Source organism: Negadavirga shengliensis, from assembly GCF_042652345.1.
In the GTDB taxonomy this organism is placed as follows: domain Bacteria; phylum Bacteroidota; class Bacteroidia; order Cytophagales; family Cyclobacteriaceae; genus Negadavirga; species Negadavirga shengliensis.
In genome coordinates this window covers 288,357-346,027 of the sequence record NZ_JBHSJJ010000001.1, presented here as the reverse complement: position 1 = coordinate 346,027, position 57,671 = coordinate 288,357, and the positions used below count along the sequence as shown (strand labels likewise).

Below are 57,671 nucleotides of genomic sequence, written 5' to 3'. Positions count from 1 at the left end.
AAATGAATTGTGGGGGGAGAAAGGTTTTTATACCTGGAACGGAACAAATGAGAATGGAACTAAGGTAACTCCGGGCTATTACGTATTATGGGGTGAGCTGGTACATCCTGACGGATCGGTAAAGCAGATAAAAAAGACCATGGTGGTGGGGGCTAAATTCTGAACGGTTTTATGATTACTGCCAAATTTTTGTATTTTTCGGCATATTAAAGCCTTTCAGTATCTTAAGCCCAAATATATGACCTGCCATCGCTTCTGCAGTTTTTGTTTCTTTTTTTTAACCCTGGTTTTAGGGGCTTGTCAGGGAGTTGGGGAGGAAAAACCAGAATTTACGCTTCGATTCGGTCACCTCGCCAACAGGAACCACAGCTGGCATAAAGCCAGCCTTAAATTTGCCGAAGAAGTAAAAAAGAGAAGTAACGGCCGGGTAGAAGTCAAAGTTTACCCCAATGAGCAGTTGGGCAAAGAGATGGATGTTCTGACCGGGATCCTTGCAGGCAGCGCGGATATTATGATCACGGGGGAATCACTGCAAAGTTGGAGCCTGCCCAATGCCATATTATGCGCTACTCCCTTTGCAATACGGGACAGTGACCACCTCAAAAAGGTGGCAGGAGGACCTCTGGGAAAAGAAATAGAACAGCATATACTGGACATCGCCGGCTTCAGGCCCATTGCCTGGTTTGAGCGGGGTGCGAGGAACCTCACCGCCAACCGGCCCATCCGTCACCCCGACGAGCTCAGTTCCATGATCCTCCGGGTACCCGCAGTGTCCTTATACGTTAAAACATGGAGCGCTTTGGGTGCCAAGCCTACCCCGATGGCTTTTTCGGAGGTTTTCACTGCACTGCAGCAATCGACCATACATGGCCAGGAAAATCCCTTTGCGTTGATCCGGGATGCGGGTTTGTATGAGGTTCAGAAGTATTGCATGCTGACGGAACACGTAAAAAGCTGGGCCTATGTGGTCATGGGCAACAAGAAATTTGAGATGCTTCCCGCTGACCTTCAGCAGGTGATTTTGGAGTCTGCTAAAATCATGCAGGCATACGAACATGAATTGTTCTTGAAACAGGAAGAAGAAGATTACCAATACCTGTTGGACAGGGGTATGGAATTCATTGAAGTAGACAGGGCCGCTTTTGAAGAGGCCGCGCGCAAAGCGGTTTTGGAGGCTTTTTCCGACGGGCAGAAAGATCTTTTACAAAGAATCCAGGCAGTTAAATGAAACAGTTATCCCTTCCCTATTTGGACAAGGTTTTGTCGTTTATGGTGACGTTGAGTTTCCTGTTGATGATCGGCGTGGTGATCCTGCAGATAGTGGCCCGCTATGCTTTGCCCTGGTCTCCCAACTGGACAGAAGAAATGGCCAGGTTCTGCTTTATCTATATGGTAAGTCTTGCAGCGGGGTTGGCTGTAAAGGACCGGGCCTATGTAAGTGTCAATACCTTTCTGGACAAGATGTCCCCCAAAGCCAGGTGGGTCACTGAAATTTTTATATTACTGTGTATCATTGTGCTAATGATGGTGATGTTTATTTTCAGTATTCCCTTGGCCCGGATAGTGAGCCTGCAAATTTCTCCCGCCTTACAGCTCAACATGTCTGTCATGTATGCGGCGATGGGTTTCATGGGCTTGTTGGTAAGCTTGTACAGCATGCTGCAGCTTATCGAAATGCTTAAATATAAACCCCATCTGAAATGACCCTGCTTCTTTTTTTGGTTTTCCTGGTATTGTTGATCATCGGTTTTCCTATCGCTTTTGCCCTAGGGATTTCCGCTTTCGTATATATCCTTTTCAGCGACCTGCCCCTTATGGTCATCCCCCAAAAAATGTATGCCGGGATTGATGTTTTTGTTTTGCTTTCCATTCCTGGCTTTATTCTGGCTGGAAACCTGATGAACGCCAGTGGCATTACCAGCAGGATCATCCGCTTTTGCAATGCCTTGCTGGGGCATATCCGCGGGGGCTTGGGATTGGCCAATGTGGGAGCGTCTATGCTGTTTGGCGGCATTTCCGGAACCGCCATCGCGGATACTGCGAGTATAGGGTCTGTGATGATTCCGGCGATGAAAAAAGAGGGGTATGACACGGAATTTTCCTGCGCGGTGACCGCCTCTTCTTCCACGATCGGCCCCATCATTCCCCCCAGTTTGCCCATGATCATCGCGGCTACACTCACAGGGTTGTCTGTAGGAAAACTGTTTGTGGCAGGTATCGTACCGGGGGTATTGTTGGGGCTCGGTTTTATGGCTGTGACGTATCTTATTTCTGTAAAAAGAAAATATCCCAAAAGCCAACGGGCGCCGTTAAAACAGGTAGCATTGCGTTTTGTGGAAGCTTTTTGGGCCATTATGATGACATTGGTAATCCTTTTTGGGATTATCGGGGGGATATTCACCCCAACAGAAGCCTCCATTGTGGCGGTGGTCTATGCGGTGGCCGTGGGCCTCTGGATTTATAAAGAGCTTTCGCTCAGGATGATTCCGGCTATCCTCTTACAATCCGCCAAAACTACTGCCTCTTTGATGGTATTGGTGGGGTTTGCTAATCTTTTCGCCTGGATCATGACGGTGGAAGAGTTGCCGCAGCTGATTGCGGACAGCATGCTGGAACTGACAGAAAACAAACTGCTTTTGCTTTTGATGATCAATTTGCTACTGATTTTTGTGGGGGCTTTTATGGAAACCATAGCGGCACTTTTGATACTTTTTCCCGTTTTGCTGGGCGTGGCCGTTCAGGTGGGGGTAGATCCGGTCCAGTTTGCCATTATCATGGTGGTGAATCTGGTTATCGGGCTGACCACACCTCCTGTAGGGGTATGTCTTTTTGTGGCATCCAGTATTGGGAATATTTCCCTGGAGAGGATCACGAAAGCAGGTTTGCCGTTTCTGCTGGTAAGCATTTTGATTTTGTTGCTGGTCACTTACGTCCCTGAAGTCTCACTGTGGTTGCCTGGATTGTTTTATGATTAATGGAAATGTTACCAGTTTGATTAAAAGGAGAGCAGAATTTTCATAGCCAACCTTTGCTTCGTTTTCTCCAAAGAATTGAGGAAAGGTTCGGAGTCTGTGGCCAAGCTTTGTACCATAAATGAATAAAATTTCTATTTTTGTAAGACCCTCGTTAATGATGATAATTTTATGAAATTCGGTAAAGTTGATGACCCCTCCTTGATAGATTTTTCACTTCCGGCTGATCACCCTGATACGGAAGGGGTACTGGCGGCCACGAAGGCCGATGGTTCTGAATTGGAGGTCTATGTAGGTTGTGCCAAATGGAACAGGACTGATTTAAAAGGGTTTTACCCAAGAGGAACAAAGGATGAGTTGTCCTATTATTCTACTCAGTTCAACTCTATAGAATTGAACGCCACTTTTTACAACATGCCGAAGCGGAGCCAGGTGGAAACGTGGAAAAATAAAACCCCTGACGGTTTCCGGTTTTTCCCAAAAATCACCAATTCGATCAGTCATTTTAAAAGGTTGATTGATGTCAAACGGCCTGTGGAGGAGTTTTGTGATGCGGTAAGTGCCTTTGAGGAAAAATTGGGGATGGCTTTTCTCCAAATGCATGACAATTTTAAGCCCAAGGATTTTGACAGGATAGAGAAATTTATAAAGGATTTCCCGAAAGCCATTCCGCTCGCGGTGGAGTTGCGCAACACGGAATGGTTCAATGAACCTTCCGAAGCAGAGAAGTTTTATCAGTTGCTGGAACAACACGGCAAAACAAATATCATTGTGGATACAGCAGGGAGAAGGGACATGTTGCACATGAGACTCACCGCTCCTACGGCATTTGTACGTTATGTGGGGGCCAACCATGAAAGTGATTATCAACGGTTGGATGATTGGTTGGAAAGGATAACAAAATGGAGAAAACTGGGCTTGAAATCTGTGTATTTCTTTGTCCACCAAAATATCGAGAAGGAATCGCCCCTGCTTTCAACCTATTTTATACAAAAGCTCAATAAGGAACTGGGTACTGAATTAAAAATTCCGCAGATCCTGAATAATCCTCTGGGATTGTAGCCCAATGCTTGCTTGCGGAAGAAAAGGTAGGGAATGGAGCAATAAAGCTTTTAAACCCGTCGTCAGGCTTCAAAAAACATTAAAATACGAGCCCGCTCTTCTTTCACTCACTGCTTCAATCCCCTCTTCCCCATTTGTTATGATTTTTTTACCCAATAAAGTCCAATTCCGCATCCCTTTATTGTAGCCTGTATCCGGTAGTCGGCTGTACTTTTTGAAGATTAAGGCCTCCCAATGATTGTGGTCATCATAATTGCCTCATTATCATCATTGAGTGTTCTGCTGCTTTATTATAAATTGCCTCAATGGATTTAAAATATCTTCCTGTTTTGTGTGCCTGTCTATACCGCATTATTAATGCGGAGTTTTTTATTAGATGAAGGTGATGGCCGATCGGGACAGAAAGACCAACTCCGTTTACTTACTCATGAAAGAATGAAACAGGAATTAAAAATCAACCTTGATCACATTACCCTGACGGGCGAACTAAGCCTCTCGGAGAACGCCTGTGGCCTTATTATATTTTCTCATGGAAGCGGCAGCAGCCGGTTTAGCCCCAGAAATAATTTTGTGGCACAGTACCTGAATAAGAAGGGTTTAGCCACTTTTTTGTTTGACCTCTTGACCAGGGAGGAGGACCAGGATCCAAGGATTCGTTTTGATGTGGGCCTGCTGGCAAACAGGTTGGTTGAAGTCACAAAGACATTGATGAAAATGGCCTCGACAAAAGATTTACCTTTGGCTTACTTCGGCGCCAGTACAGGTGCTGCTTCGGCACTCATTGCTGCTTCTGTTCTCCAGCATAGGATAAAAGCGATTGTATCCCGTGGGGGTAGACCCGATTTGGCGTTGGAATTTTTAAAGGACGTAAAAGCCCCTACCCTCCTCTTGATTGGGGAATTTGATCGTCAGGTGATAGCATTGAACGAGCAAGCCTATGAAAAGCTCCCCGGTATAAAATCGTTGAGGATCATCAAGGCGGCCAGCCATCTGTTTGAAGAACCCGGAACGTTGGAAGAAGTAGCGCATTACTCCGCGGGATGGTTTATACAACATCTTGGGAATAGAAAGAATCAGCCCTTCCATGACTATATCTTCGTTTAGCTTTGAAGGGGCCGGAAGCGGGATATGGATTAAGATACAAATATCGGCCATGTAATCGTTATAATTTTTACGACCATGTTTAATGACAGAAAAGATGCTGCGGAAAAATTGGCCAAGGCCTTGGGAAAATACCGGAACACAAAGGCTTTGGTCTTGGGGATACCAAGAGGAGGTGCTGAAACGGCTTATTATGTGGCTAAATATCTAGGTGCGGAGATGTCTTTGGTCGTTACGCGTAAGCTGGGGTATCCGGCTGATCCGGAGGCTGCGTTTGGGGCGGTGGCTGAAGACGGGAGCCTGTATATTTCGGAAGCTGCCAGTCAGATCCTGTCGACAGAAACCATGAACGAGGTCTTGAAAGAACAGAAACGGGAAATTCAGCGAAGGATACAGAAGTTAAGGAAGGGCAAACCGCTCCCGGACTTCAAAGACCGGACGCTTATCATAGTCGACGATGGAATAGCCACAGGTGCCACGCTGTTTGCTACCATCATGCTTTGTAAAAAAAGGATGGCGGGAAAAATTGTGGTAGCAGCACCCATAGCGGGGACTGAGATGGCCGAGGTGTTGGAAAGAAAAGTGGATGAGGTGATTATTCTGGAGACCCCTTCCTATTTTAGAGCCGTATCCCAAGGTTATTACGATTTTTCAGATCTTACCGATGAAGAAGCGGTAGCTTTTTTCGAGAAATGGGAAAGGGAACGCCGCGCCCATTCTTGACGCCGGGATATCCGGGAAAAAATCACATTCGTCTTTTTCCCCGAATGATGCCCGCTCTGGAGCATAAGGAGAGGCATAGGAGACAAGTTGAAAAATAAAAGTAGCAGATGTCCTCTATCTCTACAACAATGGAAATCATCTTTTTGATAGGTTTTCGTTATTTTATATATACGATGCAAAACGGACGTTACAAAAAGAACATAATGATGGAAAACAGGATTTTAACCACGGATCGGTCACAATTGAAAAAGGATATGTTGGATGCCGGTATCGGTAAACACCAAACGGTGATTGATGATCTCAGAGAGGGTATCAAAGATCTGCAGTCCAGCGCAGGGATGGTGAATGAAGAGGAAATGGATCTTTCGCAGCAAGGATTCAATACAGAGATAATGCATAAAATCAATGCCCTGGCGGATCAGCTAAGTTTTGCCAATCAAGAGATGAAGCTGCTTTATGACATGATTCCGACCATACAGTATATTCATGAAACAGTAGCTGAAGGGAGTGTTGTGCTAACCGACAAGGGGGTTTTCTTTGTTTCCGCAAGTATAGAGGAATTTGAAGTAGAAGGAACCAAAGTTTTTGGTCTTTCCACAGCAAGTCCACTCTTTCAGGAAATGAGCGGAAAAAGGAAAGGTGATTCCTTCTCATACAAAGAGGTTCAATACAAAATACAAGATGTCTTTTAGTGAAGTATCTTCAGATGTGGCTTCTTTCGCCCTTTTGCTTGGGAATGATGAGTTTTTATGTTACTTCATTTTAAGATTTACCTATAGATAAAATAGGCATCCATGCCAGGTGAAGAAACAAAGGGATAAATCGAAGCCCCGTTGCAAGGCGGGGAATTAGCAGTAGATTATCATCCGGAAAGATCAACTAATTACCAGGACTTTTGCCCCTTTCACATGTTTGTGTTTAAGATCCAGAAGGGCTTCATTTGCCTTTTCAAAAGGATAAGGTTCTGTGGCTGGTTTGATAGGGATGGAAGCCGCGAGGGTGAGGAACCCGTCAACATCTGACCTTGTAATATTGGCAACTGTTTTTACCTCCTTTTCCATCCACAAATGATCCTGATAGGAGATGTTCAAAAGGGCATCCAGGTCCGTTGACTCTTTGCGGATGGCGTTAATCACCAACCTGCCCCCAGGCTTCAGATGGAATAGAGACCCCACAACGGTATTCCATACGGGAGTGGTGTCGATGATGGCGTTGGCTTTGTGAGGAGGCGATTCAGTGATGTTTCCTGCCCAGATGGCCCCAAGTTCAAGGGCAAAATGCTGTTCATCTTTACTTCTTGCAAACACAAAGAGAGGGCTTTTGGGATAAAGGTGGCGGGCCGCTTTCAATACAAGATGCCCGGATGCGCCAAACCCGGTAAGGCCCAGTGTCTGCCCATCGGAAATGCCCGTTAGCTTCAGAGAACGGTATCCTATAGCGCCTGCACACAGCAGCGGAGCGGCTTCCAGATTGGAAAATGCTGCGGGGATACCATAGGCAAACCGCTCGTCCACGATCATATATTCCGCGTAACCTCCGTTGTTGTCCCTTCCGGTCGCTCTGAATTCGGGACATAAATTTTCGAGGCCTGCGGCACAGTACTCACACCGTCCACAGGCAGTATATATCCATGCCACTCCCACGCGGGTTCCTGTTTCGAAAAATGTGGCTTTTTCACCGCATGCCTCTACTATCCCGATTACCTGATGTCCTGGAATCACCGGATAACTGGCAGGTGGGGTGCGGCCTTCAATTTCATCCAATTCAGTGTGGCATATACCGCAGCATAAAACCTTTATGAGTATCTCCCGGGGTTTAGGAACAGGGATGGGAGTTTCTGCCAGTTCGAGGGGAAATGATTCCTTGTGAAGATCTGATTTCTTATTGAGTAACCAGGCTTTCATGGTTCTTGAATTAGGTCGCGATAGATGAACAAAATTAAACAATGAAATCAAAAATAATTGGGGAAGTTTGGATCAAATTTTAATCTTTTATTTAGATGATTTTCATCATCAGTAATTGATGCCTAACCATTTATCTTACCTTTTCAACGCAACAACGCCACATGGATCTGTAATATGACACCAAATTGCCTTCTTTTTTCGGAAATCAGAAACAAAGATCTCGCGATAGTCGGGGGTAAAAATGCCTCTTTAGGGGAGATGTTAAAGGAATTAACGCCCTTGGGTATCCGAATTCCTGATGGGTTTGCCGTTACGGCAAAAGCCTTCCGGAATTTTATCCAAGAAAATGGTTTCAGGGAGAGGCTGGAAGCCAATTTAAATGAATTGGATATCAATACGCTGGAGAACCTTTCCGCGGTAGGTGCCTCCTGCCGGGGGATTATGGCCTCTGGCAAATTTCCGGAGGAGATGAAAAGTGATATTGCGTCTTTTTATGAAAGCCTCCGGGCCGACCAAATCCCGTCCGTGGCAGTCCGTAGCAGTGCCACGGCCGAAGACCTGCCCACGGCAAGCTTTGCCGGTCAGCATGATAGTTTTCTGAATATCGTTGGCTTGGATAGTCTTATGCAGGCCATTCACCGCTGTTATATTTCACTTTTCAATGACCGGGCGATCAAATACAGGATAGACCATGGTTTTGATCACATGGATGTGGCGCTTTCTGTCGGGGTTCAGCGGATGGTCCGCTCGGATATGGGCAGCGCGGGCGTGATTTTTACGATTGATCCAGAAACGGGATTTGAAAATGTGATATACGTCACCGCCGCTTGGGGCCTGGGTGAAAATGTGGTCCAGGGAGCAGTCAATCCGGATGAGTTTTTCGTCTTTAAACCTTCCTTGGAAAACCAAAAAAACAGCATCATTTACCGAAAATTGGGGGAAAAGGAAAACAAGATGATTTATTCCGTGGGTACTGAAAGACCGGTCATCAACGTAGAAACCAGCCCTGGAGAGAGATCCGTTTTTTCCATTTCCGATAATGACGTCCAAATCTTGGGAGAATGGTCCTATAAGATCGAAAAACATTATCAAATGCCTATGGATATAGAGTGGGCGAAAGATGGGCTGACCGGGGAACTTTATATCGTCCAGGCGCGCCCGGAAACAATACATGGCCAGAGAAAAGGCGTTAGCATAAAACAATATAAGCTATTAACCAAAGCAATACCTATCTGCAAGGGAAAGGCAGTCGGAAAGGCCATAGCCAGTGGGAGGGTCTGTATCGTCCATTCGTTGGCTGATGCAGGAAAAGTGCAAAAAGGAGACATCATTGTCGCAGACATCACCAACCCCGATTGGAATGCCATGCTGCGCAAGGCCGTGTGTATTATAACCAACAAAGGTGGGAGGACGAGCCATGCGTCCATCGTAGCAAGGGAATTGGGTATCCATGCTGTAGTAGGGACATCTGACGCCACCGAAAAACTTCATGACGGTCAAGTCATCACGGCTTCCTGTATTGAAGGGGACGAAGGGATGATATATGAAGGGAAACTGGAATGGGAAGAAAAGGAAATCAATATTGAAGAAGTGCCGCAGACCCAGACAAAGGCCATGTTTATACTGGCTGATCCACAGAAGGCATTCCAGTTGTCTTTTTACCCTAACCAGGGTGTTGGTCTGCTTCGCATGGAATTTATCATCACCAACGCCATAAGAATCCACCCCATGGCTTTGGTAAAATACCATGAACTCAGTGATAGCAATGACAAAAAAGCCATTGAGGCCATTACCCACCAATATGCCAACAAGAAAACATACTTCGTGGAAAAACTTTCCGAGTCTTTGGCCATGGTGGCCGCTGCTTTTTATCCCAAGGAAGTGATTGTTAGGATGAGCGACTTTAAAAGCAACGAATATGCGCAATTGATCGGAGGTAAAATCTTTGAACCCCTGGAAGAAAATCCCATGCTCGGGTTCAGGGGAGCTTCACGCTATTATCATGAGCGATATAGGGAAGGCTTCGGGTTGGAATGTGAAGCCATCCGTGTAGTTCGGGACGAAATGGGGCTAACCAATATCAAAGTCATGATTCCCTTTTGCCGTACCGTGGAGGAAGGCACGCTGGTTTTGGATACCATGAAGCATTTTAATCTGGAAAGGGGAAAAAACGGTTTGGAGGTGTATGTCATGGCCGAAATTCCCAGTAATGTGATTCTGGCCGGAAAGTTTGCAGAAATATTTGATGGCTTTTCCATAGGATCCAATGACCTGACACAGCTTGTCCTGGGTATTGACAGGGACTCTGCCATCATCAGTGACCTTTTTGATGAAAACAATGAGGCCGTAAAGCAGATGTTGTCCAATGTGATCCGGGTAGCCAAAACATCGGGAGTGAAGATAGGCCTCTGCGGACAGGCTCCCAGCGATTATCCGGAATTCGCGGGATTTCTTGTGGCCCAAGGAATAGACAGTGTCTCCTTTACCCCTGATGCCTTATTGAAGGGGATAGAAAATATCAGTATCGCGGAACGAAAAGAATCAATAAAAAATAGTGTAACCAAATAAATCATTCTACAATCATGGAACAGACTTTTAAAGACAAGGTGGCATTGATAACCGGCGGTTCGTTTGGAATCGGGAAAGCCACAGCGATTGCGTTTGCAAAGAGAGGAGCCAATGTTGTGGTAGTGGATTGGATTGAGGATAAGGAAACCATTGAAACCATCCAAAAGGCCGGGGGAGAAGCCATTTTCCTGAAATGCGACATGTCCAGGGAGGAGGACATCAAAATGATGGTGGAACAAACCATTGAAAAATACGGTAGACTGGACTTTGCTTTCAACAATGCAGGCGTGGAGGGATTGACAGCGGAAACCCATGCATGCACTGTCGAAAACTGGAACAAAGTTATAGGGATTAATCTTACCGGTGTATGGTTATGCATGAAATATCAGATTCCCCATATGCTAAAACAGGGAAAGGGTGCCATCGTGAACAATGCATCCATTGCCGGACTGGTGGGTTTTCCCGGCATACCGGCTTATGTGGCGTCCAAACACGGCGTGATTGGCCTGACAAAAAATGCCGCATTGGAATACGGTAAATTGGGGATCAGGGTGAATGTCGTATGTCCGGGCGTCATCAAGACACCCATGATTGACAGGTATACTGGGAAAAGCAAAGAGGTGGAAAAACAGTTTGAATCCATGGAACCCATCGGCAGGCTGGGAGAGCCGGAAGAAGTGGCGGATGCGGTACTGTGGTTATGTTCCGATTTGTCATCATTTGTGACGGGGCATTCTCTGGCAGTAGACGGAGGATGGGTCGCCCAATAACTGGGCCGGTATTTCCCCGAACGGACAGACAACTACCCTGAGAAACCCCCTTTCTTACAAAAGCGCGCCTCCAAAAAAATATAGAGTAAGCAGCTATGAAATCGAGCATGACGGAATCGTCACAAACTGGGATGATTATAGATTGCGAGATTCCATATGGCTAATGAAAAATAATTATAAACATATGAAAAAGAACCCATATCCCTATATGGGAGTATGGCTGGACCTGTCCAAAGCCTACTTCATTGGTTACAAAAAAGGTAAGGCCAGAATGATAGATATGATTCAATCTCCTTTTGACAGGAATTACAGGGAAGAAGGAGAAACGAGTGACCATACGAGGTTTGGCCCCGACGCCCCTTATACTTCCAATAATGAATACCGGAAGCATAATATTAAAAGAAATGAGCTGGATATATACTTCAAAATGCTGCTTGATAAGTTGGAGGGCAGTGAAAACATATTGCTGTTGGGGCCGGGGACTGCTAAAGATCTGCTACGCAAAAAACTGGCAGGAAGCCACGTATTTGCAGGAGCAAGGGTATTTACGGAACACAGTGATCAATTGACAGAAAACCAATTGCTGGCTTTTGTAAGGGCATATTTTCAGGAAAAATGATGCCTTCGGTTGTGGTATGATTTTTTAATAAATGGAGGGGGTGGTCAGGTGACTACTCCACTCCATTGCTTCTCGGAGCTCTATTGCTTAAATCCAAACTCCCCTTATTCCCCTTCAGCGGCCGTACCGGAAATTTACTGAGGACAAGATCAACGGCTGGATGGACAGGGTACAGAACATATTTAGGATCATAAATATTACCCCCCGTACTTCCTGTCCATATGAGTTTTTTGAGCTTTCGGTCGTACACATTCAGGGTAATGGTCCCCTCAATATAAGTTTCTGTATGCCGGGAGACCGGAAAGTCCCAAAAAGGGGGACGGTTCCAGCCATACCAGGTATAGAACCTGTAACGCGGATAATAATAGGGAAAATAATAAGGATTGTAAAAATAATATCCCGGGTAAAAATGGGAATAATGGGTTACTATCCTCTCCTTTTTCTCATTCAGAAGAACGAGCTGCAATACCATGTCAGGGGAATCCACATCCACCAGGTAACCCCGTTGGCTGAAAGCATGGGTAATGTAATTTTTGGCATTGTTACGCACAATGTCCATATCATAATCCCCCTCCTTGTTCCCATTATCAGGGACTTCTTCCTCATCAGGTGTCCAGGCAAAAGTTTTATAAACTCCGAAATCTATACTTCTATCAAAGTTATAAGAAACCTTTTTAAATGAGTTGCAGCTGCCAATCATTATAAGACAGCCCAATATCACTAGCTTTGCGGTCCGGGAAAACATGGTTGTAATCATTAAGTGCCGGATCAAATATCCTTCAAACTAATAGGACGGTAAATGATTTAACCAGGACAAAAAAATGATTTCTATCACAAGGATTGTCAACCATGAGGACCTCCGCTTTTGTCAACAACATTTTTATCGACAGCCATCCCTAAGCATAGCTGATGGGTTGATTAAGGAACATTCTTTCAAATGTCAGGTGTATCCGGAGGAAAAGCATCTCTGGATTCTCTCTCGAGCACCCTCCCATTTTCATTGAAGCGTAGCTTTAAAATGGTGTTGTCTAAATAGACCTCGATATCATAGACTTTTTGACCATTTACACTGCTTGTACCCAGCAGCTCAAACAGGAAACCAGGTTCGAATGTGTCCTTAAGGTATCCCAGTATCTTAGCAGGTATTTTGGATTTGTCCTTCTTCATCTAACTTCAATTTATATGTCAAGAAACCTGAAAGGTGCACAAGAAACCCCGGAATAAATATAGCCAACTTTGTGCCAAAGTTAAGACAAAGATCATAGCGTAGGGCTGAACAGCAACATCATATCGGCATAACTTGCGCAATCCCTCACTTTGACGGAATTTCTCTTAACAATTGTGAACAGGTTTTATAGAGATTCCATATGGCCTATTGAGAAAAAATTATAATCATATGAAATTGCCGTCGAAGAGCTTGAATAATATCCGGCGGATGGTGAGCATAGCATTAAACTCACAGATTGACGATGCGTTCCAGTTTGGGGATATTAAGGATTTTCAAACCATGCGGTGTTATTTCAATGAGTCTTTCTTCTTTGAAATCCGATAAGGTCCGGTTGAGTGATTCCGTGGTTGTCCCCACCATGCTGGATATATCCTTTCGGGCTATAGTGATGACCGTTGCCGTTTCATTATTGCCTTCAGCTAATTTTTCGTTGATTTTCAATAAAGTCCCCGCTACTCGTTGGCGGACAGATTGATAGGCAATATCCAATAGTCTGTTTTCCATTTCTTCCAGATTGTTGGACAGCATTTTAATGAATTTGCTGGCGATATCCTTATTGGAATACATCAGGGAAAGAAAATCAGACTTGGGAATAACCGATACCTGTACTTCCGTTAAAGCCTCGGCATTTTCATTGTAAGGTTTATCTTCTATCAAAGGGACATATCCCAAAAATGAGCCTTCATCATGGAACCCGGTTATCAGTTCCTTGCCAAATGAATTCATTTTAAAAGTTTTGATCTGGCCCTTTTCAATGTAATAAAGGCTGTTTGGGTTCTGTCCTTCCATGAAAATGAGGTCTTTTTTCTTAAAAATACGGCGCGGACGGTTTCCTAAAAGTGCTTGAACGTCCTGCATTTCACCGGGTTTGTTGAAGGTGGTCTTGGTCTCTCCGGAAGAATGGGCATGGTTTAATTTTGAAAGTTCTTTTTTTCTCAACCTCATTTCGATGACCTTAAGCAGATCCACCCCATCGAACGGTTTGGTAATATAATCATCCGCTCCTAAGTTCATGCCTGTTCTAAAGTCACTTTTATCGGCTTTTGCAGTTAGGAAGATGAACGGTATGTTGGCAGTATTTTCATCTTTATTCAAAATATGGAGCACACTGTAGCCGTCCATCTCGGGCATCATGATGTCGCAGATAATTAAATCAGGAAGTGATTTTTGAGTGAGTTCTATACCGGTTTTTCCGTTTGGGGCATACGTGACCTCATAACGTGCGAGTTTTAAAATGGCCATTATGTTCTCTGCCATTTCCAAATTGTCTTCGATTAACAATATATTGTAATTCATTTATATGTGTATTATTTTCCAACGCTATTTCAGACGAATGGGGCTTCCTGTTACGCCTTTGTTTCAAATAATGATGAAAAATAAGCCGGATTTTTAATAAAGAGAATGACAAAAATCACTATCACCAAAGGACAGAAATCATCCAAATGACGGGAGGTTCATTCCTATCCCTGTATAAAAACCCAAGGTTCCTTTCCATTCATAGAAGCGGAATTGGAATCTCAGAACTTGCCGCCGGTCCGATCCCCGTTGTTCTAAAAAAGTAATTTCTGCTTCCCCGTGAGTACTTGAGTTTTCTATTCAAGAAAGAGATGATTGTCCAGTCCAGCCATGGATAGTAACCCTTATACCGGGTCTTTTTCATGCATTATGCTTTAGAATTTAGCTTTTTTCTGGTGGAAATTCCAAAGGGATAATATAGGGGACAGAAACTGAAAAAGCTGGTGAGAATAAATATTCCCGCCACGACCAGCAATATCGTGGCCAATGTACCGGTGATGAGGCCGGTGGCATACAACACAACTACTACCAGTGCTGCCACCACTCTGACAAGTCTGTCAAGGGAGCCCATATTTGTTTTCATGATTGTATTTTTTTGTTGCCAATGTTTTTCTGAATTGCCCCAATCTATAACAGTGTACCTTAATCAACCCGTCATGGATTGGGGTAAGGCCGGGATTTGTTTATCCCATTGTTCAATTGAAGCAATTTATATATTTAGATATTGAAGTTCAGTGACCTTTGATATGCAGTAAGGATGATTGGTATCAGCACAGACCATTCTCAGATTGGCTTACAGTAGGGGCTGATGTAAATCGTATCTTCATGATGATGGTTGTCATTTAAATTTTTGGTTGAATGCAAGACATTTGCTTTAATTGATACTTAGGTGACTGCGCTCTCATAAGATAAAACCAACAATCTTATGGTGTTTTATCTTGTTACCCCATTTACATCTTCATTAGCAGAAAGGAAGGCTTTTCAGTCTTAGGTGCCCCTTTAACCGGGAAGGTTTAAAACTGGAAAGCAAGGTATATATTAACTAAAAATGATTTATATATGAAGGTATTGATGTTTGGCTGGGAATTTCCTCCACATATTTCGGGCGGCTTGGGTACTGCCTGTCAAGGAATCGTCAAAGGTTTGATACACCATGACGTGAAGGTGATAATGGTGGTTCCGAAGGCCCATGGAGACGAAGGAGAGGGGAAATTCCGGTTGCTGTCCGCAGAAAACGTCCCTGTTACTTCATCAGGCTTATATGCCAAAAAGTTAAAGGAGAAATTAAGTTTTTTTGAGATAAACAGTCCTGTCCTGCCCTATATACATCCGGAGGACTATGAACGGTATTTGAAATCGCTGTCATCACAGTTAAATCCTGCTTACCAAAAGGATCCGGGGGCTGTGTCATACCGGTTTTCCGGCAAATACGGAACCGGCTTGATGGCGGAAGTATGGAATTATGCCTTGGTGGCGGGGGAACTGGCAAGGACAAATGATTTCGATATCATCCATGCCCATGACTGGCTTTCTTTTCCTGCAGCTATTCTCGTGAAGTCGATCAGCAATAAACCGTTAATCGTCCATATGCATTCGACGGAATTTGACCGTGCCGGGGAAAATGTCAACCAGCAGATTTACCGAATGGAAAGACAGGCTATGGAAAGTGCCGATCAGGTCATAGCGGTAAGCGGGTTTACTAAGCAGATCATAGTAGACAAGTACCATATCCATCCGGCCAAAGTGGTGCCGATCCATAACGCAGTGGAGCAACTTCAGGAGCTACCTGCAAAGGCAAACCGAAAATTCCCCAGGGAAAAAATCATTTCCTATCTCGGAAGGGTTACGTTTCAGAAAGGGCCTGAGTATTTTATTGAAGCCGCTTCCAAGGTGTTGAAGAAGGATAACCGGTTTCGTTTTGTAATGGCTGGCAATGGTAACCTCTTAAACAAAATGATTGAAATGACCGCCAGGCTGCGTATTTCAAAGCGTTTTCATTTCCCCGGATTCCTCAAAGGAAGCCAAGTAGGCCGATTGCTCTCCATGAGTGATGCTTATGTCATGCCCTCTGTTTCGGAACCCTTTGGGATATCTCCGCTTGAAGCGATGCAGCGTCGTATCCCTTCTATCATCTCCAAACAGTCCGGCGTACAGGAAATCCTTAGGAACGTCATCAAGGTGGATTTCTGGAATACCGATGCGTTGGCAAATGCCATTTATGGGATAGGTGCTTACCATGGAATCTCCAGCACCCTGGCCGCTGGCGGGATGATGGAAGTGCAAAGCCTTGACTGGAATGATCAAAGCTTGAAAATGAAAAATCTTTATCAACAATTTGTCACTTAGAAAAATCAACTGTATCATGAGGAATATTTGCTTATACTTTCAGGTCCATCAGCCCTTCCGTTTAAGAAATTTCCCGTTTTTCGATATCGGGGAAAATGGTGATTATTTCGATGAGGCTGCCAATCGCGCATTGCTGAGAAAAGTAGCACAGAAGTGTTATCTCCCGGCCAATAAACTATTATTGGACCTTTTCCGGAAACACGGTAAGGATTTCAGGGTAAGTTTTTCCATTTCCGGGACGATCCTTGACCAATTTGAGCGGTATATGCCGGAGGTAACTGAAAGTTTCCAGAAGTTGGCAGATACAGGCAATGTGGAGTTTTTAAGTGAAACATATGCCCATTCCCTGGCAGCCATGAAAAACAAAGATGAGTTCATCCGGCAAGTAAATGCCCATGCTGAAAAAATAGAAAGTCTTTTTGGGCAACGTCCCTTGGCTTTCAGAAATACCGAATTGGTATATGCCGACTTCATTGGGGAGACCGTGCACGATATGGGCTATAAAGTGATGCTTACCGAGGGAGCGGATTGGGTGCTGGGATGGAGAAGTCCCAATTACCTGTACCGGAGCCATGTCCGTCCGGATTTAAAGTTACTGCTTAAAAACTACCGTTTAAGTGATGATATTGCTTTCCGGTTTTCCGATAGGAACTGGATGGAATGGCCGCTGACAAGTGATAAATTCGTCCATTGGCTCAACGCCATTCTCGAAGAAGAGGAAATTGTGAATCTCTTTATGGACTATGAAACCTTTGGGGAACATCAGTGGACAGACACGGGAATATTTGATTTTCTGGAAGAATTGCCAGGTAAGGTTCTCAAGAAGGGCTTTGGGTTTATCACCCCTTCGGAAGCTGCATTTCTGCCTGATGAAGGACCTTTGAGCATTCCTTACCCTGTTTCCTGGGCAGATGAGGAAAGGGATTTGACCGCATGGCTCGGAAATGATATGCAGCAGGATGCATTTGATACTTTATATGAACTGGAAGATAAAGTTGTCCGTTGCCAGGATGTCCGATTGAAGAGGGATTGGCTTTACTTGCAGACAAGTGATCATTTTTACTACATGTGTACAAAGCATTTTTCAGATGGGGAGGTCCATAAATATTTCAACCCATACGAATCACCATTTGATGCCTTTATCAATTACATGAATGTACTGGCGGATTTTAGCCTAAAAATGGATACTGTAAATGAGATACAGCAGGCCTTGTATCCATCCGAGAGGAACTATGGGAGTAAACTCTCAGTATGAATCAAAAAGTGATCCGACCATCTTCATCTGCGGGATGAAAACTGGGAGCCGGGAACCATGATGTTTTCGTTTTGCAAGGATTCTACGGACATACCTTGCAGCTCAGGTTGCCGCCTGAAATCCCTTTGTTCAGCACCTGTTTGCCAAGGGGGTTGTCCCGGAAGACTGTGATTCCCTTTGCTTTTGAACTCCAGGCAGTGGTGTAAATGTAATCCACGTCCTCCAGGGTCGCTGAGCTGGGGAGATTGATGGTTTTGGACACGGCATTGTCCGTATATTTTTGAAAAGCGATTTGGTGTCTCAAATGCCAATAGGGAGGTATTTCCAGCGCAGTCTTAAAGATGTCTCTGATTTCCGGGGGAATAGCTTCCATATCCTTACAGGTACCCTTTTCAAAGGCTTTTTCCAATATATCGTTAACTTCCAGGTGCTGCTCATACAGGTAATTCAGAAAAAGAGGATTTACCGTAGTGAGCGTGTCGTTGTTCAACACGTATTTCCGTTGGTAGACCAAAGCAAACAGCGGTTCGATAGAAGAGGAAGTGTTGGCGATTACCGATATGGTTCCCGTAGGGGCGATACTGGTGCGGGTGGCATGGCGCAACGGGCTTTCCGGGTAATAAATGCTTTTCTCCCAATTGGGAAAAGACCCTCTCGCTGTCGCAAGAGAGGCAGATGAGGCATTGCTCTTTTCCTGGATAAATTTCATCACCTGTTCTCCTAATGTTACAGCCTCCATTGTATCGTAGGGTATGCCCAATTTTATCAGCATTTCGGCCCAGCCCATCACCCCCAGACCGATTTTTCTGTTTCCCAGCGTTTTTTCGGAGATAACGGGGTCGGGATACCTGTTGATTTCTACCACATCATCCAAAAACCGTATGGCGATCTCCACCACCTTTGCCAGTTGATCCCAATCCACTGTTTTTGAACTGTTTTTTTGTCTTACATAATGGGAAAGATTAATAGACCCCAAGTTACAGGATTCATAAGGAAGCAACGGGACTTCCCCACAGGGGTTTGTCGCTTCAATCCTGCCCAATTTTGGTGTAGGATTGGCCACATTGATGGTGTCCAGGAACAGCAGACCCGGGTCGCCGTTGGACCAGGCATTCCTGACTATTTCCTGCCATAGTTTTCTTGCTTCCAAAGTCTTAACGATTCTTTGGGAGTTGGGGTGGATGAGGTCCCACTTGTCATTGTTTCCAACAGCCTCCATGAACGCATCCAGAATGCCTACAGATATATTGAAGTTTCTCAGGGTGTCGTTCATGCTTTTAGCGGCAATAAACGCTTCTATATCGGGATGGTTCACAAGCAGCACCCCCATGTTGGCTCCGCGCCGCTTCCCGCCCTGCATGACGTGTTCGGTGGCGGCATCAAACACCTTCATGAAGGATACCGGTCCGGAAGCATAACCTCCCGAAGTATATATGTCGTCTCCCTTTGGCCTCAAATGACTAAAATCAAAACCGGTACCACCTCCTTTTTGCTGAATCAGTGCCGCCTGCGTTATCGTTTCAAAAATAGTTTTCAGATCGTCTTCTACCGGAAGGACAAAACATGCACTTAATTGCCCCACCGGGGTGCCGGCATTCATAAGGGTGGGGGAATTAGGGAGGAAATTGAGTTTTTTCATCACCTCAAAAAAAATACCAGCCCATTTTTTTGCTGCCTTTTCATCCGACCATTTGCGTTCTGCCTCTGCCACTGCCTCGGCTACGCGTCTGAACATCTCAAGAGGTGTTTCTCTAATTCTGCCCTTTTTATCTTTTAAAAGGTAGCGTTCTCTGAGAACAAGCTGCGCGTTATCTGTCAATATAGTCATATCTATCCAGCCTTTCCGGTATGATGAGGGTGCAGTTATCCCCTGAATGAATGGAAACAGACAGTCCCTTGTATATGCCGAATATCCATTTTAAAAGCGTCCATTAAAATGACTGAATAGGTTAAATCAGATGATAAAGATCATCAAAGCCGGGTTGAGGATCAGCGTGAAGCAACTTCCCTTAGAGGGGCGCAGGAAAATGTCAAATGAATTTTTTTCTCAGGGACAGAAAGCACAAACGGATTTTCCTCCGGCATGCTAGCGGCTGAGCTTTTCAAGCTTTTCCATATCGAGGATCTTGATTCCTCCGTCGTTAACGTGGATCAAGCCCTCTTCCTTAAAATCTGATATGGTCCGGTTCAGTGACTCCAGTGCTGTGCCCACTATGCCTGCAATGTCCCTTCTCACCATTTTTATCATCGAGTTATCCGGGTGGTTCTTTTTTTGCTGATGATAAAGGTAAAGAATCGCGCCTGCGACCCTTTGCCGAACAGACTGGTACGCGAGATCCAGCAGGCGCTTTTCATTGTCATGGACATTGTTGGAAAGGATCTTAATAAACCGGGCCGCCACTGCCCTATTGGTATAAATCAGGGTATGAAAATCCTTTCCGGGTATGGCAGCAACTTCAGTGTCGGAGAGTGCCACTGCACTTTCCGTATAGACGGTGTTTTTCAATAAAGGAACATAGCCCATAAACTGACCCTCCCCGAAAAGTCCGGTAATAAACTCTTTGCCATCCGGGTTTAATCTGAATGTTTTGATTTCGCCACGGATAATGTAATAAAGGGACACGGGCGGCTGACCTTCCCAGAACAGGTAATCCTTCTTTTTGTAATATCTCCGCGGTCTTTCCGCCGACAGTCCCTCATAATTGTTCATCTGTCTGAGGGTGGTAAAAAAATCTTCGATCTCCTGGAAATCGTTTCCCAGAAGGGACTTCAATTGCCGGTGTTTTTTTATCCGGATTTCGACGGCTTTTAACAATTCCGATCCGTCAAAGGGCTTAACGATATAGTCGTCCGCTCCCATATTCATCCCTTTTCTGAAATCCGATTTTTCGGCTTTGGCAGTGAGGAAGATAAAGGGAATATCAGATGTATCGGGATGTTTGCTCAGTACGTGCAGTACCCCATAACCGTCCAATTCCGGCATCATGATGTCGCACAGGATCAGATCCGGTTTATGGTGCCGGGCCAGTTCTATGCCGGCCTTGCCGCTGTTTGCAGTAATCACTTCATAATTACCGAGTTTCAGGATGTCCGAGATGTTTTCACACATCTCAATATTGTCCTCAATAATTAGAATACTAGACTTCATAATTCATGGTGTTGGTAATCTGACAGGTAGTGTTGTTGATTGGTGGGTATGGCTACGGTGAACGTAGTGCCCTGATTCAATTGGCTCTCAACCGTAACGGTCCCCTTCATAAGGTCAACATACTTTTTGACAATGTTCAGGCCCAATCCGGTACCTTCGATGTTGGTGACGTTCTTGGCCCTGAAAAAGCGGTTGAACAGGTATTTTTGCTCTTCAACGGGGATGCCGACCCCATGGTCTGTTACCTCAATAATCAGTTGGTCAGCAGCTATCCTGGAAGACAGTTCGATCGTATCCGTGGGATTGGAAAATTTGATGGCATTGGAAACAAGGTTGATAATAATGTTTCTAATGAACTGACGGTCAATCAAAAAGGTATCGGCTGTGCCGGAGTGGGTATAGTTTATCTGTTGATCGGTTTTTTTCACGGGTTCCATTTCTTCAACGATTTCCTGGATACAGGAAGGTACATTGGTTTCCGAATAAGAAGCCTTGACTCTCCCCTCCTCCAATTTACTCAAAGAAAGAAATTCGTTCAATATGGTGGTCATGTTGTTCACCGCCCGTTTGATCCGGCTAAAATGGGTGCTTTTGGATTGATCCAACTGCTCGCTGCTAAAATTTTCCAACAAAAAAACAGAAGACAAAATGGTACTCAGAGGCGTGCGGAACTCATGGGATGCCATGGTGACGAACCTCGACTTAAGTTCTCCCAGTTCCCGTTCTTTTTCCAATGCCCGCAAAAGTTCCTCTTCCATTTGCCTGAGGGATTCGTTGTTTTCTTCCAGGTGTTTAAGTGCATTTTCCAGGTCTTGGGTACGTTTTTCCACACGGAATTCCAGCTCTTCATTAAGTTTCTGCGTGAGTTCTTTCTCTTTGATAAGCTGTTCTTCAGCTTTTTTTCGTTCGGTGATATCCGTTACAAAAGCGATTACCGTAAGTTCTTTTCCTTCTCCTCTAAAATAACCGAGGCTTACCTCTACCGGGAACTCCTGCTTGTTTTTATGCAGGGCATACAGTTCTTTGCCCGCACCCATGGGTCTGTTATGGGGATCTTTGTTGAATTTTTCCCGGTAATGTGTATGCTTGACCGAGAACCTATGTGGAATTAATTTTTCTACTTTCATGCCCATCATCTCATTTCTTGGATATCCAAAAAGCTCTTCGGCGTATAGATTGACCATGGTGATGGTGCCTGATTGATCGACTACGAGTATGCCTTCCGTGGTGTTTTCAAATATGGCGCTGAGTCTTTCCTTATCCTTCAGCTCCCTGTTTACAAATTGTTTTTGGAGGTAGTTGAAATAGATGACTATCCATACCGTCATGATGATGACCAGGCCTTCCGAGAATTCAGGAATGTCAACCGTCGTAAAATCCCGGAGTAAAAAAAAATCCAGAGAAATAAGGACCGTTGTGAGGACGCCTATAATATAATGGTAGACACCCCTATCGGCTATCCACAGAAGATAAAATATAATGAGAAAGTAAGGCAATGACCATCCCGCACCATCTTCCCTTCCGTACATTAAAAGGACAAAAATGATGAGAATAAGCATTACACCCAGAATTAAATATTTGTTGGCGAAAGGGCTGCGGGATCTCATGGGTATTACAGGTTTTTCTTTATAAATATAAATAAATATTTTTTTCTTAAAATTTTGTAATTCGATAAAATAGGGTTTGAAACAGTACGAGGCTGATGGGTTCAGGTAAATTTACGAGGAATAAAATCCTGTTTTACCTTTTTATTAAATTACTAATTAATGTTTTAATTCGCTAAAATTTTTGATCTTTCTTTTGAATTAGATCTTAACGCGCCCATCCTATTTTCTGCAGGGGTTATTGGGTGGGTTTTTCCTGAAACCGGACTTTCCTGTTCTGACACAATCAGGTCTTTTTGTAGGTATTGGGTGTTTTGTTTAGGATGTAATTTTTAATTCCGTTATTGTTTCAAAAGTAAAATTGTTTAATAAATATTTTGCTGAATAATAAAATTATATTTAAATTAGGTAGTATGCATCAAGCATTGTTTTTAAAGGGTAATTTGTGGGTTGTTTTTTGACCGGGACAGCGCAGGAAGTAGGCTTGGGAGAGTTGGGCTAAAACCAAAAAACACCTGTATTCTTAAACCAACAATATGCAGTTACATTGTTTCATAACTGAAAACAATTTACACAACTTCTTATTTTCATGTCATGTCAGATAATCAATCCAATTTTAGGGAAAATGTGGCCAAATGGATTTCTGTTGGTGTTATTGCCGCAACGGGGTTTTTAGGTATTTTGGGGGTGGTGATGGGGATCATATACTTATACAGGATACCCGGAAAAGAAGGTATTGATGAAGCGCAGAAAGTCCTTCAATTTGTTTTCACGGCGCTCCTTCCATTGTGGGGCACCTGGATCGGTACCGTGCTGGCCTATTATTTCTCAAAAGAAAATTTTGAATCCGCCAACAAACATGTGAGGGATCTGGTAGGCCAGATGACGACAAGCGATTATCTTAAATCGATGAGAGCGGTGGATGTCATGATGCCTTATGAAAAACTTATCCGTAAGGATATCACGCCCGATACCGATCCCGATACTTTAAAGATCAAAGATCTTTTCGACCATATCATCGGAAACCAAATCCGACGTTCGCTGATATTTAAAGAGGGGAAGGTCATCTATACCCTGCACAAAAGTCTCCTAAGTGACTTTCTGTACCGCCATCCCGACAAACCGGAGGCGACAATTGCCGACATGAAAAAAGATGAGGACAAGGATATCCAAAACGCTTTTCGCAATGGGGTAGGTGTCATTAACAAGGAAGCCTCACTGCTGGATGCCAAGAACCTGATGGAAAACCTCTGGGGATGCCAGGATGTATTTGTGACGGAAACGGGAGGGAAAAATGAAAAAGTATTGGGTTGGATAAGCAATGTGGACGTTTTAAAGCACAGCAAAGTCAAGTGAGTCCAATAGAAAGGGATGCTTGGGTGGTTATTATTTTCGGGGTGTTATTCAGTAATAAGGATAGGGATTAAAACTTGTTGAGCTGGATGATCTGAAATTGTTGTCCCCATTCCGAAATGTCATTTCCTTCTGGTGTCAGCCTTGCACTGCACATGGCAGGTGAGTAACTGGAAGCTACCCATTCATTATAATGAAACTTATACCAATTATTGGATTTTTCTTGTTTGTTCAGGTAAATCACCTTCCATTCATTATCGGCAAAACGAATATAAGATTGGTCTTCAGCTACAATCAGGGCATTTTCGGAAACCAATATGCTGCAGCAAATCCTGTCAGGTGCTACGCTTGGATTCCAGTTTTGTATACCGGACCGATTGTACCAAACCATCAACCGGAAAGGGTCCGGGGTGGGCTGTACGTTAAAATTCCACGCCAGTAGCTCAGCCTGGGAGAAGCGGTTATAAAATTCCGGGTTATCTGTGTGTGGCTTCATTTGTTCCAAAAAATCATTGCCAAAATCCTGGCCATAGTTTTTGGTCAACCAATCGGTAAACTTCTCAAAAAATGCTTCACTAAATACGTTCAATAACAAGTGTTTGGAAAATTCCCAAATAAAGCGTGGGCTGTAATCATTGACCAGCAAATCGGTCAGGTAATCTTTGTTTAACCTGAATAATTCCACGTTGCGTCTGAATTCCAGGTTCATCAAAATATCGTTATCAAATTGAATCTGGTCGATTAGCTGTAATTCTCCGTTCTGTTGCCGTATGCTATAATGCTCTCCGTATAAGAAAGCGGGCTGGTTGGACTGGACCAAAACGGCCCAGGCACCATCTGGAATGTTGTTTTTCTCTGTTTCCGGTTCATACTCAAAATACTGGAATGCCTCGCATCCTGCCAAACCTATCACATCCTGGTGCTGGATCTTGTAGGAGGCGCCTCCATAGGGGAGGTCTTTTCCATTTATGGTGGTGCCATTGGTGGAATGTAAGTCTTCTATAATCCCGTTCCGGGAGATTTTGACGTGTCGTCTGGATACATAAGAGTTTGGCAGATCTATTTCGTTGAAGGTTGCATAGTCCATTGAGTTGGTGTTTCTTCCTATATGGATATTGTCTCCCATAAGTTTTTCGATTTTGTGATCTTTTAGGTTGAGCAGATAACCCCAGGGAGTATGTTTTTGCCTTAACTTTTCGATGGATTCTTTTACCCGGACAGCGCCCATATCATCTCCTGAATTGCGGTAATGTTCCTCAGCGATCTTATAATGCTGGATGATTTTTTCGAGATCGACCTTCGTATTTTCAGGCAGGCTTTCGATTTCCTCATAATACATGGCCAGTCGTTCGTTCAGTCTCCCTAAAGCACCGTGCTCCTTTATTTCCTTAAATTGTCCCAAGGCTTTCTCATAGAAATACACTGCTTCCCTAAAATTTGTCTGCTTTTGTCTGATCACCCCTAATTTTTCCATTGCCTGGCCGGCTATAAGATGGTCTTTCAGCTCCAAAGCTGATTCCTGAGCCACAAGGTAATGCTCATAGGCGCTTTGGTATTTATTGTCAACCAGCAAGGTGTTTCCTTTTTCATAACTTTGATGGCACAGCATTTTCTTGTCAAGACGTCTTTTCTTGTCTGCCTGTACTACAGGTATCAGCACATCATGAATCAGTTCCAAGTAAATTTTGTTGTTCCACTCCGTCTCTCTAAGTATCCGGTCATTGATGAGCCGGCTCACACTGTCCCTAAGATGATCCACATCACTTTGGGAAAATTCAGGTCTGTTGATAAATTCATTCCTATATCTCGGTATCCTTACACCATCATCGGAGACCAATGATTCAATGTGTTCCCTTTCTTCCGGGCGGGTATGCTGCAGGTAAAAATCTTCAATGATATTGTCCACATTTACTTCCTCCACCAAGGTCTGATCTATTAGGTGGGTATGATCCGGCCTTTTGCTGCTTACTTCAAAGCAAATAAGGCTGAGCAGAAACGGTTCTATTTCATACCGCTTCAGATCCTCAAATGATTCCTGAAGGGGATAGATGCTTTTAAGAATTTTTTGCAATAGGCGACGGGCGTTGTTTTCCGAAATGATTTGCTTTGCAGGCAAATAAATGGCTTTATAAGCATCTTCGGCGTTCATTTGATGCAGCCGGAATTTCTCATTCCGGATTTGAGGAATGTATTTCGATAACTCCTCCAGGTCTTTGATATAATCATCCCGGAGACTTAGGATTACCTTGACCCTGGGTCTACCATAATCGAAAGGGATTTCGCTGTCACGGTACTTTTCCACCACTTGCTGTGGCTTCCAGTTTTGGATGGCGCAGCCCAACTCGATTAAAAATTCTTTGACCATTTCCCCATGGTCTTTGCCCAGCGTAAAAATTTCCTCAAATTGGTCCAATACCAGGACAGGTTCCTGATAAGGTTTTTTGAGTTTTAGCCGGTGAAAATATTCCCATAGCGTAAGTGCCCCCAGAGAGGGGGTGGCAGCGTATTTTTTGTTCTTTATTTGGGACTCAACGCTGGATTTGAACTGAGAGAGTATGGAGGTGTCCGTTTTTTCAAAATTTAACCTGTAATAAACCGGAAAGAAACCGTTCTCTCTCAACAAGGGGAAAAGACCGGCTTTCAACAGAGAGGTCTTGCCATAACCTGAGCGGCCATACAATACCGTGAGGTTTTGCCTTTTGACCTGCCCAAACAAACTTTCAATCTGCTTGTGGCGTCCGAAAAAGAATCCAGAATCCTTTTCATCAAAAGGCCATAAACCCAGATAAGGATTGTATTTATCAATGACCGCAGCGTTTTCTCCCTTACCCATCACGTCTACTGATCTAATTCCTTCCTGATGTCGTCATATACCGCTTTCAAATTGTGGTCGTGACCATTGATGAAAAGTCTTGTATTGACCTTCTCCTTAAAACGCACGGGTAAAACTTTTTCGAAATCAGGGAAACCCGTGTCATCTATCACATAGGCCAATACACTGAGCTTTTCCGGCAATTCCCGGCTGTCATACTCATGACGGGCCAATTCCCATTCCTTCGGAAAGTATGCCTCAGAAAGTGACTGGGTGGTGTTTTTTGACAGGAACATCACGAAAACTTTTACGGAACTTATTGCCCTGGAAATGAATTTTACGTAGGCGTCGCCTGTGCCCATTTTTTTATCATCATACCAAACGTGCTGCATACCTTTTTCTACCGAAAGATACCGGTAGACCTGTCCGACAAACTCACGGTCCTTGGAACTGAAACATAGAAAAACTTCCTTTTTTTTGAATGACAGATCTTTTTGCCGCCAGGACCAGGCAGCATATAAGCGATCCACAAACCCGCATGAGGTCTTATAAAATTGGTCATCTATATATATGCCTGCTTTGATGTATTCTAAAGTAGTGGACAGCTTTTGGTTTTTTAACAGGTTGTTGTGCGAGATGAATTTCGTGAATTTTTCTTCCCTGAGATTTCCCAAATTCAATGCGCGGCACAGTAAACAAAAAAGCCAATCAGGAAAATCACAGCCAATAAAAAGCAGGTTTGATTTGGTTTCAACCCTGTCCAAAACTTTGGCCAAAACGGAATGTTCACATTTTTGGTATTCCGTGCTGTGCTTATAAAAAGTGTACAGCCAGTCCAGTATGTCGATATTGGAACAGGCAAATCCGGTTTTATTGGCATTGACAGAGCCAAGCAGATTCAGGACAATGGCCTTGTTTTCCAATTCGAGGTCGTCCCTCGGGGCATCCATGCTGGTATTATGATAGTTGAATTCATAGAAATCGGCAGCCCCGTTTTCAGCTTTGTCCTTCTTTTTCTGCAAGGCCTTCGTGAGCCAACTGTCCGGGGTAACGGAGATATAAGTGTCAAAACCCATCGCGACCAGTTTATCCAGATAGTCCAAATCAGCCCTGCCATAAAGGCTCTGGATATAACCCGCAATCCTTTTTTTTCCGGCATCTCCTTCCACAAAATCAGCGATATCCTTGAAATTCCATTGTGGATCATTAAAGTCACATTTTCCTTTCCAGGTATTGCTCACTTCCTTAAGCAAATCCGGACGGACCTTATCGTAAAGGTTGGCGATCTCTTTTCCTTCCCTTACTATGGAAAGTTCCGGCCCCACCACTAAAGTCACGTCATTGTTGATGATTTGGTCTACCAACTCATTGAGTAACTCATTTGTCTCATTATTTACGGAAAACTCCTGCTGGCTTTCTTGATCCTGACTCATAGGGCAAAGGCTTTTGAAAAGTATTTAAAAAATAAGAAAATATTTTGAATTATAAAAATTCATCGGCGTGTTGTGCTGGGTTCCGGGTGCTATATAGAATAATCTGGTTAAAATGAAAGTAAAAGAAGGTTCGGCATTTTATTCTAAGATTGTTTTGCCGTGGATAAGCCCTGAGGGAAGACAAATTAAACAGGACGTGACCACCAGCCATGTGAATGCCGTTTTCCCTGTGATCAGCGCCGCTGGAGAAAAAACGGTGGTAATCGCTTGGGTTCAACAATCAGACCATGAAATGTCAGCAAGCAGCCACCACAGCCACTCCGCGAGCGGGCAGGTGTTTTACAAAATGGTGGGTCATACCAATTTCATTCGATAAGGGGAACAGCGTATCGCCTTCTCCAATCCAACACTTTTGCCGCAAGTTTGCGGGCCAGTTCCCCTTTGTCGTTCACCCGGTTTTTGGACTCAAACGGATCTTCATCGATATGATATAATTCCGCACGGGAAGAATCGGCATTGATCAACAGCTTCCAACCCTTGTCCAAGATAGCCAGGTTAGGGGACACGTTTTTATCATGACCGGGAAGGATGGATCCACCTTGGGCACTTCCGTATTCCCACATGATCGGCCGGTGATCCGTTAAGGGTGTTCCCAGCATGGCTTGGCTTCTGTCTTCACCATCGCCATTTGGAACTCCTTGCAAGTCTGCCAACCGCATTAGCGAGGGCATTAAATCAACTGCCGACATGACCGTTTGACTATCGGTCATCCCTTCTGGAATCTTCTTTGGCCAACTTACAATGAAGGGCATCCGGATGCCTCCTTCGTACAGGCTCCATTTTCTGCCTAGAAATCCACCGGTAAAACCTGGAGGGTATTCGCCATCTCTATAATACCTAGGCCAATCTGTCGGTCCATTGTCACTGGTAAATACAATAATCGTATTGTCCAGTTTTCCCATTTCATCCAAGCTTCCAATAAACCTTCCTATCTGTTCATCCAGATCCTCCAGGACCGCAAAAAACCGGGCTTCCGATGCTGAACGGGCCATACCTTGGTACTTTTCAACGGCACCGGTGACCGGTAAATGCGGGTCATGTACGTCATTGGGAAACAGATGGACATAAAAAGGGTCACTTGGGTTTTCCTGAATAAAATTCAAAGCGCTGTCTACATAAATTTTTGTCGATTCATGTTTTTCCACCCAGGTAACCGGTCCGTTTCCCAATTTTGAACTTGCTTCTGACAGGCGGTCGTTACGAAACAGAATCCGGTTTCCAAGTCCTTCAAAACTCACCAGGGATCGATCAAAACCATAGGTGCTGGGCAAAGGAGCATCACCCACATCCCGTCCTCCGCCCAAATGCCACTTTCCAAAATGTCCTGTCCTGTACCCGTTTTCCTTAAAGACCTTCGCCAAGGTCGGAGCATCCGCATCCAACCAATCATTCATCCCCCGTCTTTCATTTTCTTCCCTTCGCTCAATATAAGAGTGAATTTTCCAACTCATAGGATATTTGCCGGTCAATAGCGCGGCCCTGGAAGGGGAGCAAATGGGGGAATTCACGTAAAAATTAGTGAAACGGATTCCTCTTTTGGCAAGCCCATCAATGTGAGGGGTCTGAATAACCTGATTGCCAAAACAAGACAGGTCTCCGTATCCCATGTCATCAATAAAAATAAGGACAACATTGGGGTGGCCGGATTGGGCGGACACCTCCCGGGTATTGAACAATAAAACGGTCATGCAGGCGATGGCCACACAACCAAAAGCCTTATTAAGCGTCAAACCTTTTGCCGCCAATTGACCTATTTCGGGTGCTTTAATATTCCCCTCCCCACACTTCGACAGATCACTGTTAGTACAATCATTGCCAATAATGATAGCTATATTGCGTGTATGGTTTTTTTGGTCCATACTTTTATTCATCACCAAGGAATGACTGAGAAAAAAAAGCAGATATCTGATTAATCCATTTATGCTTCTCATAATTCATTGTTTTTGATATTGAGTCAGCCCCATTCCGGATAAATATAGGATATCTTTCACTTATTTATATTGATTCTCACGTCATAAAGGTTTTGATGAAGTTGTTTCATCCAACCCTCATCAAATTTGATTGTTTTTCTATCATAGGTCATTAAACCGTTTGTCTCTACTTCTACATCGGTGGTCTGGGTATAGACTGCGGCAGAAAGTCCGTTTGCTATAAGATGCTTCATGGCTTGAATCAATTGCTCGTACCTTTCTGCAAGCGCCTGTTTGTTTTCAAAACTCTGATAACCCCAATTGTCTTTTTCCTGCCATGTGTGCCCTTCGACTGGAAGCCCAAGTCCACCAAATTCTCCCAAAACAATGATATTTTCTTTACCATATATCCCTGGATCCGGCATAGCGGCATCAGGATAATTATGAAGGTCGATGATATCCCCAATAACCTTTGTTCCATCTAATATAAAATTGCCGCCGCTTGCGGAATTAACCATCCTGCTTTGATCGTAATTTTGGGTCCACTCCGTGATCTGTTTCGTTTTGAACTGGCCCCAAGCCTCATTAAAGGGAACCCATGCCACAATTGAGGGGAAATTATAATTGGCATCAATGATGGCTTTCCATTCATTTTTGAAAATCGATTCGGAAGCTTTTTCTCTTTCCTTTTCTGTACCAACCCCCACTATTCCGGGTCTCCTTTCCCATCGGTTACCATGATCGCCATTGGGCATGTCCTGCCATACCATCATCCCAATCCGATCGCAATGATAATACCATGTTGCGGGCTCCACTTTTACGTGTTTCCGGATCATATTGAACCCCATTTCCTTGGTTTTCTCAATGTCAAATACCATAGCGTCTTCATGGGGAGCTGTATACAGGCCGTCAGGCCACCAACCTTGATCCAAAGGCCCGTATTGAAAAACAAATGCTCCGTTCAACAACATTCTTTGTACACCTTTTTCATCATATCCTACACTTATTTGCCTGATGGCGGCATAACTTTCGACCTTATCCAGCTCACGGTTACCGGAAAGAAGACTTATTTCCAGATCATATAAAAATGGTGATTCCGGCGACCAATATTGGGGGTCAGCGATCATGATTTCCAATTCCTCTCCCACATTTTTCGTCTGTTCGCCTACTTTTTGTCCCTTTGCATAAGCAGTAACTTTTATCCTGTACCCAGGGTCGGGATTATTGATTTCAGGAGAAACTTTAATGGTCCCTTTATCAAAATTGCAGGAATTTTTGATGTGGGCTATGTGGGATTCCGGTACGGTCTCCAGCCATACGGTCTGCCAAATTCCGGTGACAGGGGTATACCAGATCCCTTTTGGCTCATTGACTTGTTTTCCCCGGGGCTGAGGACCCTTATCGGTGGGATCCCAAACCCGAACTGCAATTTTCTGGACTTGTCCTTTTCTGAGAGCTTGGGTTATGTCGAAATAAAACGGATCATAGCCACCTTGATGTATTCCAACTGACGCTCCATTAACAAACACCTCTGTTTCCCAGTCCACCGCACCAAAATGAAGCAGCACCTTTTCATTTTTTCTTACAGGGTTAAGGCCGATGGTTCTGTAATACCATAACTCCCTATCATCACTTACCTTTTTGCCTACCCCCGAAAGCTGGGACTCGACAGGAAATGGAACGGTTATTTTTCCGTCAAACGATTCAGGAATGCCTGTCCCTTTCTTTGCAATGGAATAATCCCACTGACCGTTTAGGTTGATCCAGGTGTCTCTTTTCATCTGCGGACGTGGATAGGCTTGGTGGGGAGCTTCATGATCCACCTCATGGGCCCAGGGACTTGCGATGGAGGGGACGGGTAAGCTCTCCTGTCCCCGGACATAGGCATGAATTGACAATAACAAGGACAGGATGATATTGAATTTAAAATGTGAATTCATTTTCTTTATAAAATAAAATTTAACAATAAATCGTATGTGAGGAAGACTGCCGATTTCCCGATTGTATTTCCTACAATCAAGTCATAGGCAGTCTGTGCAAGAAAGGTATTTCAGATATTTCCAGAAGTGATCGTCCCAAAAATCAATATCCTTCGTTCTGGACCAACTCGGGATTGGAATCCATTGCGCCAAGCGGTAAAGGGTACCTGTTGTGATGGGGCCGGGCATTGGAAACTCCCCGGCTGATCGCGGAATTAATAAACTCTCCATGTCTGATAAGATCTTCCCTTCTAAGACCTTCAGAGTAAAACTCCCAGCTTCTTTCCATTAGGATATGGGTGCGCAGATCCGTTTCTCCACTAAAGTCCGACATTTCCAAATCTTCCAATCCTGCTCTGAAACGGACCTCATTGATCAAATTCAATGATTCCTGGTTAAGCCCATTAAGTTCATTGAGTGCTTCCGCCCTGGATAATAATATATCCGCATACCTGATTTCAGGAACATCATTGCCGTGGTTCTCACCCTGTGCATCAGGGTCAGGCCAATACCTGAAGGATCTGGTATTATCAGGTTGGTCCCTAAGATTTATTGTATTTCCAGCATTATTGATATAGGCAGTTAAGATGGGTTCTTTCCTTAAATCCCCCTCTTCAAAGGAATCATAAAATCCATCCCTCAACCTGTATTGGGTCTGTGGATTGTTCCAATTGGACTGCATTATCAAACCCTTTTCAGGCCAACTACGAAATCCGATGGGAAATGCCGCGGGCATATAGTTGTTTGCAAACATCTGAGGAATAGCTGCATTTACCATAATCATCTCCCTGTTGCCTTCATTTTCAACTTTCAACATGTCTTCGAATACCGGAAAAAGCTCATAGTAGCCCAATTCGATCACCTGCAAGGCCACATCGGCACATTTTTGCCATTGCTTGGTATTCAGGTAAAATTTGGTCAGGACGCCTAAGGCAGCGCCTTTTGTAGCCCTTCCGTATGCCTCCTCATTGCCAGGGTCTGGTAGAAAAGGAACCACATCCATCAATTCCTGCTCAATAAAAGACAATAATTCCTCTTCATTGGCCCGAGGCAGCACCAATTCGTCTGACGAACTTTGACGAAGTGGGGTGGGACCAAACCAATTATAAAGCCTGTAATAATTAAAAGCCCTCAAAAATCTGGCTTCAGATTTGTAAAGATTTATTTTTTCTTCACTTATATCAGCACCGTCTATATTCTCCAGAAGAACGTTTGCATCCCTGATGGCCTGATAAGGTATATTATAATACATATTAAAAAGACCTACGGAAGGGTCCCAACTAAAGGTCAGAAAATTGATGGCGATCCCATTTTCAAAACCTCCGGTTTGAAAAGCAATATCTGTTGGATATTCTCCCATGTTTATTCTTTGTCTGTCTGCATTCTGGGTGAATCCGTAACATGAGCCCAATAAGGCCATAATCCCATTTTCATTGTCCAAAAGATTATCAGGTGTAGTTTGGGAAAACACCTTCTCCTCCAAGGCGTCCATGCAACTTGAAGACATGGTTACGAACAGGGTTGTAATGATCAATGTATGGATTAATTTTTTCATCTTATTTTTTGTTTAGAAGGTTACCGAAATCCCAGCCATAAAAGTCCTCGCAAGTGGAAACGTATTGAAATCGATGTTGGCAGTGGCTGACCCGTTCGAGTTGACCGCAGGATCCACACCGGAGTAGTTGGTCCAGGTCATCAGGTTTTCTGCGGTCACATAGAAATTGGCGGCTTTTGCCAATCCGCCTAAAAGTGGCCTTTGCCATGCATAATTAAGCCTGATTGTCTTTAACCTCAGGTAGGAAGCATCTTCGACAGTGCGGGTGTTGATCACTTTTCTTCCCTGTCCAAGTGGTGTAACAAAAGAAGGGTAGGTATCGGAGGGATTTTCAGGGGTCCATCTGTTCAGATAGGGTTCTGCCAATTTATTTCTTCTCAACTGGATAGGAAAATAGGTGTCTACAAGGTTATTGTTCAACATTTCAATGCCATATACTCCGTCGAAAAACACATCAAATGTTATATTTTTGAACCTCAGGGAATTAGAAATGCCATAGGTGAGGTCGGGAAAGCTGTTTCCAATGATCTCCCTGTCATCTGAGTTGACAGTCCCATCACCGTTGATATCCCTATATTTCAGATCACCGGGGTTCACGTTGTCTGTCGTTTCACTGAAGTCATCGCCAACTTGCCACACCCCGTCAATGTGCCACCCATAAAAGGATCGTAAAGGTGCACCCTCCTGGATCACAAATATTTGATCGGTAAAACCTGCACTACCTGTGATAATCTGCGATATACCTCCCAAATCCACGACCCGGTTATTTAAGGTAAAAAGGGTCAGTCCTGTGCTCCATTCAAAATTACTCGTGCTGATATTTACCGACCTCAACTCAAGATCCAATCCTTTGTTTTTGATTTTCCCCACGTTTGTAAGCCTGGTTTGAAAACCTGTGGACCTTGGCACCGGTAGCGCTATGAGCATGTCAAACGTATTCTTTTGGTAATAGTCCAGACTGCCGCTCAGTCTGCCGTTAAGAAATTCAAAATCCACGCCCACATCCCACTGTTCGGTAGTCTCCCACTTCAGGTCAGGATTGGCCAGCCTGGCCGGATTCAAAGTAACCACCATCCCGTCATTGAAAACGGCGGCTGCCCCCGCGCCGAACGTATTGAGTGACTGAAAGTTGCTGATTTCCTGGTTTCCGGTCCTACCCCAGCTCGCCCTGAGTTTAAGCGCACTCACAAACTCCTGATTCCTGAGAAACTCCTCTTCGGTCAGCTTCCAGCCACCGGCAACGGAGGGGAAATAGCCGAACTTATTATTCTGTCCAAATCTACTGGAACCGTCTGCCCTAAAAGTGGAAGTAAGCAAAAACTTGTCTTTATAGGTGTAATTGACCCTGCCTAAAAATGAAATCAATCGGTTTTTAAACTTGTCACTTCCCATCAAATAGGTCTCTCTGTCCCCCAGGCCAATGTTGTCGGTTTTGGTAATATCGTTTGAGAAATTGAAAGCTGATTGGTTTGACCTTGCCGTGGTGAATTCCTGATCCATAGCACCACCTAGGATGTTGAAAGAATGCGCTCTAATTGTCTTGGTGTAAGTAGCCGTAAATTCAGCAAGGTAGTTGGTTTGAAAACCATTGATTATGGTAGCCTGTCCGCCCCGCGCGGCACCTCTCTGGGTTTGTTGGTCTACATACACATCCCTGCGTTGAAACCGGGCATCGCCCCCCACATTTACTTTCAGCTTAAGGTCATCATTGACAGCATATTCCCCGAAAAGTGTTCCGAACATCTGGTAGGCATTCGAAAAATTCGTGACACTTGAAGCCAAGGCCATGGGATTTTCGACTGTCAGAAAATCCGACCTGGTAAAATTGCCCGCTTCATCATAAACCGGTAAAGTCGGATCGTAATTTATCGAATTATAGAGAAGCCCCCCGCCTTCATTGATGGCATATCCTGTTGGTGCCGTTTGATCCTTGGTATAGGCCAAGTTCAGGTTTGCCCCGAAAGTAAGCTTGTCTGTAGCCTGGGTATTTAAGTTCAGCCTGGTACTGTATCGCTGGAACCTTGATCCCCGGATAATCCCTTCCTGATCTTGATAATTGACGGATGTGAAGTATTTCGTTTTGTCATTGCCTCCTGAAAACCCCACCGTGTGATTCTGTGCGATGGCATTTTCTCTATATACAAGATCCTGCCAGTCTGTACCTAATCCATTATTGGCAATTTCTTCAACTCTTTCAGATTGGTTTCCTCCTCCGGCATCAATGATACCATTGACTACCTGCTGATACTCAGGTGCAGACAGCACCCGCAACCTGTTAGCAGAATTTTGCACGCCCACATAGCTGTCATAAGTGATGGTGCTTTTTCCGCTTTCTCCCTGTTTGGTGGTGATCAGCACTACGCCATTAGCGCCCCGGGCGCCATAAATGGCCGTAGCTGATGCATCTTTTAAGACCTCGATTGATATGATATCAGAAGGGTTTATGGTGTTCAGAGGGCTTCTGGGAGCTCTGGTTCCCGGCACGCCCTGCCCTGTACCAGTAATGGTCTGCTCATTGGCTACAGGTAGGCCATCAATGACGAACAAAGGGCTTGTTCCGGCATTGATAGAACTCGCTCCCCTGATGCTGATTGATAGTCCGGCGCCGGGATCACCCGAATTGGCAATCACCCGCGCCCCGGCTACCCTGCCTTGAATCAACTGTTCTACGGTACTGTTGACTCCCTGGTTAAAGTCCTTCGCAGAAATTGAAGACACTGCACCGGTTAAGTCCGATTTCTTTACAGAACCGTAACCAACCACCACCACTTCTTCAAGCTGACTCATATCCGGTGACATATTAATGGTCAGCGATGTTTGGTTCCCCACCTTAATTTCTTGACTTTGGTATCCGATAAAGCTTAATTGCAAAATAGCCTCGTCTCCTACCGTTATGGAGAAACTGCCATCACCGTCTGTCACCGTGCCATTTGAGGTGCCCTTTTCCAATACATTCACACCGGGCATGCCCATATTATCATCCGTGGAAATCACGGTACCCTGCACTTGTCTGCCGTTGGTTTGTGCCTGTAACGTAAGATTTAACAGACATACTGACAGGATTGCTGGAAGAATTGCTTTTAAGCACGGTATTTTCCACCCAACTCCAATCAGATAGATCCGACTTCTTCGTAATGATTTTTTCATAATTAGGTTATTTTTAGGAATTGTTACTGCACAAATATCTCTTTTCGAAAAATAGATTGATGTAAGAAATGGTGATTTCACTATAACAATTGTACGCCTCTTGCAATAAAAACGGTGTTTACACGAACATATCCGTCAAACACCAAAACATCATATGGGCACAAGTTAATTTAGGTGAAGTGCTTTTACTTAAATCCTGCTAGAAAAGCCCGATGCCTCAGGGTGATAAGGCAAGGCAACGATGTATTGTAATATTTTAAGATCCTGGTATAGAACGGACGTTGGCAATCACCTTTATTGAAATCCCAATTAATCCTTTTGGTCCATTGATTCGGCAATGAATTCAGAAGGTGTCATGTTGAACTGTAACTGAAAGCACTTGGAAAAATAGGACGGGGAGGTGAAACCAGACATATAACACACTTCTGAAATGCTATATTGGCCTTCATTTAGCAGTTTGGCCGCTGCTTTTAAACGGATCAGCTTGATAAATTCATTTGGTCCCAGTCCGGTAATGGTTTTGAGTTTTTTGTGTAAGCTTGAACGGCTCAGCCCTATATGCTGGCTTAATTCCGTAACAGATAAGGAATTGCTCGTTATATTATCCTCGATATAAGTGACAATGTTTTTCACAAACAATTTGTCTTTCCCATTTTGGGCAATCTCACTGGCTCCCGATAAGGGTTGGTGAGAAAATTTAAACTTCAACTTATCCCTTACGTCTAAAAGATTTCTGATCACCAGTTCAATATGCTTCAATTTAAACGGTTTGACGATATAAGCATCCACTCCAACTTCCAATCCGTCCAATTCCATTTCAGGATCTGACTTCGCTGTCAATAAGATGACCGGAATATGGCAATAATGTGCGTCGTCTTTTATGTACCGGCACAATTCCAACCCGTCCATTTCATCCATCATTACATCGGATAAGACCAGGTCAATATGATGATTTTTCAGTTTCTGGATAGCATACTTGCCGTTGGTCGCTTTTATAACCCCATAACCCATCTCAACAAGGGAATCAGTTATAAAATCCAGCAGGGCCAGATTATCCTCAACCACAAGTATCCGTGTCAGTTTATCATCCTCATTTTCGTCTGATTCCAAAACGTTCATATCGAGATTTTCCTCACACCTCATGTCATCTAAAGGAAACAAGATCGAAAAAGTGGTAAACTGGTTTTCGACACTTTCAACTCTCAAGCTACCTCCCTGGATTTCCGTCAGGCTTTTGGCCAGAAACAGGCCTATGCCTGTACCTCCGGAATTACCGTATTTGTGTTTTCCTGATGAGACGGTAAAGAATTTCCTGAACACATTGTTCGTTTCAGATTCGGGTATTCCAATCCCATCATCCCACACCGTGATGACGAGCATTTCTCCTTCATTTCCACTTACCCGCACTTCAGCTGCCAGGATTACTTCAGTCCTCGCATATTTAAATGCATTCATCAACAGATTATTGATAATCTTTGAAAATGCACCTATGTCAATCATCACCATTATGGATTCTTCCTGAATATTTAGTGTAAAACGGATATTTTTTTGAGTAGCAACTCCTAAGTATTTAAGGTTAATCTCCTTAAGCATATTAGCAATATCCACCTTTTCAGGCTTGATCAAGTACTTTTCAGACTCCACCCTTCTAAAATCCAAAAGCTGGCCAATCAGGCTCATCAGGTCGTCCGCATTCCTTTTGATAATCTTCAGGTTGTTTTCCGCATTTTCATCCCCCTGTTCTTTTTCCATCAATTTTTCCAACGGCGCGGCAATAAGGGAAAGCGGCGTTCTGATTTCATGCGCCATTTCTGTGAAAAACTGAATTTTCCTTTTATAAAATGCCCTTTCTTCCTGTTGTTTTAACTTTTTTTCCCTTTCCCTGCTTTTTTTCTTGACGCGTTCCCGGTAATACATACCGATAGCCAACACTCCTCCCACTCCGAGCATAAAATAAATGAGGTATGCCAGGGTTGTTTTATAGAAGGGCGGTAACACGACAATTTCTATCGTTTTTCCTGATTTACTCAAAGCACTATCTGTACCTTCGAGCTTGACATGAAACCTATAGGTCCCGGGTGTCAGATTGGTATAAGTCGCCCGGTTCTGATTTCCTACATGGTTCCAATCCGCGTCCAAACCCTCCAAAAAATAGGCGTAGTTGAGGCTGTTCTGATTCACAAAATCCAAAGCCCCGTAGGTGATGCTTATCATGGATTGGTCATGCTTTAAGGTAATTCTCTCTTCGTAATTAATATCAAAATTCAATATTCCTGAGTGATCCCCTGCCCTGACCTCTGTATTAAATAGCTGTATACTGTGAAAGAAAAACTTCTTTTCTATGTGATTATATGCATTCAGGATCTTTTCAGGATCAAAGGAATTGAATCCATTGATACCTCCAAAATATACCTGGCCGTCCGAAGCTGCCATACCTGCATTGAAATTAAATTGCAAACCCTGCAAAAACCTCCAGTTTTTTATGGGGTATATGATCTGGCTATCTGCTTCTATACAGAATATTCCATTATTTGTTGAGGCCCATAAATTACCCGTCATATCTTCAACTATGGAATAAATCGAATTTTTTACCAAACCTTTCTCCTGAAAGACCTTGGAAAACTCGCCGTTTTCAAATTTAAAGATCCCTGCTCCTTCAGATCCTATATACAATTTACCGTCTTTTGATTCGTACATGGTGATAAACCTGACCTTTTCACCCCCGGAAGGCACAGTATATTCTTCCCATTGATCGCTGTTCTTCCGTCTGATAAATAATGACTGCCCGTAAGTAAGTACCAATAACTCCCCATGTTGATTTTCAAGTATTTTGTAAATAAATCTATTGGACAACCCTGGGTAATCCACTCTTACAAATTGGTCTGACTCTGCATCATACTTATTTAACCCATATATTGTCCCCACCCATAGTGTGCCGTTGGTATCTTTAAAGGTAGCATATATACCATTGTTGCTCAGCGAAGCGGGGTCCTCTGGATTGTTCCGGTAGTTTCTTGTTTTACCTGTTTTAAGATTGATCAGGTCTAAGCCTCCTGTATAAGTGCCTATCCAAAATTCATGTTCGGACTCCTGTAAAATGGTGTGTACGTTATGGTAAGATAATGGCTCCTGGAAAGCTTCAAAAGGATATTTAAAGAATTCTCTGGTTTTTGGGTCAAACAAATAAAGTCCAGCATCTTCGGTGCCAACCCATACTTTACCGCCCACTTCCAAAAAGCAACTTACGGCTTTACCCTGGATAGACTGCGGTTTGTAAGATGGATAGAAGTAATTGAATCTTTGTTCGGACAAGTCCCAAAAGTTAACCCCTCCAAAATAAGTCCCTAGCCATACATTCTTCTGATCATCCACAAGGATTGACCAAATAGAGTTATCACTAAGACTGAAAGGATCATATTTAACATTGGAAAAAGTTTCAAACCTCTCATTTTCAATATCAAATATATTAAGTCCTTCTTCCGTACCCAGCAGGATTTTTCCATCAATTCTTTGGGCGATCACGCGGACAATATCACTGCTGATGCTGTTATGGTCTTTGGAATGTTTGTAAAATTCTATCCGACCACTTTCGCGATCCAATTTTCCCAAACCATTTGTCAGTGTTCCTATCCAGATATTTTGATCTTCACTCTGAAAGATGGTAAGCACCATTATTTTATCATCACCGGTTTGACCATCGGTGACGTTTATATGGCTAAAACTCTTTCTTTCGTTATGGTACATCTTTATGCCGTCCCTATAAGTCCCCAGCCAGATATTGCCTTCCTTGTCTTTTATCAGCGACCTGATCTCCAGTTCGGGGAAGTAGGTCTCGAGCACTTCTGAAGGATTCTTCGGGTCCACCAGTGAGAGTCCTTTACCGGTTCCTATCCAGATCAATCCGTTTTCGTCAATTACCAGGCTGTTTATTTTAATATCAATATCCAGAGCGATCTTGGTGAACTCCTGCGTGCGTTTATTAAAACTATAAAGCCCGGAAAACGTCCCTATTAACAAGTTCCCATCAGCAGCCTCCTTGATGAAACTTATCGCATTGTCTCCAAGTGCATATGGGCCGTCCGACTGCTGATATCGGGAAACAAAACTTCCGTCGTATTTATTGAGACCGTTTTTGGTTCCAATCCACATAAATCCTTCTGAATCCTGAAAAATGGCAGTAACGGTGTTGGAACACAAGCCATCTCCGACGTTGAGATTGGTAAAAAGGTTCTTCTGGCCGAATACGGAGAATGACATCAGTATCCAGGCCCATGTTAAACAAAACCAGCGGTAGCTTTGGATCCGGTTCATTTTAAAATATATCCTCTTTACCTTCATTTTTACTCTGAAAGCATTTGGCAACCCCTTTCACCAAACCCTAATGTAATAATCAATTAGACAAATAGCGCTATCACGTGATTCTTTTATTACACCCGTAGCGTGCCTGGCCAAAGATCTTTCGCCAGTGGTCTATTTAAAAATATAAGGACCTCCAGGTGCCAAACCGCTATCCTTTCTTTCAAATGAACCGGTTTCAGCATCTCCCTGCTGTGTTCTCCACTCGGACAACCTGTTCCTGAGGTCTTCCATGATTTCCCGGTAATGGGGATTGAACGCCAGGTTCTTTTTTTCATCGGGATCAGCCACCACATCATACAATTCCTCCCTAGGGTGATAGTGATAGCGCCATAACACTGCCCGGGCATGCTCTTCCTGAGAGGCCATTTCATCCCACGTAGTCCAATAGTCTTTATGGGCTCCCTTGTCCATATGAGTGGTATATTTCACTTCAGGGGCCAAATTCAACAGATATTTGTACCGTTTGTTACGGACCATCCGGATAGGCGTTCTGTTCATGTCTCCATCCCCGGTATGGGAGGCATAAATATACTCGCGATGCCGGTTGGTTTTTCCCTGAAGCAGGGGCAAAAAGCTGGTTCCGTCTATCTGTTCAGGCGCCTTCGGCGCTTTCACGCCCGCCATCTCCATAATAGTCGGCAGTAAATCCACCAAAGAGACCAAGGCATCGGTAGCGGTATTCCCTTCAATGACCCCCGGCCATCTCACCAACATAGGGACCTTTATGCCATAATCATAAAGGCTCCATTTTCCAAATGCCCATTGGGGCCCCTGATCACTTGTAAATATGATCACCGTGTTATCCAGCAACTCATTAGACGCCAGGTATTCCATGAGTTTACCGACGTTTGTATCCATTTTTGTTATATCTGTATAATATTGCGCCCTGGCCTTCCGGGTCGCATCAGTGTCGATATGGATGCTGGGTATTTCCACCTCTGAAGCTTCATACTCCGGGTTTTCCGGCCAGAAAACATGGGGGCTATGGTCATTGACAACCAGTAGAAAAGGATCTTCCCCCTCCTTTTTGACTTTGGATAACCACTCATCCACCGGATCAAGCACTAAATCCGTCCACAGTTCTCCCTTTCCCTCATATCCAGGTTCCGGAACATTGGTTCCATGGATCATTTCAAACGGGTATGCCTTCATTGGGCCTAAATGGTACTTTCCTGCAATGGCTACCCGGTAACCTGCCGCCTTAAGATAATCCGGCAAGGTGCGGACATTGTCCTTTATTCCGGAATGATTGGCATGTGCCCCGTTCCTGAACGGCATCAAACCTGTATGGATAGAAGCCCGGGATGGAGAGCAAGTTGGAGAGGTTGCAAACGCATGGGTAAACAATAGGGATTCGCCGGCCAGCCGGTCTATATTCGGTGTCCGCACTATCGGATTTCCGTACAATGGAATATCTATGGCCCCCAAGTCATCAGCGATAAAAAGTACAATGTTTGGCCGCTTTTGGCATTCACCCTCATTTATGAAAACCAAAGTTGCTAGCAACAGCAAATAGAAATATTTCATGGATAAGTTATTTTAGGTTCGTGGCAATTTGATATCATTTAAAGGACCGCGCATGGCGAATCCCTATGTAAAAATGCCAAATCTGATTTTAAATGACTGTAAAAAATGTGGATTTTAATATAACAAATACGTTTATTTCCTGCTGGTGACACACATACACGGCGATCCGGGTGTGGGCATCTATTAAAATATCAGGTTTAGCAGGTACAATTGGCGGTTTTTTGGCGCCGTACTTCCGTTATGGGATCAGTTTTCGATTTGTCTGTAAATTTAAGTATATAAACATTCCACATCAAATAAACAGTTTATTGATGACCGATAGTGTCGGGCTCGCCCGACGTAGTCCCGTCAAAAATCTTTTTTGTACCAAGATACCAATAAAATAAAAAAGCCCGTCTATGCTAAAGCTTCAACGGGCGAAGTCGGGACGCGATAACCGGGCATGGTGTGTTAATAAAAGACTGACTTTTGATCTGTCGGCTGAACCGTTTTCCCGGTTTGTCTGTATATAATTTAAAACGGGTGTGGGTAGGCTGACATATAGGAGTGGTCAAATAAGCCTTTTGTTTAAAAAAGCCCTGCCCGAGCCGCTCTTCAGGTATTTTTCAAATCCAAAAGCCTTATGTTTTTCCGAAAAAGTGATGTATGTTACAAGTGCAACGGGCAGTCTTGATTTGGTAGAGGGAACATATCCGTTATGATGTCTTTTTAATCGCTCGTCGAGATTGGACGTACATCCGGTATACAAATATCCGTCGGCGCATCGAAGTATGTATACAGTCCACATTAAATGAATAGGTTTACGGTGACCGATAGTGTCGGGCTCGCCCGACGTAGCCCCGTCAAAAATCTTTTTTGTACCAAGATACCAATAAAATAAAAAAGCCCGTCTATGCTAAAGCTTCAACGGGCGAAGTCGGGGTGGCAAGATTCGAACTTGCGACCTCCTGCTCCCAAAGCAGGCGCGATAACCGGGCTACGCTACACCCCGAACTCTCTATTCTAACACATTTCCAAAGGTCTTCGGTTCAGATAAATTGAACTTGATGACCTGTTTGGGAAGGCAAATGTAGATATAATATTCTGAAATCAAAAAATGAAATTTAATTTTTTTATATATAGGCAGGTCCCGTTGTTAGGTCAAAATGCCTTTTACCACCTCTCCTGCTACGTCAGTCAGGCGGAACCGCCTTCCCTGGTGTTTGAAAATCAATTTTTCATGGTCCACGCCAAAAAGGTGTAAAAGCGTGGCATGAAAATCATGTACGTGGACCGGATCTTTGATGACGTTGTATCCAAAATCATCCGTCATGCCATAAGAAAATCCGGGCTTTACCCCGGCTCCTGCCATCCACATCGTAAAACACTTAGGGTGGTGGTCTCTTCCGTAATTGTCAGCAGTGAGGGTTCCTTGACTGTACACTGTCCTTCCAAATTCCCCGCCCCATACCACCAGGGTGTCTTCCAACAATCCCCTTTGCTTCAGGTCTTTGATCAACGCAGCGGTGGCTTGGTCCGTTTTCTGGCACTGCGTTTTGATGGCGTTGGGAAGGTTTCCGTGTTGGTCCCATCCCTGGTGGTAGAGTTGTACGAATTTCACATCTCTTTCGATCAATTTTCTGGCCATTAGGCAGTTGGCGGCATAGGTGCCAGGATCTCGGCTTTCCTCGCCATATAAATCAAATACCCAGTCTGGCTCATCGGACATGTCGGTGGCTTCCGGCACAGATGTCTGCATGCGGAAGGCCATTTCATATTGGGCGATGCGGGCGTTGATTTCCGGATCGCCATAGGTGTCAAACTGGACTTCGTTGAGGGCTTTTAGATAGCCTATCATTTCTCTTCTGTCGTCCCCCTCGTAGTTTTCGGGATTTCCTAAATACAATACCGGATCTTTTCCTGATCTGAACTGTACCCCTTGGTGCTGGGAAGGCAGAAATCCATTTCCCCATAGTCTCGCATAGAGGGGCTGGTCTTGGACAGCGTTTTTTGAAACCAGTACCACGAAAGCGGGAAGGTTCTCGTTGTCAGATCCCAAACCGTAGGAAAGCCAGGCGCCAATAGAAGGCCTGCCGGGCAGCTGATGCCCGGACTGCATAAAGGTAATCGCCGGGTCATGGTTGATCTGTTCGGTGACCATGGATTTGACAAAACAAAGTTCATCCACTATTTGTGCGGTGTAGGGCATCAATTCACTCACCCAGGCCCTGCTTTTTCCATATTGATCAAACTCGAAAACAGACTGTGTAACCGGAAAGATGCTCTGGTTGGCGCTCATGCCGGTAAGCCTTTGGCCCCCTCGGATGGATGGGGGAAGGTCTTTGCCATGCATGGCGGCCAACCGGGGCTTATAATCAAAAAGGTCAAGTTGGGAGGGACCTCCACTTTGGAACAGGTAAATGACTTTTTTGGCTTTAGGGGCGTGATGGGGTAAGCCCGGCAGCCCAACATTGGCTAAATGCGCAGCAGGTCCCGCGGCCAAAAGATTATCCGCCGCAAACAGGGAGCCCAAGGCGAGTGAGCCGATCCCCATGGCCGTTTTAGACAAAAAATGCCTCCTGTCCATTTTTTTCTCAAGTTGATGGAGGTCAGGATGGGTCGAAAAACGGTGGTAATGATGGTGTTTGCACATAGACGTCTATCTTTTGGTGATGGTGGCATCCGCATTGATGATGGCACTTGCCACTACCGTATTGGCGGCCCAAATAAACCTGTCGGGCTCTTCCTGTAATTCGTAATTCCCTTTTTGTAACCACCCCTCCATTTTGTCCGGATTTTCTCTGAATTTTCGCAACTCATGGTCTCGGAGTTCCAGGAGAATTTCCATTTCCTTTGGGTTCGGCTGTCGACCGGTCAGTTTGCGGAAAATCTCTCTGACCCCGGTTTCAGGACTTTTTTGTAAGCTGACCTGGGCTCCGAGAATTTTTGCAGCTTCCACAAATATGGGATCATTCATCAGTACCAAAGCCTGTAGGGGGGTGTTCGTTTCCTGTCTTTTCATGGTGGATTCACTCCTTTCCGGGGCATCGAATAAATGCAGGGTGGGATGCGGCACAGACCGCTTCCAAATGGTATAGAGGCTTCTTCTGAAGAGGTTTTCGCCTTTGTCGGGCTCATAATGTGCTCCATTGACACGCCAGAGCCCTTCCGGCTGATAAGGTTTTACGCTGGGTCCCCCGATTTTTTTATGGAGCATTCCACTGGCGTAAAGCACATTATCGCGGATCATTTCACCGGACAAGCGGCCCGAGGGGCCTCTGGCCAGCAATATGTTTTCCGGGTCCCGGTCCATTAGATTTTCATCTGCCAAAGAAGCCTGTCTATAGGTGGCGGACATGACAATAAGTTTCTGAAGGGCTTTTACATCCCAGCCGGATTCCCGGAAATATACCGATAACCAATCCAGAAGTTCGGGATGGGAGGGCATTTCACCTTGGTTTCCGAAATCCGACGTGGAGGCCACCAATCCCCTGCCGAAAAAATTCTGCCATATTCTGTTTACCGCCACCCGCGCCGTCAAGGGGTGGTTTTTATCAACAAGCCATTGGGCAAGTCCCAGCCTGTTTTTGGGGAGGGATTCAGGCATGGGGAGCAGGCTTTCAGGCGTACCGGGGAACACTTCTTCGCGATGGGCATGGTATTCCCCTCTTTCCAACAAATACGTGGGTCTTTGTTCCGGCAGGTCTTGCATGATCATCACTTCCTGAACGGGTTCCACCTCAGCGGCCAATTCCATTCTGGCCCTCTTTAGTTTTGCCAGCGTTGCTTTATGGACCGGGGAGTGGTTTTTCCAATAATGATCCTCTACTATTTGCTGCTCTTCTTCCGTAAGATTAGCGGACGTATTTCCTGTCAGTTCCAGGTACCGTTGATGAGCACCTATCTGCAGTGCTTCTAACGCACTGAGATCTCTGTCATATACCAGCAAGTCGTCCACTAATGCGCCTTTAAGGCCCTTTCCCCGCCATACAGCACCTATCTGTATCCCCGGTTGCTTTGGGTCATCGAAGAGGATGTCTTTATACAGGTTGTCGCGAAGCACGTCTGTCTCAAGCAATTTCCCATCCAAGAAAACTTTCAGCCCATCAGCTTTGGAAGAGCCATCGTATGTCATGATCAGGTTAACCCATCGGTTTCGCGGGACCGCTTCTTTGGTCAGTTTGATAATCGCATCATACGGTGCGGTATGGGCCAACACAAGTTCCAGCTTGTTGTCTTTTAGATAAAGATGATAACCCCTCCGGTTATATAAAACCGCTCCTGTCCCCGTATGGAAGATGGCCCCGTTTTCCAATTCTTCAGGTAAATTAAGCCATATACTCACACTGAAAGCCGCTGACCTGGAGAATACACCCGCCCCTCCCATGTCCAGCCATGCATCGCCATCCAGCAGAGCAGCCTTACCATTTAAGCCTTTCACGAGAACCGGGGATACATTTTTCACTTCATTGCTTTCCATCACTCCTTTCTGGGCGGGATTCAAAAGATTCTGCAGGGGGAGACGGTCAAAATTAAAATGGGCCGTAGGACGGGGAGGTGGTGTTTGACCGGCAACTTTTTGGTGGTTTTCTTCTCCAAGCCAATGAAGGAAATCCCCTCTACGGTCCTTCTTTATATTTTGCAGGTCAATAGACAGCTTTGATACATTCCGGTCAAGCATGGTTATAAGGGAATCTTTCCGTTCATCCGTCCACAGCATTGTGGGCACCGGCATGGCGTCATCCCAGGAGATCTGTCCGGCCTCGTCTACCTGGTTGAAAAAACTGCTTAGTTGGAAATATTCTTTTTGGGTGATGGGGTCATATTTATGGTCATGGCACCTGGCACATTCCAGGCTGAGGGCCATAAAAGCCTTCCCGAGGGTGTTGGTTCTGTCAGCCACATACTCTACCCTGAATTCCTCTTCCACGATGCCTCCTTCCATATTTTGGGGATGTATCCGGTTAAAGGCTGTTGCGAGAAGTTGCTCTTTGGAAGGATTGGGCAAGAGATCTCCGGCCAGCTGATAAAGGATGAAGCGGTCATATGGCATATTTTCATTATAGACTTTTATCACCCAATCTCTCCAGGGCGACATATCCCGGTATCGGTCAACGGTATACCCATGCGTGTCGGCAAAGCGGGCGATGTCCATCCAGTGCATGGCCATTTGTTCCCCATAATGGGGAGATGCCAATAGCCTATCTACTTGTTTTTCATAGGCTTTCGGAGAATTGTCGCTTACAAAACCCTCCAATTCTTCGATGGTGGGGGGTAAGCCGGTCAGGTCAAGGCTGAGTCTCCTGAGAAGGGTTTCCTTGTCCGCTTCCTTAGAGGGGATCAAGCCCTCCGATTCCAGGGAGTAAATGACGAAATGGTCAATAGCATTATATACAGGATATTTTTGGTCGATTTGTGGCACCGCTGGTTTTTCCGGTGGGATAAAAGCCCAATGTTTTTTGTAACCGGCGCCATCCTGTATCCACTTTATCAGAATGGCTTTTTCTTTCCCGGATAATTCGAGATTTGATTCTGGCGGAGGCATTTGGAAGTCTGGATTTTCGGAAATGACTCGGTGGTAGACTTCACTTTTTGATAAGTTGCCGCGTGTTATGGCTCTTTTTCCTGATGATTCAAGCGTTTTGTATGCATTTTCGGGCAGGTCAAGTCTCAGGCTGGCTTGTCTTGCGGCCGCATCTGGCCCATGACAGGAAAAGCATTTATCGGATAAGATGGGCTTCACATGTACATTGTAATCCAACGCTTCAGGAAGTGAATCGAGGACCGCTTTGATTTCATCGGGTATCTTGGTGTGGCAAGACACAAGCGTGTATATCAATAAAAGGCAATATATGCGATAGGAGCGAAGCATGATTAGCCGGTTTGCTTACTGTGAATAAAATTAAAAGATTCAAATACCAATTCCGATTTTTTGGGATAATAATGTAGCTGTAATTGACCACAGTATACTGCTGAACTGGGTTAAATGCCTGTAAGAAAATATGGTGATTCTCAAATTTCTTCGGTCTGCTGATAAAAATGGCTTTGTTTTTGTCTTGGGCCTGTTAGGAATAAATTAACTAAAGAAACCAATATAAGATTACCATGAAAAAATACGCATCCTTATTCAGTATTTTGATTTTATGTCTTTCGGCATCCTGTGTTTCTAAGAAAAAATATACCGAACTTCAAGGGGAACTTTATTCTACTCAAGTGGCACTGGCCAACACGACTACCGAGAAGGAGAGGTTGGAGGAGAAGTTTGCTAAAATCGAAGCCAGGGTTGAAGAGTACAACGCCAAGATTAATTCCCTCAGGGATACCAATGATCATCTCCAGGCGGAGAATGATGAGAAACTTAGCCTTGACGGTGCCATGCTGATGTCTAACAATATGAGGAAACAGCTCCACAACACCCTTGCTCAGGTGGATCCCGAAAAGCTTGCGCAGGCTGAGACAATGGAAGACTCCGTAAACCTGGCCATCTCCCACAACCTGATGAGGTCAATGACCGAGGCAGAAGGGGCAGAAGAGGATGATATTGTCATAGATATTGATAAGACAGTTGTCATGATATCCGTGTCTGACCGTTTACTTTTCAATACCGGGAGTTACAGAGTAAGTACCAAGGCCAGCAATCTGCTGGAAAGGTTGGCGGAAGTAATTAAAAGCGAGCCGAGCATGGAGGTAATGGTAGAGGGCCATACTGATCCCAGGAGTATTTCTACTGCGGTGGTGCAGGATAATTGGGATCTGAGCGTTAAAAGGGCCACTTCTATCGTAAGGAAGCTGGTGGATGATTATCAGGTGGCACCGGAGCAGTTGATTGCCGCCGGAAGGAGTTATTACTTTCCGTTAGTAGATAACGACAGTCCCGAGAATATGGCTAAAAACCGAAGAACCAGGATAATCATCATCCCGGATTTGGATAAGTTTTTTGCGTTGATGTAAGCGTGATAAAGCCCGGTAAATGATTGCCAGGCTTTTTTTTCGAGTTGAAGATGGGTTTATGAAAAAAAGGACACTATAACAATCCCGCTGGGGCTTCCCGATACGCCTCCAGCCGTCGGCTCATCGGGACAGGCTTCTCGCCCCATGGCGTATGCTGAAATAAAAAAAGCTCATTATAAATAACAATGTCTCATACCTAACTGTGACCATGGGGATACAAATTTGGATCCCATTTATAGCTGATTTAACACTGTTAAGTGAAAATTAGGAGCATAACCGTCAACCATCCATGTATCAAAAACATTAAGTTTAGTTGGTAGAACTTGAGCTCCGAATTTAGCAAAAAAAACCTTTCAATTCTCCAAAAAAGCACAAAACTGTACGCTTATATTCTAACTACTGCCAGACACCCTCCTTGCTTTTATTCCTCAAAGATACGGTCATCATCATACTGCGGGAGCTTGAAAATACAGCTTACTAAAAAGAGATTTTTTGCCGGGTTTCAGGCAGCAAACAGTTATACCTCATTTACCACTTTAGCAAACTTATTCCTGTATTCAATCGGAGTAAGTCCTGTGATTTTTTTAAATATATCTCTAAATGCTTTCGTATCCGTGTAACCTACATCAAACATAATTTCAGTTACGTTCTTTCTTGATGCTTCAAAGAAAGTTTTGGCAGCTTCTATTCTTACCCGTTGTATATATTCGATGGCTGTATTATTGGTAGCCTCCTTAAATCTTCTTTCAAATGTTCTGCGACCCGAATTAATCAGATTGGCTAAAGTATCTATTGTTATTTTATCACAATAGTGTTTTTCGATATAATCCTGTACTTTTTGGATATCATCATCCCCGTGATTCCGTTGGCCTTTGAAAATTGTGAACTGAGATTGGCTGTCTCTCCCGATATCCAGTGCAAAATATTTTGAAATCATGACTGTTGTTTCCCTGTCCGCAAACTTTTCAACCAGATATAATATTAAATTCCATAAACTATTTGCTCCGCCACTGCTGTAAATATTATCGTGTTCGGTGATGATTGCACCGTCTTCTACCTCCACCTCCGGGAATCTTTCTTTAAACTCGCTGATATAAGCCCAATGCGTAGAGCATTTTTTGCCATTGAGCAAACCTGTTTCGGCTAAAAGAAAAGCACCGATGCATAAACTGGCAAGACTGGAACCTTTCTGGTATAATTTTTTAAAATAAGGTATCGCTTCTGCATTGGCCTGAATCCCTTTGGCGGTTTCGCCAAATGTAGGAGGTATGATAAGCAGGTCGGTTTCGGTCACATCTTTGAGCAACCTATTGGTTTTTATCATGTATTCGCCATTGTTAGCGGGTACATATTCTTTTAGACCTACATACTCGACCTTGAAAATGGGCTTTTTGCCAAAGGTGGTCAAAAACTCATTGGCGGTATGGAAGGTTCTAAATGGGGGCGTAACGGCCTCAATAACGCCATACTCAGGTACAAAGACAGAAATCTGCATGCCAACTATTGCTATTAAGCTACAAGATAAAAAAATAGTTTTGTCATAATCCCCCCCGAAAACTGTCATTTTCACAACAGCAGTGATTTCATACCCCATTGTAACTTTGAATTATAAAATTTAGCAAACAAAAATTAAGTCAAATCACAATGACACAAGCAACAAAAATTACGGTAGAAGCAACTGCAAATGCTCCCGTAGCAAAAGTCTGGAAGGCATGGAATACACCAAGCGACATCATGCAATGGAATACGCCCGACCCAACCTGGCATACTCCAAGCAGCGAAAACGACCTGCGGGTTGGCGGTAAATTTAAGAATAGAATGGAAGCCAAAGATGGCAGCTTCGGTTTTGACTTTGAAGGTATTTATGATAAGGTGGAACTGCATAAGGAAATTACTTACACCATGGGTGACGGAAGAATGGCCACCACGTTGTTTACCGAGCAAAATGGCAAAACCAACATGGCCACCACATTTGATGCTGAAACAGAAAATGATTCTGAGTTTCAGAAACAGGGATGGCAAGCTATCCTGAACAGTTTTGTAAAATATGTTGAATCAACCAATCCGCAAATTAATAAAGATGAAAAAGAATAAAATAATCTTTTGGGTGGCAACTACCATCATCATCCTTTGGGAAGGGGCAATGCCGCTCGGCACCATGTTGTTTGCACCGGAGTACATCAATGCAGGGACAAAACCATTGGGCTACCCCGATTACTTTGCCTATGCGCTTGTTATCTGTAAAGTACTCGGAGTATTGACGATTTCCCTTCCTAAAATATCAAGCAGGCTAAAGGAGTGGGCATATGCAGGACTCACTTTTAATTTGATCTTTGCCTTTATAAGTCATGCATATGTCGACAAAAACATCGGTTTTATGCTGATGCCGCTGGTGGTATTGGGCATTCTTGCCGCTTCCTACATTTACAACAATAAGATCCTGACGAATAACCAAAACGAATTGTCATTCACGAAGTGATGTCCGAAAAGCTTATTGAAAAAATCGTCACGTCGGGAAAAGTAAAATGAGGAAACGCCAAAGAGTAAAAAATATCATTAATAACACATTCAATTTAAATAAAATGAAAAACAACGCTGTTTCATTACCCAGGATCATAAAAGCAAGCCCGGAAAAGGTGTTCCGGGCATTTGCAGACCCTTTAGCATGTTCAACTTGGCTGCCCCTTATGGCTTTATATGTACTGTGCAGCAAATGGATTTTAAGGTAGGAGGTGGGTTCAGAATGACCTTCGTCAATTTCAGTACAGGGAACGGACATTCCTTCGGTGGAGAATATCTTGAAATAAAACCCCATGAATTCATTAAATATACCGATAGGTTTGACGACCCCAATTTGCCCGGAGAAATAACCACGACCGTTCGGCTGAACAGGGTTTCGTGCGGCACTGAGCTTAATGTGATCCAGGAAGGAATCCTTTTGGCAATACCGGCGGAAATGTGTTATTTAGGCTGGCAGGAATCACTGGAGAAATTAATGAAACTGGTAGAGCCTGAAATTCCCGATGCTTAAACTAATATAACTATGACTGACTCTGATAACGGTAAATTTGTGAGTGCGGTTTTCATAACGTTTTCCGGGAACTGTAAAAGGGCGCTCACCTATTACCAAACCTGTTTTGGCGGTACCTTGCGATTCGAGACTTTTGAAGAGGAATTGCAAGGGTATGCCGAAATACCTGTCGTCAGCGGGTCGTTGGTTTCTGATAGCATAGTCATTTATGGTTCGGATCTGGTACACAACGAAGGAAGAATACTTGGGAATTATATGTCTATATTTCTGCAATGCAGAAATATAGACGATAGACAAGCGCTTATTGAAAAACTAAAATTTAATACCCAGATTCCTTTTGTCAATAATGGCGATGACCATAAACTGGTTGAGGTAACTGATGCTTTTGATGTGAGGTGGGTATTGAGCGTTTAGGAATAGAATAGGCACACAATGAAAAGCCCCCTGAAGTGTGGTTTTGTGATACCACAGGGAGCCCCCCACCCGGCCCACTTCCTATCCTGCTTTGGGACAGGCCTCTCCCTTTGGGACTTATACAAAAAAAGACTCCGCTGTATGATAACGAAGCCTTAATATTTACCGAGGAGGGATTACTTTGTGATCACTACAGCCCCTTTTGCAAATACCAAGCCCGCAAAGCCCTTGCTTTGAAAATAAAAAAGACCCCGTAAAAAATAACGAGGTCTCATTTTAACAGTGATCCCGCTGGGGCTTTCCGAACCGGCCCGCGTCCCGCCCTGCTTCGGGACAGGCTTCTCGCCCATAATGATTTGTCAGAAACAAAAAAACCCGGATCCAAAGACCAGGGTTTTTTCTTATTGTGATCCCGCTGGGGCTCGAACCCAGGACCCTAACATTAAAAGTGTTATGCTCTACCAGCTGAGCTACGGAATCAAATGTCTCCGGAAAACTTGGTTTTGAGGCCAACTTTTCCGTAATTGGACTGCAAATTTAACCGACTATATCTAAAATGCCAAACATAACGCCGCTGTTTATTGCCAAATTATTGGTCTTTTTTCTTTTCCTTTTTCAAATCATTGATTGTCAAGCCAATGTTCCTGTGTTGCAAAAAGCAGACTCTTTATTTACTGCTAAAAAATATAAAGAAGCACTGGTTTTATATGAGGAACTGCTCGACGATCAGGCTTATTCTCCTGCTATGCTGTTAAAAATGGCATTCATTACAGAAGGGGTTGGGGATTATCCAAAAGCTTCTTTCTATCTCTCCAAATATTATGAACATAACCCCAATCCCAGGGTCATCAACAAGATAAAGGAATTGACCAATCAGGGGAATTTGGTAGGGTATGATATCAGCGATAGGGACAGATTTTTTAAGATGCTGGTGGATTATAAACAGGAGATTACGGCTTCTTTTGCGCTTCTGATGCTGACATTTCTGATATGTGTGTTTGTTTTTCCCCATAAAAAGTCAGGATTTTATATGCCGGCAATCATCTGTTTGACACTGGCTTTTTTCAGTAACAATTTTTTAAAGCTCCCGGACAGGGCCATCGTTACCGGTAGTCCGACTCTAATCATGGATCAGCCTACCGCCGGAGGCAATTTGGTCAGGAGGGTGGATGCCGGACACAGGGTTATTATCCGGGATGCAAAAGACATATGGTATGAAATCAAATGGGGAGATAAAAGAGCCTATATCAAAAAGGAAAATGTTTCAGAAATTTAAGGGGTCAAAGTATTTGAAATGACCATTCATTTTGATCTTGTTCTTGGCAGATTCGATCTCTTTAATGAGTGGAATGATTTTGTCAAAATGCTTTATGAGATATTCCAACCTTTTGTTTTCTGTTTCCAATATTAGCAATTCATATTCCTGTTCGGGTTTAAGCCCTACCTTGTGGGCATAGGTAAAGGAATTGATGGTTTCCCGGCTGAGATCCACGGGATATTGCAACAACTGAAATACTTCCTTTAAACGCTGTTTAAACTCCATATTTTTATCGCGGTCGCTGGTCATGTCCAACGGTAGAAACTCCACTTTACCTCCTGCATACAGTTTGTCAGCGAGGGGGTTATGAAAATCAAGAATCTTAAAAGGCCGTTTGCCTTTGGTTTTAATGTCCATTCTTCCGTCATCGTAGGTTTTATATATTTCCACTAACTCTACTTCCGTGCCGTATTTCATTAATTTGTCCAGGAAAGTGCAGATTCCGAAGCATTTGTCTAATTCATGGCAATCTTTTATCATTTGCTTGTATCGTGGTTCAAAAATATGAAGATTCAGGTTTTCGCCGGGGAAAGCCACCAATTTCAGCGGAAAGAAAAACAGTTTTTGTGCCATTGGTTCGTGGGTTAAACGAATGATGTCAACTTAGACGGACTGTTGCTACTTATTTTACTATTTTAAAACGATAAAGTTTTTATTTCTTTTATAGGAGACCGTTATTTCTTGGATTTCATTCCGTATAATTTAATTATTCATCCTTTGATCAAACCCGGATGCAGATTCTTAAGGTTACTTTAATTTTTTGTGGGATGGTGGATTGAATAAAAAAAGCTACAGGTTAACGGTTGTGTTGAAAGGGGCTATAACTTTCGCGTCCGGTTTATTTTCCGGGTTTCAGGTTTGGGAAAATTCATTGAGGAAAAGCAGAAGAATTCCGGGTTACTGGATGCCAAGTTGCGCCGGACGATATAAAGCAGACGTGGCATAATCAGCCTCATCTCGAACTTCCATCCTGATCCTGTTCATCATCCTCTTGTACTTCTACCAGGGAAAGAATCTCTCCAGGTGACATGTAAAGGGTTTTGATTTTATTTTTGTAATCGTCGGGTAGCCTGTCATGGTTTAAAACAAAGTTTTTGGTGGCAATTATTTTTTTTCCTAACCCATAGGCTACGGCATGGCTGTCGGCAGCGATTTCGGCCTCCGTAACAAAGTTGTCCGAGCAATAATATTGGATCCCAAACCCCATCATATTCAAGGCACTTCTTTCCAGATAGTCTTTGATATGCCCCAATTCGTGACCTATCCATCCCAATAGAACATCATGCGGCAGTTCCTCGATAAGAACTGCCTCATCTTCCAATTCCAGATACCTGCTGATTTTAATTTTATACGCCCTGTTCTCCTTTTTATTCAAAATGAGAGAGCCGATTTTGGGCTGGGCCTGCATAACTGATCCGGATATCCTGTTTTTGAACTGAAAGTCGATTTTGATATCCAGCAGGTCAGGAAAATACGAAAGTGCTTCCAGTGTAACTTCCCGGATAGCATCGGGTATCTCTTTGTTCAGGGCGTATTTTTCCAGGTCATCATTGCTGTATTCACTAAGCTCTGCAGCCTCTTTTATCCCGTCATTTTTGTAAAAAAACTCAATGGAATTCTGAATGAATAATATATTTATTGAAAATACTAAATTAATTATTATTTTAATCATAATTTTACTGATCCATATATCTTTAATTATACGGATTTATTTTCACATAAGCAAATTATTAAGGGGGTTATCTCAGGAACAGATGCAAGCAATGGTTACCGGCTTTTTATGATAACGGTTTTTTCGGTAGGGAAATTGCCGGCGGGAATAATAAAAAAATAAGCTTTTATGTTAGTTGTCGTAAAAAAACATAAAAGCCTATTCAGTGATTTATAATGCAATGGTTATATGGCCCAAGCTTTGTCTCCTTTTTTGTAATCGACACAGGGATCATATCTCCCGGGAGTCTCGATAAACCTCAGTGCCTGTGTAGCCCCTATTTCAGATGTGAAATATCCCAACACGGTAAGGTCCTTCAACATTCCGATATATTTGGGGCTTTTGTCACCTTCATTGAATTCAGCTATGGCTTTCTTGTTGAGCTGGTTAAGGAATGCCGTTCTTTCGTCTACAGAAGCATCCATGAAGTTCTTGCCCGTTTCAGATTTGAAATCCTTTTTCAGACTGTTAAGGCCATTTATAAAGGTTTCCTGTTGCTCCTTATTATAGGTGTCTTTTACCATCATGGCCATAAAGCTGCCAATCCCTGCTGCTTTGGCCCCGGGCGTATCGGTAGTGGGGATAATGGCCTCTCCGATTTCGTCCATATAAGCGATTTCCTTTTCAGAAAAGTCAAGTCCTTCTATTTTATCTTCAGGAGCACAGCCGGTAAGGATCACATTGGCACCGACCATGGTGCCACCCATCATCAGTACCACGCTTTTTAAAGCTTCTCTTCTATTCATTAAATTCATGTCAGTTCCTAATTTAGATTACAAGTTCCTTCTTTTCAGCTCTTTTACAGCAAAATCAGCAGCTCTTGCCGTCATGGCCATATAGGTGAGCGAGGGGTTTTGCGCAGCTGCTGATGTCATGGCAGCACCATCGGTTACAAACACATTTTTCGCATCCCAAACCTGGTTGTTGCCATTCAGCACTGACGATTTAGGATCCCTTCCCATTCGTGCCGTGCCCATTTCATGGATGCCCTGTCCGAAGGTGTATCCATTGTCATAGGTGTTTACGTTTTTCACACCCGCAGCTTCCAGCATTTCTGCAGCGTCATTCATCATATCGACGCGCATCTTCTTTTCATTTTCACGGATTTCGGCATCCATTTCCAGCACATACATGCCCCACTTGTCCTTTTCCGTCTTGCTGAGTTTGATGGTATTGTCGTGGTAGGGCAGGATTTCTCCAAAGGCAGTCATTCCGATGCTCCATGGGCCTGGCTCAGTCAGCTCTTCCTTCATCGGTGCCCCGAAATCCAGTTCGGCCACTGTTCTGCTCCAGCCGCTTCTGCTGGCACCACCCTGATAGCCGAAACCCCTGATGTAGTCCCTCTTCTCATTTCCCAGATTCCTAAACCTCGGAATATAAAAACCGCCGGGCCTCCTTCCGAAATAATACTTGTCTTCGTATCCTTCCACAAGCCCATTGGCACCCAATCTGAAATGATGATCCATTACGTTGTGTCCCAATTCTCCCGAGCTGCTTCCCAATCCGTCGGGCCAAATGTCCGTGGCAGACCGCATA

At 44.0% G+C, this 57,671-nt stretch carries 45 protein-coding genes and 2 tRNA genes (2 of these 47 cut by a window edge); 21 read left to right on the top strand and 26 right to left on the bottom strand.

Going from position 1 to position 57,671, the window contains the following annotated elements; translation table 11 throughout:
- The 8 genes from ACFPFU_RS01410 to ACFPFU_RS01375 form a co-directional block, all read left to right on the top strand.
- Positions 1-163 carry the 3' end of a lamin tail domain-containing protein gene (locus tag ACFPFU_RS01410; protein ID WP_377060757.1) on the top strand. It extends 6,275 nt beyond the left edge of the window, so 163 of the gene's 6,438 nt are visible here — the last part of the coding sequence; the start codon falls outside the window, past its left edge; its stop codon occupies positions 161-163.
- Positions 164-238: 75 nt separating this feature from the next.
- Positions 239-1,228, top strand: coding sequence for a TRAP transporter substrate-binding protein (locus tag ACFPFU_RS01405; RefSeq protein ID WP_377060756.1), 990 nt, complete (start codon positions 239-241; stop codon positions 1,226-1,228).
- The gene (locus ACFPFU_RS01400; RefSeq protein ID WP_377060755.1) at positions 1,225-1,704 is read left to right on the top strand and encodes a TRAP transporter small permease; all 480 of its coding nucleotides are present in this window, start codon (positions 1,225-1,227) and stop codon (positions 1,702-1,704) included. The genes ACFPFU_RS01405 and ACFPFU_RS01400 overlap by 4 nt, the downstream gene beginning before the upstream one ends.
- Positions 1,701-2,975 carry a TRAP transporter large permease gene (locus ACFPFU_RS01395; RefSeq protein WP_377060753.1) on the top strand — a complete coding sequence of 425 codons (1,275 nt, stop codon included), beginning with the start codon at positions 1,701-1,703 and terminating at the stop codon, positions 2,973-2,975. The genes ACFPFU_RS01400 and ACFPFU_RS01395 overlap by 4 nt, the downstream gene beginning before the upstream one ends.
- Before the next feature lie 168 nt (positions 2,976-3,143).
- Complete coding sequence (locus ACFPFU_RS01390; RefSeq protein ID WP_377060751.1) at positions 3,144-4,034, top strand: DUF72 domain-containing protein; 891 nt, start codon at positions 3,144-3,146, stop codon at positions 4,032-4,034.
- A gap of 357 nt (positions 4,035-4,391) precedes the next feature.
- Positions 4,392-5,138 carry a dienelactone hydrolase family protein gene (locus ACFPFU_RS01385; RefSeq protein WP_377060749.1) on the top strand — a complete coding sequence of 249 codons (747 nt, stop codon included), beginning with the start codon at positions 4,392-4,394 and terminating at the stop codon, positions 5,136-5,138.
- A gap of 75 nt (positions 5,139-5,213) precedes the next feature.
- The gene (locus ACFPFU_RS01380; RefSeq protein WP_377060747.1) at positions 5,214-5,858 is read left to right on the top strand and encodes a phosphoribosyltransferase; all 645 of its coding nucleotides are present in this window, start codon (positions 5,214-5,216) and stop codon (positions 5,856-5,858) included.
- 128 nt (positions 5,859-5,986) lie between these two features.
- Complete coding sequence (locus ACFPFU_RS01375; protein WP_377060745.1) at positions 5,987-6,550, top strand: hypothetical protein; 564 nt, start codon at positions 5,987-5,989, stop codon at positions 6,548-6,550.
- Positions 6,551-6,733: 183 nt separating this feature from the next.
- On the opposite strand, the gene ACFPFU_RS01370 is transcribed toward ACFPFU_RS01375, so the two are convergent.
- Positions 6,734-7,762 carry a zinc-dependent alcohol dehydrogenase family protein gene (locus tag ACFPFU_RS01370; protein WP_377060743.1) on the bottom strand — a complete coding sequence of 343 codons (1,029 nt, stop codon included), beginning with the start codon at positions 7,760-7,762 and terminating at the stop codon, positions 6,734-6,736.
- Positions 7,763-7,936: 174 nt separating this feature from the next.
- Between ACFPFU_RS01370 and ppsA the strand changes: the two genes are divergently transcribed.
- The 3 genes from ppsA to ACFPFU_RS01355 all read left to right on the top strand — a co-directional run bounded on the left by ppsA (position 7,937) and on the right by ACFPFU_RS01355 (position 11,719).
- Positions 7,937-10,330, top strand: coding sequence for a phosphoenolpyruvate synthase (ppsA, locus tag ACFPFU_RS01365; RefSeq protein ID WP_377060741.1), 2,394 nt, complete (start codon positions 7,937-7,939; stop codon positions 10,328-10,330).
- 14 nt (positions 10,331-10,344) lie between these two features.
- Positions 10,345-11,100 carry an SDR family oxidoreductase gene (locus ACFPFU_RS01360; protein WP_377060739.1) on the top strand — a complete coding sequence of 252 codons (756 nt, stop codon included), beginning with the start codon at positions 10,345-10,347 and terminating at the stop codon, positions 11,098-11,100.
- A gap of 184 nt (positions 11,101-11,284) precedes the next feature.
- Positions 11,285-11,719, top strand: a complete 435-nt coding sequence (locus ACFPFU_RS01355; RefSeq protein ID WP_377060737.1) for a hypothetical protein — start codon at positions 11,285-11,287, stop codon at positions 11,717-11,719.
- Between the two features lie 52 nt (positions 11,720-11,771).
- Here the strand turns inward: ACFPFU_RS01355 and ACFPFU_RS01350 are convergent, their stop codons facing one another.
- The 4 genes from ACFPFU_RS01350 to ACFPFU_RS01335 all read right to left on the bottom strand — a co-directional run bounded on the left by ACFPFU_RS01350 (position 11,772) and on the right by ACFPFU_RS01335 (position 14,826).
- Positions 11,772-12,464 carry a DUF4136 domain-containing protein gene (locus ACFPFU_RS01350; RefSeq protein ID WP_377060735.1) on the bottom strand — a complete coding sequence of 231 codons (693 nt, stop codon included), beginning with the start codon at positions 12,462-12,464 and terminating at the stop codon, positions 11,772-11,774.
- 188 nt (positions 12,465-12,652) lie between these two features.
- Positions 12,653-12,886 (bottom strand): hypothetical protein, encoded by a 234-nt coding sequence (locus ACFPFU_RS01345; protein ID WP_377060733.1) that lies wholly within the window; start codon positions 12,884-12,886, stop codon positions 12,653-12,655.
- Between the two features lie 289 nt (positions 12,887-13,175).
- Positions 13,176-14,243, bottom strand: coding sequence for a response regulator (locus ACFPFU_RS01340; RefSeq protein WP_377060731.1), 1,068 nt, complete (start codon positions 14,241-14,243; stop codon positions 13,176-13,178).
- A gap of 367 nt (positions 14,244-14,610) precedes the next feature.
- Entirely contained in the window at positions 14,611-14,826 is a 216-nt protein-coding gene (locus ACFPFU_RS01335; protein WP_377060729.1) for a YgaP family membrane protein, read from the bottom strand.
- 476 nt (positions 14,827-15,302) lie between these two features.
- Between ACFPFU_RS01335 and ACFPFU_RS01330 the strand changes: the two genes are divergently transcribed.
- Both ACFPFU_RS01330 and ACFPFU_RS01325 read left to right on the top strand, forming a co-directional pair.
- Positions 15,303-16,589, top strand: coding sequence for a glycosyltransferase family 4 protein (locus tag ACFPFU_RS01330; RefSeq protein ID WP_377060727.1), 1,287 nt, complete (start codon positions 15,303-15,305; stop codon positions 16,587-16,589).
- Between the two features lie 16 nt (positions 16,590-16,605).
- Complete coding sequence (locus ACFPFU_RS01325; RefSeq protein WP_377060725.1) at positions 16,606-17,844, top strand: glycoside hydrolase family 57 protein; 1,239 nt, start codon at positions 16,606-16,608, stop codon at positions 17,842-17,844.
- Between the two features lie 82 nt (positions 17,845-17,926).
- Here the strand turns inward: ACFPFU_RS01325 and ACFPFU_RS01320 are convergent, their stop codons facing one another.
- The 3 genes from ACFPFU_RS01320 to ACFPFU_RS01310 all read right to left on the bottom strand — a co-directional run bounded on the left by ACFPFU_RS01320 (position 17,927) and on the right by ACFPFU_RS01310 (position 22,599).
- Complete coding sequence (locus ACFPFU_RS01320) at positions 17,927-19,672, bottom strand: adenosylcobalamin-dependent ribonucleoside-diphosphate reductase (protein WP_377060723.1); 1,746 nt, start codon at positions 19,670-19,672, stop codon at positions 17,927-17,929.
- 258 nt (positions 19,673-19,930) lie between these two features.
- The gene (locus ACFPFU_RS01315; RefSeq protein WP_377060721.1) at positions 19,931-20,992 is read right to left on the bottom strand and encodes a response regulator; all 1,062 of its coding nucleotides are present in this window, start codon (positions 20,990-20,992) and stop codon (positions 19,931-19,933) included.
- Positions 20,989-22,599 (bottom strand): sensor histidine kinase, encoded by a 1,611-nt coding sequence (locus tag ACFPFU_RS01310; RefSeq protein WP_377060719.1) that lies wholly within the window; start codon positions 22,597-22,599, stop codon positions 20,989-20,991. Before ACFPFU_RS01310 ends, ACFPFU_RS01315 begins: the two co-directional genes overlap by 4 nt.
- Before the next feature lie 591 nt (positions 22,600-23,190).
- On the opposite strand from ACFPFU_RS01310, the gene ACFPFU_RS01305 reads away from it, so the two are divergent.
- A complete protein-coding gene (locus ACFPFU_RS01305; RefSeq protein ID WP_377060717.1) occupies positions 23,191-23,952 on the top strand; it encodes a hypothetical protein in 762 nt (253 codons plus the stop codon).
- A 67-nt stretch (positions 23,953-24,019) separates the two neighbouring features.
- Here the strand turns inward: ACFPFU_RS01305 and ACFPFU_RS01300 are convergent, their stop codons facing one another.
- Together ACFPFU_RS01300 and ACFPFU_RS01295 are read right to left on the bottom strand one after the other, a co-directional pair.
- Positions 24,020-26,782, bottom strand: coding sequence for an nSTAND1 domain-containing NTPase (locus ACFPFU_RS01300; RefSeq protein ID WP_377060715.1), 2,763 nt, complete (start codon positions 26,780-26,782; stop codon positions 24,020-24,022).
- A 5-nt stretch (positions 26,783-26,787) separates the two neighbouring features.
- Positions 26,788-28,194 (bottom strand): toll/interleukin-1 receptor domain-containing protein, encoded by a 1,407-nt coding sequence (locus tag ACFPFU_RS01295; RefSeq protein WP_377060713.1) that lies wholly within the window; start codon positions 28,192-28,194, stop codon positions 26,788-26,790.
- Positions 28,195-28,306: 112 nt separating this feature from the next.
- On the opposite strand from ACFPFU_RS01295, the gene ACFPFU_RS01290 reads away from it, so the two are divergent.
- Complete coding sequence (locus tag ACFPFU_RS01290) at positions 28,307-28,570, top strand: hypothetical protein (protein ID WP_377060711.1); 264 nt, start codon at positions 28,307-28,309, stop codon at positions 28,568-28,570.
- On the opposite strand, the gene ACFPFU_RS01285 is transcribed toward ACFPFU_RS01290, so the two are convergent.
- From ACFPFU_RS01285 to ACFPFU_RS01240, 10 genes are all read right to left on the bottom strand, one after another.
- Positions 28,560-30,185: a sulfatase family protein gene (locus ACFPFU_RS01285; RefSeq protein WP_377060709.1), complete on the bottom strand. Its 1,626-nt coding sequence runs from the start codon at positions 30,183-30,185 to the stop codon at positions 28,560-28,562. The genes ACFPFU_RS01290 and ACFPFU_RS01285 overlap by 11 nt on opposite strands.
- Before the next feature lie 56 nt (positions 30,186-30,241).
- The gene (locus ACFPFU_RS01280; RefSeq protein ID WP_377060708.1) at positions 30,242-32,104 is read right to left on the bottom strand and encodes a glycoside hydrolase family 2 protein; all 1,863 of its coding nucleotides are present in this window, start codon (positions 32,102-32,104) and stop codon (positions 30,242-30,244) included.
- A gap of 142 nt (positions 32,105-32,246) precedes the next feature.
- Positions 32,247-33,698, bottom strand: coding sequence for a RagB/SusD family nutrient uptake outer membrane protein (locus tag ACFPFU_RS01275; protein WP_377060706.1), 1,452 nt, complete (start codon positions 33,696-33,698; stop codon positions 32,247-32,249).
- 12 nt (positions 33,699-33,710) lie between these two features.
- Positions 33,711-36,845, bottom strand: a complete 3,135-nt coding sequence (locus ACFPFU_RS01270) for a SusC/RagA family TonB-linked outer membrane protein (protein ID WP_377060704.1) — start codon at positions 36,843-36,845, stop codon at positions 33,711-33,713.
- A gap of 309 nt (positions 36,846-37,154) precedes the next feature.
- Entirely contained in the window at positions 37,155-41,156 is a 4,002-nt protein-coding gene (locus ACFPFU_RS01265) for a hybrid sensor histidine kinase/response regulator transcription factor (RefSeq protein ID WP_377060703.1), read from the bottom strand.
- 159 nt (positions 41,157-41,315) lie between these two features.
- Positions 41,316-42,731 (bottom strand): sulfatase family protein, encoded by a 1,416-nt coding sequence (locus ACFPFU_RS01260; RefSeq protein ID WP_377060701.1) that lies wholly within the window; start codon positions 42,729-42,731, stop codon positions 41,316-41,318.
- A gap of 550 nt (positions 42,732-43,281) precedes the next feature.
- Complete coding sequence (locus tag ACFPFU_RS01255) at positions 43,282-43,518, bottom strand: GIY-YIG nuclease family protein (protein WP_377060699.1); 237 nt, start codon at positions 43,516-43,518, stop codon at positions 43,282-43,284.
- A 129-nt stretch (positions 43,519-43,647) separates the two neighbouring features.
- Positions 43,648-43,722 (bottom strand) — tRNA-Pro (locus tag ACFPFU_RS01250).
- 144 nt (positions 43,723-43,866) lie between these two features.
- Complete coding sequence (locus ACFPFU_RS01245) at positions 43,867-45,363, bottom strand: DUF1501 domain-containing protein (RefSeq protein WP_377060697.1); 1,497 nt, start codon at positions 45,361-45,363, stop codon at positions 43,867-43,869.
- A gap of 6 nt (positions 45,364-45,369) precedes the next feature.
- The gene (locus ACFPFU_RS01240) at positions 45,370-48,582 is read right to left on the bottom strand and encodes a DUF1553 domain-containing protein (protein ID WP_377060695.1); all 3,213 of its coding nucleotides are present in this window, start codon (positions 48,580-48,582) and stop codon (positions 45,370-45,372) included.
- Positions 48,583-48,815: 233 nt separating this feature from the next.
- On the opposite strand from ACFPFU_RS01240, the gene ACFPFU_RS01235 reads away from it, so the two are divergent.
- Positions 48,816-49,661, top strand: coding sequence for an OmpA/MotB family protein (locus ACFPFU_RS01235; protein ID WP_377060694.1), 846 nt, complete (start codon positions 48,816-48,818; stop codon positions 49,659-49,661).
- Between the two features lie 517 nt (positions 49,662-50,178).
- Here the strand turns inward: ACFPFU_RS01235 and ACFPFU_RS01230 are convergent.
- Positions 50,179-51,255 (bottom strand): GlxA family transcriptional regulator, encoded by a 1,077-nt coding sequence (locus ACFPFU_RS01230; RefSeq protein ID WP_377060692.1) that lies wholly within the window; start codon positions 51,253-51,255, stop codon positions 50,179-50,181.
- 50 nt (positions 51,256-51,305) lie between these two features.
- Here ACFPFU_RS01230 and ACFPFU_RS01225 point away from each other — a divergent pair, with 50 nt between their 5' ends.
- The 4 genes from ACFPFU_RS01225 to ACFPFU_RS01210 all read left to right on the top strand — a co-directional run bounded on the left by ACFPFU_RS01225 (position 51,306) and on the right by ACFPFU_RS01210 (position 53,106).
- A complete protein-coding gene (locus ACFPFU_RS01225) occupies positions 51,306-51,755 on the top strand; it encodes an SRPBCC family protein (protein WP_377060690.1) in 450 nt (149 codons plus the stop codon).
- Entirely contained in the window at positions 51,742-52,140 is a 399-nt protein-coding gene (locus ACFPFU_RS01220; protein WP_377060688.1) for a DoxX family protein, read from the top strand. Before ACFPFU_RS01225 ends, ACFPFU_RS01220 begins: the two co-directional genes overlap by 14 nt.
- A 186-nt stretch (positions 52,141-52,326) precedes the next feature.
- Positions 52,327-52,692: an SRPBCC domain-containing protein gene (locus tag ACFPFU_RS01215; RefSeq protein ID WP_377060686.1), complete on the top strand. Its 366-nt coding sequence runs from the start codon at positions 52,327-52,329 to the stop codon at positions 52,690-52,692.
- Positions 52,693-52,704: 12 nt separating this feature from the next.
- Positions 52,705-53,106 (top strand): VOC family protein, encoded by a 402-nt coding sequence (locus ACFPFU_RS01210; protein WP_377060684.1) that lies wholly within the window; start codon positions 52,705-52,707, stop codon positions 53,104-53,106.
- Between the two features lie 407 nt (positions 53,107-53,513).
- Here the strand turns inward: ACFPFU_RS01210 and ACFPFU_RS01205 are convergent.
- Positions 53,514-53,586: transfer RNA gene (locus ACFPFU_RS01205), tRNA-Lys, on the bottom strand.
- A gap of 76 nt (positions 53,587-53,662) precedes the next feature.
- On the opposite strand from ACFPFU_RS01205, the gene ACFPFU_RS01200 reads away from it, so the two are divergent.
- Positions 53,663-54,382, top strand: coding sequence for a tetratricopeptide repeat protein (locus ACFPFU_RS01200; protein WP_377060682.1), 720 nt, complete (start codon positions 53,663-53,665; stop codon positions 54,380-54,382).
- On the opposite strand, the gene ACFPFU_RS01195 is transcribed toward ACFPFU_RS01200, so the two are convergent.
- The 4 genes from ACFPFU_RS01195 to ACFPFU_RS01180 form a co-directional block, all read right to left on the bottom strand.
- Positions 54,371-54,997: an LON peptidase substrate-binding domain-containing protein gene (locus ACFPFU_RS01195; RefSeq protein WP_377060680.1), complete on the bottom strand. Its 627-nt coding sequence runs from the start codon at positions 54,995-54,997 to the stop codon at positions 54,371-54,373. The genes ACFPFU_RS01200 and ACFPFU_RS01195 overlap by 12 nt on opposite strands.
- Positions 54,998-55,376: 379 nt before the next feature.
- Entirely contained in the window at positions 55,377-56,096 is a 720-nt protein-coding gene (locus tag ACFPFU_RS01190) for a hypothetical protein (RefSeq protein ID WP_377060678.1), read from the bottom strand.
- Positions 56,097-56,320: 224 nt separating this feature from the next.
- Positions 56,321-56,881: a gluconate 2-dehydrogenase subunit 3 family protein gene (locus ACFPFU_RS01185; protein WP_377061389.1), complete on the bottom strand. Its 561-nt coding sequence runs from the start codon at positions 56,879-56,881 to the stop codon at positions 56,321-56,323.
- Between the two features lie 27 nt (positions 56,882-56,908).
- On the bottom strand, positions 56,909-57,671 hold the final stretch of the coding sequence (locus tag ACFPFU_RS01180) for a GMC oxidoreductase (RefSeq protein ID WP_377060676.1). Its footprint extends 917 nt past the window's final position; 763 of the gene's 1,680 nt are visible here — the last part of the coding sequence; its start codon lies off the right edge, out of view; it ends in the stop codon at positions 56,909-56,911.

Bases quoted from the DNA above. Each gene is read 5' to 3' on its own strand.
- ACFPFU_RS01200 (WP_377060682.1), top strand. From the start codon at position 53,663: ATGCCAAACATAACGCCGCTGTTTATTGCCAAATTATTGGTCTTTTTT.
- ACFPFU_RS01345 (WP_377060733.1), bottom strand. From the start codon at position 12,886: ATGAAGAAGGACAAATCCAAAATACCTGCTAAGATACTGGGATACCTT.
- ACFPFU_RS01390 (WP_377060751.1), top strand. From the start codon at position 3,144: ATGAAATTCGGTAAAGTTGATGACCCCTCCTTGATAGATTTTTCACTT.
- ACFPFU_RS01210 (WP_377060684.1), top strand. From the start codon at position 52,705: ATGACTGACTCTGATAACGGTAAATTTGTGAGTGCGGTTTTCATAACG.
- ACFPFU_RS01340 (WP_377060731.1), bottom strand. From the start codon at position 14,243: ATGAATTACAATATATTGTTAATCGAAGACAATTTGGAAATGGCAGAG.
- ACFPFU_RS01355 (WP_377060737.1), top strand. From the start codon at position 11,285: ATGAAAAAGAACCCATATCCCTATATGGGAGTATGGCTGGACCTGTCC.
- ACFPFU_RS01400 (WP_377060755.1), top strand. From the start codon at position 1,225: ATGAAACAGTTATCCCTTCCCTATTTGGACAAGGTTTTGTCGTTTATG.
- ACFPFU_RS01315 (WP_377060721.1), bottom strand. From the start codon at position 20,992: ATGAAGTCTAGTATTCTAATTATTGAGGACAATATTGAGATGTGTGAA.
- ppsA (WP_377060741.1), top strand. From the start codon at position 7,937: ATGACACCAAATTGCCTTCTTTTTTCGGAAATCAGAAACAAAGATCTC.
- ACFPFU_RS01330 (WP_377060727.1), top strand. From the start codon at position 15,303: ATGAAGGTATTGATGTTTGGCTGGGAATTTCCTCCACATATTTCGGGC.
- ACFPFU_RS01360 (WP_377060739.1), top strand. From the start codon at position 10,345: ATGGAACAGACTTTTAAAGACAAGGTGGCATTGATAACCGGCGGTTCG.
- ACFPFU_RS01370 (WP_377060743.1), bottom strand. From the start codon at position 7,762: ATGAAAGCCTGGTTACTCAATAAGAAATCAGATCTTCACAAGGAATCA.
- ACFPFU_RS01325 (WP_377060725.1), top strand. From the start codon at position 16,606: ATGAGGAATATTTGCTTATACTTTCAGGTCCATCAGCCCTTCCGTTTA.
- ACFPFU_RS01405 (WP_377060756.1), top strand. From the start codon at position 239: ATGACCTGCCATCGCTTCTGCAGTTTTTGTTTCTTTTTTTTAACCCTG.
- ACFPFU_RS01265 (WP_377060703.1), bottom strand. From the start codon at position 41,156: ATGAACCGGATCCAAAGCTACCGCTGGTTTTGTTTAACATGGGCCTGG.
- ACFPFU_RS01245 (WP_377060697.1), bottom strand. From the start codon at position 45,363: ATGTGCAAACACCATCATTACCACCGTTTTTCGACCCATCCTGACCTC.
- ACFPFU_RS01195 (WP_377060680.1), bottom strand. From the start codon at position 54,997: ATGGCACAAAAACTGTTTTTCTTTCCGCTGAAATTGGTGGCTTTCCCC.
- ACFPFU_RS01280 (WP_377060708.1), bottom strand. From the start codon at position 32,104: ATGAATTCACATTTTAAATTCAATATCATCCTGTCCTTGTTATTGTCA.
- ACFPFU_RS01335 (WP_377060729.1), bottom strand. From the start codon at position 14,826: ATGAAAACAAATATGGGCTCCCTTGACAGACTTGTCAGAGTGGTGGCA.
- ACFPFU_RS01300 (WP_377060715.1), bottom strand. From the start codon at position 26,782: ATGGGTAAGGGAGAAAACGCTGCGGTCATTGATAAATACAATCCTTAT.
- ACFPFU_RS01290 (WP_377060711.1), top strand. From the start codon at position 28,307: ATGAAAGTAAAAGAAGGTTCGGCATTTTATTCTAAGATTGTTTTGCCG.
- ACFPFU_RS01295 (WP_377060713.1), bottom strand. From the start codon at position 28,194: ATGAGTCAGGATCAAGAAAGCCAGCAGGAGTTTTCCGTAAATAATGAG.
- ACFPFU_RS01285 (WP_377060709.1), bottom strand. From the start codon at position 30,185: ATGAGAAGCATAAATGGATTAATCAGATATCTGCTTTTTTTTCTCAGT.
- ACFPFU_RS01375 (WP_377060745.1), top strand. From the start codon at position 5,987: ATGGAAATCATCTTTTTGATAGGTTTTCGTTATTTTATATATACGATG.
- ACFPFU_RS01220 (WP_377060688.1), top strand. From the start codon at position 51,742: ATGAAAAAGAATAAAATAATCTTTTGGGTGGCAACTACCATCATCATC.
- ACFPFU_RS01310 (WP_377060719.1), bottom strand. From the start codon at position 22,599: ATGAGATCCCGCAGCCCTTTCGCCAACAAATATTTAATTCTGGGTGTA.
- ACFPFU_RS01320 (WP_377060723.1), bottom strand. From the start codon at position 19,672: ATGACTATATTGACAGATAACGCGCAGCTTGTTCTCAGAGAACGCTAC.
- ACFPFU_RS01275 (WP_377060706.1), bottom strand. From the start codon at position 33,698: ATGAAAAAATTAATCCATACATTGATCATTACAACCCTGTTCGTAACC.
- ACFPFU_RS01185 (WP_377061389.1), bottom strand. From the start codon at position 56,881: ATGAATAGAAGAGAAGCTTTAAAAAGCGTGGTACTGATGATGGGTGGC.
- ACFPFU_RS01230 (WP_377060692.1), bottom strand. From the start codon at position 51,255: ATGGGGTATGAAATCACTGCTGTTGTGAAAATGACAGTTTTCGGGGGG.
- ACFPFU_RS01395 (WP_377060753.1), top strand. From the start codon at position 1,701: ATGACCCTGCTTCTTTTTTTGGTTTTCCTGGTATTGTTGATCATCGGT.
- ACFPFU_RS01240 (WP_377060695.1), bottom strand. From the start codon at position 48,582: ATGCTTCGCTCCTATCGCATATATTGCCTTTTATTGATATACACGCTT.
- ACFPFU_RS01385 (WP_377060749.1), top strand. From the start codon at position 4,392: ATGCGGAGTTTTTTATTAGATGAAGGTGATGGCCGATCGGGACAGAAA.
- ACFPFU_RS01255 (WP_377060699.1), bottom strand. From the start codon at position 43,518: ATGTGGACTGTATACATACTTCGATGCGCCGACGGATATTTGTATACC.
- ACFPFU_RS01190 (WP_377060678.1), bottom strand. From the start codon at position 56,096: ATGATTAAAATAATAATTAATTTAGTATTTTCAATAAATATATTATTC.
- ACFPFU_RS01305 (WP_377060717.1), top strand. From the start codon at position 23,191: ATGTCAGATAATCAATCCAATTTTAGGGAAAATGTGGCCAAATGGATT.
- ACFPFU_RS01225 (WP_377060690.1), top strand. From the start codon at position 51,306: ATGACACAAGCAACAAAAATTACGGTAGAAGCAACTGCAAATGCTCCC.
- ACFPFU_RS01215 (WP_377060686.1), top strand. From the start codon at position 52,327: ATGTTCAACTTGGCTGCCCCTTATGGCTTTATATGTACTGTGCAGCAA.
- ACFPFU_RS01260 (WP_377060701.1), bottom strand. From the start codon at position 42,731: ATGAAATATTTCTATTTGCTGTTGCTAGCAACTTTGGTTTTCATAAAT.
- ACFPFU_RS01380 (WP_377060747.1), top strand. From the start codon at position 5,214: ATGTTTAATGACAGAAAAGATGCTGCGGAAAAATTGGCCAAGGCCTTG.
- ACFPFU_RS01270 (WP_377060704.1), bottom strand. From the start codon at position 36,845: ATGAAAAAATCATTACGAAGAAGTCGGATCTATCTGATTGGAGTTGGG.
- ACFPFU_RS01350 (WP_377060735.1), bottom strand. From the start codon at position 12,464: ATGTTTTCCCGGACCGCAAAGCTAGTGATATTGGGCTGTCTTATAATG.
- ACFPFU_RS01235 (WP_377060694.1), top strand. From the start codon at position 48,816: ATGAAAAAATACGCATCCTTATTCAGTATTTTGATTTTATGTCTTTCG.